49 protein-coding genes (2 of these 49 only partly in view) are annotated in these 57671 nt (G+C 65.3%); 18 read left to right on the top strand and 31 right to left on the bottom strand.

The window, feature by feature from the left end; genetic code table 11:
• Window positions 1-758, bottom strand: partial view of an MFS transporter gene (locus WS57_RS04600; RefSeq protein WP_409070454.1) — the 5' portion only. Its footprint begins 586 nt before the window's first position; the window shows 758 of its 1344 coding nt (coding positions 1-758); its start codon is at window positions 756-758; the stop codon falls past the left edge of the window.
• 350 nt (window positions 759-1108) lie between these two features.
• On the opposite strand from WS57_RS04600, the gene WS57_RS04595 reads away from it, so the two are divergent.
• The 3 genes from WS57_RS04595 to WS57_RS04590 all read left to right on the top strand — a co-directional run bounded on the left by WS57_RS04595 (window position 1109) and on the right by WS57_RS04590 (window position 3189).
• Window positions 1109-2026, top strand: coding sequence for a LysR family transcriptional regulator (locus WS57_RS04595; RefSeq protein ID WP_059600772.1), 918 nt, complete (start codon window positions 1109-1111; stop codon window positions 2024-2026).
• 225 nt (window positions 2027-2251) lie between these two features.
• On the top strand, window positions 2252-2389 hold the full coding sequence (locus tag WS57_RS37915) for a hypothetical protein (RefSeq protein WP_230945459.1): 138 nt from the start codon (window positions 2252-2254) through the stop codon (window positions 2387-2389).
• A gap of 41 nt (window positions 2390-2430) precedes the next feature.
• Window positions 2431-3189 (top strand): glucose 1-dehydrogenase, encoded by a 759-nt coding sequence (locus tag WS57_RS04590; protein WP_009689780.1) that lies wholly within the window; start codon window positions 2431-2433, stop codon window positions 3187-3189.
• 87 nt (window positions 3190-3276) lie between these two features.
• Here the strand turns inward: WS57_RS04590 and WS57_RS04585 are convergent, their stop codons facing one another.
• From WS57_RS04585 to WS57_RS04570, 4 genes are all read right to left on the bottom strand, one after another.
• Window positions 3277-4791, bottom strand: coding sequence for a purine-cytosine permease family protein (locus tag WS57_RS04585; protein WP_059518644.1), 1515 nt, complete (start codon window positions 4789-4791; stop codon window positions 3277-3279).
• 342 nt (window positions 4792-5133) lie between these two features.
• The gene (locus WS57_RS04580) at window positions 5134-6606 is read right to left on the bottom strand and encodes an efflux transporter outer membrane subunit (RefSeq protein WP_059600771.1); all 1473 of its coding nucleotides are present in this window, start codon (window positions 6604-6606) and stop codon (window positions 5134-5136) included.
• Entirely contained in the window at window positions 6603-9776 is a 3174-nt protein-coding gene (locus WS57_RS04575; protein WP_059600799.1) for an efflux RND transporter permease subunit, read from the bottom strand. The genes WS57_RS04580 and WS57_RS04575 overlap by 4 nt, the downstream gene beginning before the upstream one ends.
• Before the next feature lie 13 nt (window positions 9777-9789).
• Window positions 9790-10989 carry an efflux RND transporter periplasmic adaptor subunit gene (locus WS57_RS04570; RefSeq protein WP_059518649.1) on the bottom strand — a complete coding sequence of 400 codons (1200 nt, stop codon included), beginning with the start codon at window positions 10987-10989 and terminating at the stop codon, window positions 9790-9792.
• A 79-nt stretch (window positions 10990-11068) separates the two neighbouring features.
• Here WS57_RS04570 and soxR point away from each other — a divergent pair, with 79 nt between their 5' ends.
• Complete coding sequence (soxR, locus tag WS57_RS04565) at window positions 11069-11548, top strand: redox-sensitive transcriptional activator SoxR (RefSeq protein WP_009695655.1); 480 nt, start codon at window positions 11069-11071, stop codon at window positions 11546-11548.
• Window positions 11549-11575: 27 nt separating this feature from the next.
• Here the strand turns inward: soxR and WS57_RS04560 are convergent, their stop codons facing one another.
• Window positions 11576-12337 (bottom strand): SDR family NAD(P)-dependent oxidoreductase, encoded by a 762-nt coding sequence (locus WS57_RS04560; RefSeq protein WP_059518693.1) that lies wholly within the window; start codon window positions 12335-12337, stop codon window positions 11576-11578.
• A 108-nt stretch (window positions 12338-12445) separates the two neighbouring features.
• On the opposite strand from WS57_RS04560, the gene WS57_RS04555 reads away from it, so the two are divergent.
• The gene (locus WS57_RS04555) at window positions 12446-13357 is read left to right on the top strand and encodes a LysR family transcriptional regulator (protein ID WP_069243803.1); all 912 of its coding nucleotides are present in this window, start codon (window positions 12446-12448) and stop codon (window positions 13355-13357) included.
• 24 nt (window positions 13358-13381) lie between these two features.
• On the opposite strand, the gene WS57_RS04550 is transcribed toward WS57_RS04555, so the two are convergent.
• Complete coding sequence (locus WS57_RS04550; RefSeq protein WP_009690053.1) at window positions 13382-14035, bottom strand: TetR/AcrR family transcriptional regulator; 654 nt, start codon at window positions 14033-14035, stop codon at window positions 13382-13384.
• Window positions 14036-14184: 149 nt separating this feature from the next.
• Between WS57_RS04550 and WS57_RS04545 the strand changes: the two genes are divergently transcribed.
• Both WS57_RS04545 and WS57_RS04540 read left to right on the top strand, forming a co-directional pair.
• Window positions 14185-15477, top strand: a complete 1293-nt coding sequence (locus WS57_RS04545; protein WP_009690054.1) for an NAD(P)/FAD-dependent oxidoreductase — start codon at window positions 14185-14187, stop codon at window positions 15475-15477.
• Between the two features lie 45 nt (window positions 15478-15522).
• Window positions 15523-15921 carry a DUF3331 domain-containing protein gene (locus WS57_RS04540; protein ID WP_009690055.1) on the top strand — a complete coding sequence of 133 codons (399 nt, stop codon included), beginning with the start codon at window positions 15523-15525 and terminating at the stop codon, window positions 15919-15921.
• A gap of 291 nt (window positions 15922-16212) precedes the next feature.
• On the opposite strand, the gene icmH is transcribed toward WS57_RS04540, so the two are convergent.
• The 16 genes from icmH to tssH all read right to left on the bottom strand — a co-directional run bounded on the left by icmH (window position 16213) and on the right by tssH (window position 38894).
• Window positions 16213-17430: a type IVB secretion system protein IcmH/DotU gene (gene icmH / locus WS57_RS04535; protein ID WP_069243802.1), complete on the bottom strand. Its 1218-nt coding sequence runs from the start codon at window positions 17428-17430 to the stop codon at window positions 16213-16215.
• 19 nt (window positions 17431-17449) lie between these two features.
• On the bottom strand, window positions 17450-21538 hold the full coding sequence (gene tssM, locus WS57_RS04530; protein ID WP_069243801.1) for a type VI secretion system membrane subunit TssM: 4089 nt from the start codon (window positions 21536-21538) through the stop codon (window positions 17450-17452).
• Window positions 21539-21563: 25 nt separating this feature from the next.
• Window positions 21564-22862 carry a type VI secretion system protein TssL, long form gene (gene tssL / locus WS57_RS04525; RefSeq protein WP_230945458.1) on the bottom strand — a complete coding sequence of 433 codons (1299 nt, stop codon included), beginning with the start codon at window positions 22860-22862 and terminating at the stop codon, window positions 21564-21566.
• Entirely contained in the window at window positions 22859-23137 is a 279-nt protein-coding gene (locus WS57_RS37810) for a PAAR domain-containing protein (protein ID WP_081056880.1), read from the bottom strand. The genes tssL and WS57_RS37810 overlap by 4 nt, the downstream gene beginning before the upstream one ends.
• A gap of 68 nt (window positions 23138-23205) precedes the next feature.
• Entirely contained in the window at window positions 23206-24147 is a 942-nt protein-coding gene (locus WS57_RS04520; protein WP_069243799.1) for a DUF6708 domain-containing protein, read from the bottom strand.
• A gap of 75 nt (window positions 24148-24222) precedes the next feature.
• Window positions 24223-25164 (bottom strand): DUF6708 domain-containing protein, encoded by a 942-nt coding sequence (locus tag WS57_RS37545; RefSeq protein ID WP_059518663.1) that lies wholly within the window; start codon window positions 25162-25164, stop codon window positions 24223-24225.
• 1 nt (window position 25165) lies between these two features.
• Window positions 25166-27724 (bottom strand): T6SS effector BTH_I2691 family protein, encoded by a 2559-nt coding sequence (locus WS57_RS04510; RefSeq protein WP_059518665.1) that lies wholly within the window; start codon window positions 27722-27724, stop codon window positions 25166-25168.
• Window positions 27721-28563, bottom strand: a complete 843-nt coding sequence (locus WS57_RS04505; RefSeq protein WP_069243798.1) for a DUF4123 domain-containing protein — start codon at window positions 28561-28563, stop codon at window positions 27721-27723. The genes WS57_RS04510 and WS57_RS04505 overlap by 4 nt, the downstream gene beginning before the upstream one ends.
• A 9-nt stretch (window positions 28564-28572) precedes the next feature.
• The gene (locus tag WS57_RS04500; RefSeq protein ID WP_069243797.1) at window positions 28573-31110 is read right to left on the bottom strand and encodes a type VI secretion system Vgr family protein; all 2538 of its coding nucleotides are present in this window, start codon (window positions 31108-31110) and stop codon (window positions 28573-28575) included.
• Between the two features lie 70 nt (window positions 31111-31180).
• Window positions 31181-31507: a hypothetical protein gene (locus tag WS57_RS36835; protein ID WP_155640540.1), complete on the bottom strand. Its 327-nt coding sequence runs from the start codon at window positions 31505-31507 to the stop codon at window positions 31181-31183.
• A 69-nt stretch (window positions 31508-31576) separates the two neighbouring features.
• A complete protein-coding gene (gene tssK, locus WS57_RS04495) occupies window positions 31577-32923 on the bottom strand; it encodes a type VI secretion system baseplate subunit TssK (protein ID WP_009694948.1) in 1347 nt (448 codons plus the stop codon).
• A gap of 31 nt (window positions 32924-32954) precedes the next feature.
• The gene (gene tssJ, locus WS57_RS04490) at window positions 32955-33458 is read right to left on the bottom strand and encodes a type VI secretion system lipoprotein TssJ (protein WP_009694947.1); all 504 of its coding nucleotides are present in this window, start codon (window positions 33456-33458) and stop codon (window positions 32955-32957) included.
• A gap of 79 nt (window positions 33459-33537) precedes the next feature.
• Window positions 33538-34023 (bottom strand): Hcp family type VI secretion system effector, encoded by a 486-nt coding sequence (locus WS57_RS04485; protein ID WP_009694946.1) that lies wholly within the window; start codon window positions 34021-34023, stop codon window positions 33538-33540.
• 92 nt (window positions 34024-34115) lie between these two features.
• Window positions 34116-35609 (bottom strand): type VI secretion system contractile sheath large subunit, encoded by a 1494-nt coding sequence (gene tssC / locus WS57_RS04480; protein ID WP_069243796.1) that lies wholly within the window; start codon window positions 35607-35609, stop codon window positions 34116-34118.
• Window positions 35610-35636: 27 nt separating this feature from the next.
• Window positions 35637-36176, bottom strand: coding sequence for a type VI secretion system contractile sheath small subunit (tssB, locus tag WS57_RS04475; RefSeq protein ID WP_009694943.1), 540 nt, complete (start codon window positions 36174-36176; stop codon window positions 35637-35639).
• A 36-nt stretch (window positions 36177-36212) separates the two neighbouring features.
• Window positions 36213-38894, bottom strand: a complete 2682-nt coding sequence (gene tssH / locus WS57_RS04470) for a type VI secretion system ATPase TssH (RefSeq protein WP_009694942.1) — start codon at window positions 38892-38894, stop codon at window positions 36213-36215.
• Window positions 38895-39439: 545 nt separating this feature from the next.
• On the opposite strand from tssH, the gene WS57_RS04465 reads away from it, so the two are divergent.
• Genes WS57_RS04465 through WS57_RS04445 form a run of 5 tightly spaced genes read left to right on the top strand, consistent with a single transcriptional unit; the run spans window position 39440 to window position 44765 of the window.
• Window positions 39440-40087 (top strand): TagK domain-containing protein, encoded by a 648-nt coding sequence (locus WS57_RS04465; protein WP_069243795.1) that lies wholly within the window; start codon window positions 39440-39442, stop codon window positions 40085-40087.
• Window positions 40084-40650 carry a type VI secretion system baseplate subunit TssE gene (tssE, locus tag WS57_RS04460; protein WP_059518681.1) on the top strand — a complete coding sequence of 189 codons (567 nt, stop codon included), beginning with the start codon at window positions 40084-40086 and terminating at the stop codon, window positions 40648-40650. The genes WS57_RS04465 and tssE overlap by 4 nt, the downstream gene beginning before the upstream one ends.
• A 37-nt stretch (window positions 40651-40687) precedes the next feature.
• Window positions 40688-42577 (top strand): type VI secretion system baseplate subunit TssF, encoded by a 1890-nt coding sequence (gene tssF, locus WS57_RS04455; protein ID WP_069243794.1) that lies wholly within the window; start codon window positions 40688-40690, stop codon window positions 42575-42577.
• Window positions 42577-43650 (top strand): type VI secretion system baseplate subunit TssG, encoded by a 1074-nt coding sequence (gene tssG / locus WS57_RS04450; RefSeq protein ID WP_059600754.1) that lies wholly within the window; start codon window positions 42577-42579, stop codon window positions 43648-43650. The genes tssF and tssG overlap by 1 nt, the downstream gene beginning before the upstream one ends.
• Window positions 43647-44765, top strand: a complete 1119-nt coding sequence (locus WS57_RS04445; RefSeq protein ID WP_059600753.1) for an ImpA family type VI secretion system protein — start codon at window positions 43647-43649, stop codon at window positions 44763-44765. Before tssG ends, WS57_RS04445 begins: the two co-directional genes overlap by 4 nt.
• A 50-nt stretch (window positions 44766-44815) precedes the next feature.
• Here WS57_RS04445 and WS57_RS04440 read toward each other — a convergent pair whose 3' ends face one another.
• From WS57_RS04440 to WS57_RS04430, 3 genes are all read right to left on the bottom strand, one after another.
• Window positions 44816-46162 carry an AAA-associated domain-containing protein gene (locus WS57_RS04440; protein WP_069243793.1) on the bottom strand — a complete coding sequence of 449 codons (1347 nt, stop codon included), beginning with the start codon at window positions 46160-46162 and terminating at the stop codon, window positions 44816-44818.
• A gap of 11 nt (window positions 46163-46173) precedes the next feature.
• Entirely contained in the window at window positions 46174-47925 is a 1752-nt protein-coding gene (locus WS57_RS04435; RefSeq protein WP_059601297.1) for an ABC transporter permease, read from the bottom strand.
• 81 nt (window positions 47926-48006) lie between these two features.
• Window positions 48007-48231 carry a hypothetical protein gene (locus WS57_RS04430; RefSeq protein WP_059479915.1) on the bottom strand — a complete coding sequence of 75 codons (225 nt, stop codon included), beginning with the start codon at window positions 48229-48231 and terminating at the stop codon, window positions 48007-48009.
• Between the two features lie 260 nt (window positions 48232-48491).
• Between WS57_RS04430 and WS57_RS04425 the strand changes: the two genes are divergently transcribed.
• From WS57_RS04425 to WS57_RS04405, 5 genes are all read left to right on the top strand, one after another.
• Window positions 48492-49436 carry a metallophosphoesterase family protein gene (locus WS57_RS04425; protein WP_069243792.1) on the top strand — a complete coding sequence of 315 codons (945 nt, stop codon included), beginning with the start codon at window positions 48492-48494 and terminating at the stop codon, window positions 49434-49436.
• 16 nt (window positions 49437-49452) lie between these two features.
• Window positions 49453-49794, top strand: a complete 342-nt coding sequence (locus WS57_RS04420) for a cupredoxin domain-containing protein (RefSeq protein ID WP_009688783.1) — start codon at window positions 49453-49455, stop codon at window positions 49792-49794.
• A gap of 92 nt (window positions 49795-49886) precedes the next feature.
• Window positions 49887-51023, top strand: coding sequence for a patatin-like phospholipase family protein (locus WS57_RS04415; RefSeq protein WP_059512568.1), 1137 nt, complete (start codon window positions 49887-49889; stop codon window positions 51021-51023).
• A 157-nt stretch (window positions 51024-51180) separates the two neighbouring features.
• Window positions 51181-51489 (top strand): ArsR/SmtB family transcription factor, encoded by a 309-nt coding sequence (locus WS57_RS04410; RefSeq protein WP_040131365.1) that lies wholly within the window; start codon window positions 51181-51183, stop codon window positions 51487-51489.
• An 83-nt stretch (window positions 51490-51572) separates the two neighbouring features.
• Complete coding sequence (locus WS57_RS04405) at window positions 51573-52634, top strand: alkene reductase (RefSeq protein WP_009688780.1); 1062 nt, start codon at window positions 51573-51575, stop codon at window positions 52632-52634.
• Between the two features lie 18 nt (window positions 52635-52652).
• Here the strand turns inward: WS57_RS04405 and WS57_RS04400 are convergent, their stop codons facing one another.
• A complete protein-coding gene (locus WS57_RS04400; protein ID WP_069244337.1) occupies window positions 52653-53186 on the bottom strand; it encodes a GNAT family N-acetyltransferase in 534 nt (177 codons plus the stop codon).
• 74 nt (window positions 53187-53260) lie between these two features.
• On the opposite strand from WS57_RS04400, the gene WS57_RS04395 reads away from it, so the two are divergent.
• Window positions 53261-53872 (top strand): LysE family translocator, encoded by a 612-nt coding sequence (locus tag WS57_RS04395; protein WP_009688778.1) that lies wholly within the window; start codon window positions 53261-53263, stop codon window positions 53870-53872.
• 82 nt (window positions 53873-53954) lie between these two features.
• Here WS57_RS04395 and WS57_RS04390 read toward each other — a convergent pair whose 3' ends face one another.
• From WS57_RS04390 to WS57_RS04375, 4 genes are all read right to left on the bottom strand, one after another.
• On the bottom strand, window positions 53955-55172 hold the full coding sequence (locus WS57_RS04390; protein WP_069243791.1) for a YeeE/YedE family protein: 1218 nt from the start codon (window positions 55170-55172) through the stop codon (window positions 53955-53957).
• A 115-nt stretch (window positions 55173-55287) separates the two neighbouring features.
• On the bottom strand, window positions 55288-56496 hold the full coding sequence (locus WS57_RS04385) for a porin (protein WP_059512564.1): 1209 nt from the start codon (window positions 56494-56496) through the stop codon (window positions 55288-55290).
• 134 nt (window positions 56497-56630) lie between these two features.
• On the bottom strand, window positions 56631-57569 hold the full coding sequence (locus WS57_RS04380) for a helix-turn-helix domain-containing protein (protein ID WP_040131359.1): 939 nt from the start codon (window positions 57567-57569) through the stop codon (window positions 56631-56633).
• A 68-nt stretch (window positions 57570-57637) separates the two neighbouring features.
• Window positions 57638-57671, bottom strand: the final stretch of a protein-coding gene (locus WS57_RS04375) for a DUF3156 family protein (RefSeq protein ID WP_059601288.1). Its footprint extends 545 nt past the window's final position; 34 of the gene's 579 nt are visible here — the last part of the coding sequence; the start codon falls outside the window, past its right edge; its stop codon occupies window positions 57638-57640.

Raw genomic sequence — 57671 nt, 5'->3', positions numbered from 1 at the left:
GTCTGCCCCATCGACACCAGCACGCCGCGCAGGTTGTCGCGCAGCACGCGCGCGACGGTGGCCGGCGGCTCGGCCGGCGACTTGCTGGCTTCGACGAACGCGTCGGTCTCCTCCATATGGCGGCGGATCCACAGCCCGACCGGCCCGATCAGCAGCCCGAGCGCGAACGGCACGCGCCAGCCCCAGCTGTCGAGCGCGCCGGCCGACAGCGACTGCGTGGCCCACGCGCCGATCGCCGCGCCCGAGAACACCGCGAGACACTGGCCGATCAGCTGCCACGATCCGTACAGGCCGCGCCGGTGCGCGGGCGCGCTTTCGACGAGGAACGACGTCGCGCTCGCGTATTCGCCGCCGGTCGCAAAGCCCTGCAGCAGCCGGGCGATCACGATCAGGATCGGCGCGGCGGGGCCGATCGCCGCATAGGGCGGCGCGAACGTGATCAGCGCGATCGACAGCGTCATCAGCAGGATGATCAGCTGCATCGCGGCCTTGCGGCCCTTGCGGTCCGCATAGAGCCCGAGCAGGATGCCGCCGACCGGACGCATGAAGAAGCCGACGCCGAACGTCGCCAGCGACATCAGCAGCGATGCGTACTGGCTGTCGGCCGGAAAGAACAGTCTCGCGATGATGCCGGAGAAGAACCCGTAAACGATGAAGTCGTACCACTCGAGGGTATTGCCGATGACAGCGGCAACCACTTGCCGATGCCGCGTGTTCCGACCTGAATCAGCGCGCATGCGTGTCTCCTGCAGTCTCATGGGGCCGTGCCGCCCGATGCGTCGCGCCATGCCTGCGGCACGACGCACGCGGCCCGCCCGTTGGTGTGCGCCGGCCCGCGCAGCGCAGCGGACGCCGTCACCCGGCCGCCCGCCTGCCGGCACGCGTCCGACGTGAACCGATGATAGGCATGCAGAAAATGCGCATCAATTAAGCCGGACGGCGAAGCATTAGCCGCAGACTAAATGTCCGGACCGGCTCTGAGCGAAGTCGTCACGTCCGCGTTCGCGCGAACGGCCGTCTCGCGCGCCGTTCGTCCGGCTTTTCGCGCATTGTGACGGTCGCGGTTCTCGGGCAGAATTTTCGGTCGTCCTGCTTTCCCCGCCCGACCATGCGCAACCGCATCAACGAAGAGATCACCTTCCGCAAGCTCGAGGTGCTCCTCGCGTTCATGGAAGCCGGCAGTCTCGCGAAAGCGGCCGAAGCGCTCGGCGTCAGCACGGTCAGCGTGCACCGCGCGCTGCATACGCTGGAAGAAGGCATGCATTGCGCGCTGTTCCGCCACGAAGGCCGCAACCTGATCCCGACCGAAGCCGCGCAGGTGCTGGCCGAAGTCGCCGGCGAAGTGATCAAGACGATGACCGACGGGATTCGCGCGACGCGCGAGGCGGCCGGCTACGGCGCGGGCCAGCTGAAGATCGGCTCGCTCTATTCGCTGACGATCCGCACCGTCCCCGAGGTCGTGATCGCGCTGAAGGAGCGTCGCCCGGAGCTGCAGGCCGAGCTCGTGCTCGGTTCGAACGCGGACCTGCTCGACAAGCTCAGGCAGGGCGCGATCGATGCGACGCTGATGGCGCTGCCGGAACCCGACGCGGAAATCGAGTCGATCGCGCTGTTCGAGGACGAGATGTTCTTCGCCGCGCCGATCGATTCGCCGTATGCGCGCTGCGATGCGATCGATCTCGGCGCCTGCCGCGACGAGCCGTTCGTGTCGCTCGGCGACGGCTTCGCGACGCATCAAGGCTTCACCGAAGCGTTTCGCGCCGCCGGGATTACGCCGAACGTCGCGATGCGGGTCGGCGACATCTTCTCGCTGATCAATCTCGTGTCGGGCGGCGTCGGCTATTCGCTGCTGCCCGGTCGCGTACGCGACCTGTTCGCGCACAAGATCGCGCTCGTGCCGCTCGCCGGCCACACGATCCGCCAGACGATCGGCCTGAGCTTCCTGCACCGTCGCGAACGCGACCCGAACCTGCTCGCGCTCGCGACCGTCTGCCGGCTGACGGTCAAGGCCTCGAATCCGGGCTGACGCTCGGCGGTCATCGCTTACGACGGCGCGCCGCCGTTTCCCGCTCCCCCGCCGTTCGCACAACGGCGCGTTGACCCTGCGCCGCGCCGCGTGGCCACACGACGCCCGCGTCCTAGTCCGTTCGGACGGCACGCAGCGCGCCCTTTGTTGCCATCATGGCCGTCACCGCTTCCCGCGCCGCATCGCACGGCGCAGCGCGTGCGTGCGCCCCGCCATGGAGACAGGATGAACGACCCGCTTCCCGGCCCCATCGACCAGCTGGGCTATGTCGTCGCCGACCTCGGGCGCAGCATCGCGGCTGCGCGCGCGTGGAACGGCGCCGATCCGGTTCGCATCATCGACGTGTCCGCGGCCTCCGCATAAGCGGCCGCGCAGGCGTCCCCTCTCACTCACAGGAGCAAAGCATGACGAAACGACTCGAAGGCAAGGTGGCGCTGATCACGGGCGGCGCCCGCGGCCAGGGCGAAGCGGAGGCGCGCCGGTTCGTCGCCGAAGGCGCACGCGTGGTGATCGCCGACGTGCTGGACGACGCAGGCCGGCGTGTCGCGACCGAACTCGGCGACGCGGCGCGCTACCAGCATCTGGACGTCACGCGCGAGGACGACTGGCAGACCGCCGTGCACGCGACGCTCGCGCATTTCGGCCGGCTGGACATCCTCGTCAACAACGCGGCGATCCTGAAGCTGATCCCGATCGAAGCGTGTTCGCTCGACGATTACCGCAAGGTCATCGAAGTCAACCAGATCGGCTGCTGGCTCGGCATGAAGTCGGCGCTGTCCGCACTGAAGGACGCGGGCGGCGGCGCGATCGTCAACGTGTCGTCGACGGCCGGGATGGAAGGCGTCGCGGGTGGCAGCGCATACGTGTCGAGCAAGTTCGCGGTGCGCGGGATGACCAAGGCCGCCGCGCTCGAATTCGGCCGTTACGGCATTCGCGTGAACTCCGTGCATCCGGGCGGCATCGACACGGTAATGGCGCGGCCGCCCGAATTTGCGGACTTCGATCCGTCGTCGGTCTACGGCAACCTGCCGATCGCGCGCATCGGCAAGCCCGACGAGGTGGCGAACCTCGTGCTGTTTCTCGCGTCCGACGAGTCCGCGTATTGCACCGGCGCGGAATTCATCGTCGACGGCGGCCTGCTCGCCGGCACCGCGTTCCACTGACACGCGCCGGCCACGACGACGACGCCGGCGGGTCGTCCCGCGCGGCGGCGGCGTCTGCGAGCGTCGTCGCGTCGCGAAACGCGGCGCTCAGTATCCCTTCGGCTGGATCGACGGCGCGCCGCCGCTGCGTGCGGACGCCCCGCCGCGCACGAAGCGGCGTCCGTGCGGGCCGTACACGCCGTCCGGTTCCGGATACAGCGTCAGCAGCACGAAATACAGCATCCCGCCGACCACCAGCGACACCGGCACGCTGAGATCGAGCCCGCCGGCGAGGTTGCCGAGCGGCCCGACGAACTGGCCCGGCAGGTTCACGAACGACAGCCCGACGAACGCGGCCGGCAGCCACGCGCCCATCGCGCGCAGGTTCCAGCCGTGCGTGAACCAGTAGTGGCCGCCGCGCAGCCCGCGATTGAACACCTGCAGGTCGTCGGCGAGATAGTAGCCGCGGCGCGTCACGTAGCCGATCACCATGATCGCCATCCACGGGCAGCTGAACGTGTCGATCAGCGTCGAGAACGTCGCGACGCTTTCGACGAGGTTGAACCAGAAGCGGCCGACGAAGATGAACGCGATCGCGATCGTGCCGATCAGCAGCGTCGCGCGCACACGATTCAGGAAGCGCGGGAACATGCTCGACACGTCGAGGCCGGTGCCGTACAGCGCGGTCGTGCCGGTCGACATCCCGCCGATGATCGCGATCAGGCACATCGGCAGCAGGAACCAGCGCGGCGAGATCGCGAGCAGCCCGCCGACGTAGTCGTTCGACGCGATGAACGCCGGCGCCTTCGACGCGATGATGGTCGCGGTCGCAAGACCGAAGAAGAACGGCACGAAGGTGGCGGCCTGCGCGGCGAACACCGCGCCGATCACGCGATGCTTCGGCGTGTGCTGCGGGATGTAGCGCGCCCAGTCGCCGAGCGTCGACGCGAACGACACCGGGTTGCTCAGCGCGACCAGCACCGCGCCGACGAACGCGGCCCAGAAGCCCGCGCTGCCCTGCTGCAGCGTGCCCGCATAGCCCGCGTCGAACATCCCCGCGAACGCGAACAGCCCGGCGACGAACAGCACGCTCGCGGCCCACACTGCGATCTTGTTGACCCACAGCATGAAGCGAAAGCCGTAGATGCAGACGATCAGCACCAGCACCGCGAACACCAGGTACGCCGCGCCGAGCGTGAAGCCGTTGACGGGCACGCCGACCATGTTGTGCGCGCCGCCGACGAGCGCGTCGCCCGAGCTCCACACGGCGAGCGAAAAGAACGCGATCGACGTGAGCAGCGCAAGGAACGAGCCGACGATCCGGCCGTGGATCCCGAAGTGCGCGCCGGACGATACGGGGTCGCTCGTGCCGTTGCGCGGACCGAACAGGCTCATCGGCGCGAGGATGCAGGTGCCGGCGAGCACGCCGAGCACGATCGCGCAGACGCCCGCCTTGAACGACAGCCCGACCAGCACGGGGAAGCTGCCGAGCACCGATGTGGAAAACGTGTTGCAGCCGCCGAACAGCAAGCGGAACAGATCGATCGGCCGCGCATAGCGCGACGCGTCGGGAATGCGCTCGAAACCGAACGACTCGACTTGCGTAATCCTGCCTTCAGCCATTTGTCTCCAACTCCTCTAGTGCGTCGGCACGGCGGGAGGCGGCGGCCGTACGACGCATCGTCATCAATTCGCGGCCACTCTAAACCAGTTCGAGGGGCGCAAATATCGCGCATTTGAGACGTTTACGACGATGGAGAGCGATGTTTTCCGGCGGGAATGCGACAGGTTCCGACGCGACACCCTCCGCGCGAACGATGCGACGTCGGCGCGCCGCGGCGGCAGGCGGCGCGCGGCAGGCGATCAGGCCCCGTTGTACGGCCCGCCGCGCTTCGATCTCGGCGATCCGGCGCCGACGGTGTGACGCATACGCGGCCGGCCTCCGGCCGCGCCGCGCCGCCCGCGCTACCGCGCCGATTCCGCGAGCGGCCCCGACGCGCCCGGCCCGTCACCCGACGGCCATCCGCCCGCGAGCGCCTTGTACAGCGCGACCGTCGCCGTCGCGCTGCGCATCCGCGCATCGGCTGCCGCGTCCTGTGCCTGCAGCAGCGTGCGTTGCGCGTCGAGCACCTCGTAGTAGTCGATCGCCCCGGCCGAGAAGCGCACCTGCGCAAGCTGCGCGGCGCGCGCGCTGTCGCTCGCGGCCTGCACGAGATGCGCGGTCTCGTCGCGGGTGCGCGCGACGCGCAGCAGTGCGTTCTCCGTTTCCTCGAGCGCGCCGAGCACGGTCTGCCGGTACTGCGCGAGCTGGCCGGCCGCCTCCGCGTCGCTCGCCGCGATCCGGGCGCGCACGCGGCCGACATCGAGGAACGACCAGTCGATGCCGAGCGCGATCAGGTTCGTATCGCTGCCCGCCCGGAAGAACCCGTAGCTGTTCGTCGCGCTGCCGAGCAGCCCCGACAGCGTGAAGCGCGGAAACAAGTCGGCCGTCGCGACGCCGACGCGCGCAGTCGCCGCATGCAGCCGCGCCTCGGCCGCCGCGACATCCGGACGCCGGCGCAGCAGCTCGCCGGGCGTGCCCGGATCGACGTCGGCGGCCAGCGCCGGCAGCGGCGCCGGCGCATCGAAGCGGCCGATCAGCGCATCGGGCGCCTGCCCGGTCAGCACCGCGAGCCGATGCTCGTCGACGCCGATCGCGGCCTCGTAGACGGCGATCCGCGAGGTCGTCGCTTCGTACTGCGCGCGGGCGCGCGCCGCATCGAGCTCGGAGCCGCGCCCCGCGCCGACGCGCGCATTGATCAGCGCGAGCGTCTGCTGCTGGTTCGCGGCGTTGTCGCGCGCGATCCGCAGCCGTTCCTGCGAGCCGCGCAGGTCGACATAGGTCCGCGCGACCTCGGCCGCGATCGCGACGCGCACCGCGCGCACGTCCGCGGCGCTCGCGGCCGTTTCCGCGCGCTGCGATTCGATCGAGCGCCGCACGCGGCCGAACAGGTCGAGCTCCCACGCCGCGTTGATCCCGACGCTGGAGACCGGCGTATCGCGCACGCTGCGCGGCGCGCCGAACGCCTGGTCCCTGCTCGACAGCTGATGGCCGATCTGGCCGCTCGCCGTGATGGTCGGATAGCGGTCGAACGCGGCCTGCGACAGCAGCGCGTTCGATGCGTCGTAGCGCGACACGGCGGCCTGCAGATCCTGGTTCGCCGCGAGCGCCGCGTCGATCAGCCGCGTCAACGCCGGATCGCCGAAGCCGCGCCAGAACGCGGCATCGGCCTCGGCCGACGCGTCCGGCGGCGCTGCGTCGTACTGCATCGACGGATGCGCGTCGCGCGCGAAACGCGCGGCCGTGACCGTGTCGGGCCGCTTGAAGTCGGGACCGACCGCGCAGGCGGCCAGCATCGCCGACATCGCGAGCGCGGAAAGACGGAAAGCGGCGCTCATCGGTTTTCTCCTTCCAGCGTGCCGTGCTGTTCGCTCCATACGGCCGGCGTGCCGCCCGCGAGCTTGCGGATCGCTACATAGAACACGGGCGTCAGGAACAGCCCGAACAGCGTGACGCCGAGCATCCCGGCGAACACGGTGACGCCGGTCGCCGCACGCACTTCGCTACCCGCGCCGCTGCCGATCAGCAGCGGCACCGAGCCTGCGATGAACGCGACCGACGTCATCACGATCGGACGCAACCGCAGCCGGCACGCATCGAGCGCGGCCTCGATCACGCCCTTGCCCTGGATCTCGAGCTCGCGCGCGAACTCGACGATCAGGATCGCGTTCTTGCACGCGAGCCCCATCAGCACGACGAGACCGACCTGCACGAACACGTTGTTGTCGCCGCCGGACAGCCACACGCCGAACAGCGCCGCGCACATGCAGACGGGCACGATCAGGATCACCGCGAGCGGCAGCGTCCAGCTCTCGTACAGCGACGCGAGCACGAGGAACACGAGCATCACCGCCAGCGGGAACACGACGATCGCCGCGTTGCTCTGCGTGACCTGCTGATAGCTGAGGTCGGTCCATTCGAGCGTGATGCCCGGCGGCAGCACGTCCTTCGCGATCTGCTGCAGCTTCGCGATCGCCTGCGACGACGACATCAGCTTCGGATCGGCGTCGCCGATCAGGTCCGCAGCCGGATAGCCGTTGTAGCGGACCACCGGATCGGGGCCGTATGCAGGCCCCACCGTCACCATCGAGCCGATCGGCACCATCTCGCCCTTCGCGTTGCGCGTGCGCAGGTTCGCGATGTCGGCGGCCGTCTGGCGATGGCCGGCGTCGGCCTGCGCCATCACGCGATACACGCGGCCGAACAGGTTGAAGTCGTTCACGTACATCGAGCCGAGATAGACCTGCAGCGTATTGAACAGATCGGTCAGCGCGACACCCTGCGCCTTGGCCTTCAGCCGGTCGACCTTCACCTCGAGCTGCGGGATGTTGGCCTGGTACGAGCTGACCGGATAGCTCATCCCCGGCGTCTTGGCGACCGCGGCCTGGAAAGCGACGAGCGCGTTCTGCAAGGCGCCGTAGCCGAGCCCGCCGCGATCCTCGAGATACAGCGAGTAACCGGAGCCGTTGCCGAGGCCCTGGATCGGCGGCGGCATCAGCGCATAGGTGATGCCGCCGCCGATCGCCGCGAAGCGCCGGTTCAGGTCCGCGTTGATCTGCGCGGCGCTGCGATGACGCTGGTCGAACGGCTTCAGGATCACGTACGAATTCGTGATGTTCGGCGTGTTCACGCCCTGCAGCGCATTGAGCCCGGCAAACGCCGGCACCATCTCGACGCCGTCGGTGCCGAGCGCGATCTTCGTCATCTGCTCGGTCACCGCGCTGGTGCGCGCGAGCGACGCGCCTTCCGGGAGCTTCGCGCCCGCGAACAGGTACAGCTTGTCCTGCACCGGAATGAAGCCGCCCGGCACCGCGTCGAACAGCAGTGCGGTCGCCGCGAGCAACGCCGCATAGACGGCGAACACCGCGCCGCGCCGCTTCAGCGTGCGTGCGACGACGCCGTGATAGCGATCGGAGCCGCGTTCGAAGAAGCGGTTGAACGGATGAAACAGCCAGCCGAACGCGCGATCCAGCGCGCGCGTCAGCGCATCCTTCGGCGCGCCGTGCGGACGCAGCAGCTTCGCGGCAAGTGCGGGCGACAGCGTCAGCGAATTGATCGCCGAGATCACCGTCGAGATCGCGATCGTCACCGCGAACTGCTTGTAGAACTGCCCCGTCACGCCCGACATGAAAGCCATCGGCACGAACACCGCGCACAGCACCAGCGCGATCGCGACGATCGGCCCCGACACCTCGCGCATCGCCTGGTGCGCGGCATCGCGCGGGCTCAGCCCCTGCGCGATATTGCGCTCGACGTTCTCGACCACGACGATCGCATCGTCGACGACGATGCCGATCGCGAGCACGAGCCCGAACAGCGTCAGCGTGTTGATCGAATAGCCGAGCAGATAGAGCCACGCGAAGGTGCCGACCACCGACACCGGCACCGCGACGAGCGGAATGATCGACGCGCGCCACGTCTGCAGGAACAGGATCACCACCAGCACCACCAGCACGACCGCCTCGATCAGCGTGTGCTGCACCGCGCGGATCGATTCGCGCACGAACACGGTCGGGTCCCACACCGGCCGGTATGCGACGCCGGGCGGGAAGCGCTTCGACAGTTCGTCGAGCTTCGCGTACACGGCCTTCGCGACATCGAGCGCGTTCGCGCCCGGCGACAGGAAGATGCCGACCACCGCCGAATGCCGGTCGTTGAAATACGAGCGCAGCGTGTAGTCGCCGGCGCCGAGCTCGATGCGCGCGACGTCGGACAGCTTCACGACCTGCCCGTCGTCGCCGTTGCGCAGCACGATGTCGCCGAACTCCTGCACGGTGCGCAGCCGGCCGCGCACGTTGATCGACACGAGGAAGTCGTTCGCCTTCGGCGACGGCTCCGCGCCAAGCTGGCCGGCCGACACCTGCACGTTCTGCTCGCGCACGGCCGCGATCACGTCGCTTGCGGTCAGCCCGCGCGACGCGAGGCGGTTCGGATCGAGCCAGAGCCGCATCGCATAGTCGCCGGAGCCGTACACGCCGACGTCGCCGATACCCGTGAGCCGCGACAGCTCGTCCTTCACGTGCAGCGTCAGATAGTTGCGCAGATACAGCGAATCGCGGCTGTTGTCCGGCGAATAGAGGCTCACGTACATCAGCGGTGTCGGCGACTGCTTCTGCGTGGTCACGCCGTATTGCCGCACCTCGTCGGGCAGACGCGACAGCGCCTGGCTCACGCGGTTCTGCACGCGCACGGCGGCCGTGTCGGGATCGACGCCCGGCAGGAACGTGACGACGACCTGCAGGCTGCCGTCGGAGCCTGCGACCGACTTCATGTACATGATCCCTTCGACGCCGTTGATCGCTTCCTCGAGCGGCTCGGCCACCGATTCGGCGATCTCCTTCGGGTTCGCGCCCGGATAGGTCGCCCGCACGACGACGCTCGGCGGCACGACTTCCGGATACTCGCCGGCCGGCAGCATCGGGATCGCGATCAGGCCGATCGCGAAGATCACGATCGACAGCACGACCGCGAAGATCGGTCGATCGATGAAGAATCGGGAGAAATCCATCGCATGCCTCCCGTTATTGCGCGGCCGGCGCGCCGGCGTCCGCCACGGCCTGTGCGGCCCCCGCGCCCGCGTCGGCACGCGCCGGTTGCGGCTTCGGCTTCACCGGCGCGCCCGGATAGTAGATCCGCTGCATGCCGTCGACGACCACGCGGTCGCCGGCGTTCAACCCCTTCTCGACGATCCGCTGCCCGTCCAGCTCGCGGCCGATCGTCACGTCGCGACGCAGCGCCTTGTCGCCGGGGCCGATCACGTACACGTACTTGCGGTCCTGATCGGTCAGCACGGCCTTGTCGTCGACCAGCAGTGCATCCTGGTCGCGGCCGCTGACGAGCTGCACGCGCGCATAGAGCCCCGGCGTGAACGTGTGGTCCGCATTCGGCAGCCGCACGCGCGCGCGGATCGTGCCGGTCTGCGGGTCGAGCCGGTTGTCGAGGAAGTCGACCGTGCCCGCGTGCGGGAAGCCGGTTTCGTTCGCGAGGCCGACGCGCACCGGGTCCGCGCCGATCGCACGATGCGCCGGATCCGCGCGCCGCGCGTTGTAGCGCAGATAGCTCTGCTCGTCGCAGTCGAAATACACGTAGACGGGATCCTGCGACACGACGGTCGTCAGCAGCGTATCGTCCGCGCGCGCGAGGTTGCCGACCGTCGCGATTGCGCGGCCGACGCGCCCGGCGATCGGCGCGCGCACCTCGGTGAAGCCGAGATTGAGCTTCGCATCGGCGACGGCCGCGTCGGCGGCCTGCAGGTCCGCGCGCGCCTGTTCGGCGGTCGCGCGCGCGTTGTCGAGTTCTTCCTGCGACGTCGCATGCGCGTCGATCAGCGTCTGCACGCGCTTGAGCTGGACCTGCGCGAGGCTCGCGGCCGCGCGCGCCCGTTGCTGCTGCGCGGTCGCGCGGTCGAGTGCGATCCGGTAAGGACGCGGATCGATCTCGAACAGCACCGCGCCCTGCGCGACGAGATCGCCCTCCTTGTAGGCGACGCGCTGCAGATAGCCGCTCACGCGCGGCCGCAGCTCGACTGCGTCGACCGCTTCGACGCGGCCGTTGAATTCGTCCGCAAGACGGATCGTGCGCGGCGCGACAGTCGCGACGCCGACCTCCGGGAGCGGTTGGGCGGGCGCGCCGCCTTTGCCGTCGTGACAGCCCGACAGCGCCAGCAGCAGCGCGCAGGCCGCGCCCAAAGGCGAGGTCCTGCGTAGGGATAAGGAGAGCATGATGCCTCGCGACGAGTTAAACTGCCGCGCAGGATAAAAGTTGAAGTTAACTTCAAGTCAAGCTTTCCCGGAGGGCATCATGGGTATCCAGGAAGTCCCGCAATGGCCGCTGATGTCGATTCGTGAAGTCGCCGCGCGCAGCGGCGTGCCGGCATCGACGCTGCGCTTCTACGAGGCGCGCGGACTCATCAAGTCGCATCGGAACGGGTCGAGCCATCGCCACTATTCGCGCGCGGTGCTGCGTCTGATCGCGTTCATCGTGTTCGCGCAGCGGATCGGCTATTCGCTCGACGAGATCGCCGAGCAGCTCGTCAGCCTGCCGGAAGACTCGGCGCCGACCAACAAGGACTGGCAGCGGCTGTCGCGCGGCTGGAAGCAGCGCGTCGCAAGCCGGATCGAGGAACTGCAGCGGCTCTACATCAACCTCGACGAATGCATCGGCTGCGGCTGCCTGTCGCTGAAACGCTGCAAGCTGACCAACCCCGAGGACCGCGCGGGCCGCAACGGGCCCGGCGCGCGGCGCTGGCTTGGCGATCCGCCGCCCACCGATCTGGAATGACGTGTGCTCTCGATGGCGGCTGGCGTGTTACCCGACCCGCCAGCCGCCGTTCACCGCGATCGTCGCGCCCGTGACGAACGCGGCGCGCGGGCTCGCGAGCCAGGCGACCGCATCCGCGATATCGGCAGGATGCCCGGCCCGGCCGACCGGCGTCTGCTCGCGGATGGTCGCCGCGATGTCCGACGCGACGCCGCCATCGCCGAAAAAGCGCGTATCCGCGATATAGCCTGGCGCGACCGTATTGACCGTGACGCCGCGCGGCCCCAGTTCGCGCGCGAGCGCGACGGTGAACCCCTCGACGCCGGCCTTCGCCGCCGCATATGCGAGGCCGCCCGGCAGCAGGCTGCCCGCGCGCGCGGCAATCGAGCCGACGTTGACGATGCGCGCATCGTGCGTGGCCAGATGCGGCAGCACGGCCAGCGTCGTGACGAACGCGCTCTTCAGGTTCGCGTCGATCACCGCATCCCATGCGGCCTCGGCGTCGTCGGCCGACGTATCGGCGCCGACACGGCGCGTCAGCCCCGCGTTGTTGACCAGCACGTCGATGCGCGCCCAGCGCGCGACGATCGCGGCGACGGCCGCCTCCGCTTCGCGCCGCACGCTCAGGTCCGCCGCATGCCCGCGCGCCGCGTCGCCGAGCTGCGCGACCGACGCTGCCAGCCGCTGCGCATCGCGCGCCACGATCGCGACGCGATAACCGTCGTCGATCAAGCGCCGCGCGATCGCGAAACCGATCCCGCTCGACCCGCCTGTCACCAGCGCCGTGCGCTGCGATTCGTTGCCTGTCATGACCTGCCCTCCCGAATGTCGACAATGAATGACACCGGAAGTCTGGTCGACGCCGTGCGATAGATAAAATACGAATTCGATGATCAACTGATACATGGAAGGTATCGCATGATCGATCTGCGCCGGTTCCGGCAATTCATCGCCGTCGCCGAGACGCTGAGCTTCCGGCGCGCCGCCGAGCGCCTGCACATGGCGCAGCCGCCGCTCAGCGCGGCGATCCGCAAGCTCGAGGACGAGCTGGGCGTCATGCTCTTCGCCCGGGACAACCGCGGCACGACGCTCACGCCGGCCGGCGACGCGTTCCTGCTCGAAGCGCGGCGTGCGCTGGAGCAGGCCGAGCGCGCGATGATCGCGGCCCGCCGCGCGGGCGCGGGTCTCGGCGGCACGCTGCGGCTGCGGTTCGTCGACAGCACGGTCAACGCCCTGCTGCCGCTGGTCCTGCGCGCGTTCCAGGAGCGACATCCGCACGTCGATTTCCAGCTCGAGGAAGGCACGACCGCCGAGCAGGTGCTGGCGCTGCGACAGGACCGCACCGATGTCGGCCTCGTCGTGCTGCCGGTGGCGGATGCCCGCGACGTGCGCATCGAGCCGCTGCTGCGCGACCGCATGGTTGCCGCGCTGCCCGACCGGCACCGGCTGGCGCGCCGCCGGCGCATCGCGCTCGCGGAACTGGCGGACGAACCGTGGGTGCTGTTTGCCGCGCATCACGGCCCCGGCATGCACGCGCGGATCGTCACCGCGTGCGCGCAGGCCGGCTTCACGCCGCGCGTCGTGCAGCAGCCGCGTCAGATGCAGACGACGGCCGGGCTCGTCGCGGGCGGCATCGGCGTCGCGCTGATGCCGCGCCTGTTCGTGCCGATGCAGCCGCGGGGCATTACGTTCTGCGAATTGAAGGGTGCCGGGTGCCCGCTCGCGTACGAACTGGCGCTCGCCTATCGCACGCCGTCACCGCTCGTCGATGCACTGCGCGACACCGCGCGGCTCGCGGTGCGCGAACTGGGGCTCAACGCGGCGACGTGAGCGCGCGCGTGGCGCGCGTGACGCTCAATCGCCGAGCTGGTTGAGCGCGACGTCGAGCACGGTCCGTTTGAAATCGGCCTGTCGCGTCGGCAGCGACGTGTACTCCAGCATCATGTGGCTGTACGACACGGTCATGCCGATCGCGCTTGCAATCATGAAGAACAGCACGTTCGGATCGGTCCGGCGGATCGCGCCGGCCTGCATCGCCTCGTCGAGCAACGGCACCATCGCGTCGTGATACGGGCGCACCAGCCGCTCCTGCAGCCGGTCGAGCCGCGCGCCCTCCTCGGTCGCCGCCGTGGAAAAGAACATGCCCATGTCGGGCTCGTCGAACTCGTGATCGACGCACAGCTCGATCGCACGCCGCACGCGCTCGCGATGCGGCAGCGACGACGTGCGCAACCCGCGCAACGCATCGAACATCGGTTCCGCCAGTTCGACGATCTGCTCGACGACGGCCAGCCAGAGCGTTTCCTTCGAGCCGAAATGATGGGCGATCAGCGCCGCGTCGACGCCCAGTTCGCGCGCGACTTCGCGCACGCTCGTCGCATCGTAGCCGCGCTTCGCGAAGGTGCGGCGCGCGCTGCGCAAGATCACGTCGGGTCCGACGGTCTCGCCCGCCGACGGCCGCCCGCGCGTACGCCGCTTCGCTGGCGCACGCTCAGTAACTTCAACCACGTGTTGCTGCTCCTGTCGAGTGGTTCGATCGCGAGTGTTCTGCCCCCGTTTCATGCGATCGAAGGAAACGGGCGCCCGCTCGACTCCGTTGACACCCGGAGCCGGAAAGCGCTACGATCATACCTTATTCATCACGTGATGATTTATACATGACAACCCCTACTCGCATCGTCATCGTCGGCGGCGGGATCGCAGGATTGCAGCTCGCGACCCGCCTGGGCGAACGGCTCGGCAAGTCCGGCCGCGCGCAGGTCACCGTCGTCGACCGCAGCCCGACCCACGTGTGGAAGCCGATGCTGCACACGATCGCGGCCGGCACGCGCGACGTGCAGCAACAGCAGGTGATCTTCGTCGCGCATGCGTGCGAGCACGGTTACACGTACCAGCCGGGCGAGCTTCAAGGGCTCGATCGCGCACGCCGGCGCGTGCGGCTCGGCGAGATCCGCTCGCAGGACGGCGCGCTGGTGCTCGAAGCGCGTGAACTCGAGTACGACGTGCTGATCCTCGCGCTCGGCAGCCAGGCCAACGATTTCGGCGTGCCGGGCGTGCGCGAGCACTGTTACTTCATCGACAGCCAGCCGCAGGCCGAGGCCTTCAACGAGGCGCTGCGGATGCGCGTGTTTCGCAGCGTCGCGCGCGACGAGGCGCTGCGCGTCGCGATCGTCGGCGCGGGCGCGACCGGCGTCGAGCTCGCGGCGGAATTGAGCCGGCTGCTGGAAGTCGCGCAGGCGTACGGCGATGCAACGGTGCGCGAGCGGCTGCAGCTCACGCTGCTCGAAAGCGGGCCGCGCATCCTCGCCGCGTTTCCGCCGAAGATTTCCGCGTCGGCGCAGCAACAGCTCGAACGGATCGGCTTTCGGGTGCTGACGTCGACGCGCGTGACGTCGGCCGCCCCGAACGGCTTCCACTACGGCGACGATTCGTTCGCCGAAGCGGACCTGATGGTGTGGGCGGCCGGCGTGAAAGCGCCCGAGTTCATGCAGGCGCTCGGCGGCCTCGACACGAATCGCGCGAACCAGATCGTCGTCGGCCCCACGCTGCAGACAACGGCGGACGAGCACATCTTCGCGATCGGCGATTGCGCGAGCCTGCTGCCCGACGGCCAGGAGCGGCCGCTGCCGCCGACCGCGCAGGTCGCGACGCAGCAGGCCGAACACCTGGCAAAGCACCTGCCGGCGTGGCTCGACGGCAAGCCGATGCCCGCGTTCGCGTTCCACGACTTCGGTGCGCTCGTATCGCTGAGCGACTACGACGCGTTCGGCACGCTCGGGCAGTTCGGGTTCTTTCGCGGCGGCTTCATTCGCGGCCGGTTTGCGCAGCTCAGTCATCTGATGCTGTACCGGCGGCATCAGCAGGCGCTGCACGGGTTCCGCAAGGCCACGATGCTGTGGATCGCCGAACGCATCAACGGCTGCGTGCAGCCGCGCATCCGCCTGTCCTGATGCCGCGCGCCGCGACATCGCGTAGTGTTTCGAGGGAAAACAGACATGGACGACAGTGCAGCATCCTGGATCAGAACCGTCGCCGAGATCGGCAGCTTCGACATGCCACCCGCGTCCTGGCAGGCGCCGCGGCGACGCACCATCACGCGCGACCGGCTGCCGCCTTGGGATCCGGCGAGCCGGCCGACGATCAGCGTGCTCGAGCGACCAACGCCGGACACCGCGATGATTTCGTGGCGAGATGCGTGTACCGGGCATTACGGGTATCAGAAGTGGCGGTTGTTTACGACGCGGCGGCGTGGGGTCTGCGCGCTGTCGGGGCAGCCGATCGAGATTGGCGATAGCGTCTATGCACCGCAACTGCTCGGGTCGACGCCGGGGAATGCGGCTGCGATGGTGCTGGCGACGTGCCTCGACGCGGCGCGCGCCGCGGAAGCGGCGTGAAGGCGTGAAGCCTTGAAGGTCTGATTGCCTGATTGCCCGTGCTCGGCGGCCGTGACGCGATCCGCGCGATGGACCAGTTCCTCCCAGCACGCGTCGGCTTGGCAACCAACGGCGCTGCTTTGGCTTCGGCTTCCCGCATCATCTCGCATTCGCGGTCACCGCGCCCGCGATCGAGTGGCCCATAACGTTCATATCCTGCCGACTCGTGTCGACGAGTGTATCGACGACGACAATCAATAGCATGCGATACGGGATCGACCGCGGATAACCGCCAGCGCGACATTTCCCGCGTTATTCCGCGACGATGACTTCGACGCGCCGATTCCTCGCCCTTCCCGACTCGGTACCGTTGTCCGCCAACGCGTCGGCATCCCCACGCCCTTCCACGCGGAGGCCATGTGCCGGTATGCCGGCCGCGACAAGAATCCGGGCGACATTTTCGGCACGTGCTTCGGAAAGTGCCTGGTTGGAAACCTGACGCGCGGACCCGGCGGGCGCGCTGTCCGCGTATCCGACTACCCGGACGACCGTACCTTCAGCGATCGACGCAATTTCCCGTCCGGCCGACGCCACGACGGAAGCCCCCCACGGGGCCACAGTCACCGCGCCCGGTACGAACATGCCGACAAAGCGAAGCGTCAAGGCATGGCGTCCGGGATCCCGGATCAGTTCGACATTCCCTGCTGCGACCTCGTCACGCAGCCGCTGTTCCAGATCCCGAGCCAGCGAGTCGAACGGCGACATGCGTTGCGCCTGTCTCGATACGAGCCAATAGTCCACCGAGGCATATCCCGCCGCGCCTAGCAGCAACGCCCCGGTTATGCCGACAACAACCCCGATGCGCGACGAACGACGCATCGCCAACGGACGCACCCACGGGTCGACCGTCCGTCGCGTTTGTCGGATCGGCTCCCTTGCGAAATTCACGCCCACCCCGCCCGTCACGACCACGTCGTGCACGCGCTCGCGAACGCGCTTCAAGCGCTTCTGTCCGTCGCGCTCGAATCGGTAACGCCCGCGAAACCCGAGATCGAGGACGTTCTGGTACAACTCGATCAGATCGAGGTTCTCGCGCGGGCTGCACAATGCCTCGTCGATCAGCCGGAAAACACGGTCGCCGCCCTGACGATCGTGACCCATCGCGGCAGCCAGCCCGTCGACCTCCCATTCGACACCGGTGGTCTCTCCTTTTCCCCAGCGCGTCTGCATCGCAGACTCATCGAGCGCCGAACACAGGCAATAGGTTGCGCTCCGGACATGGTCCGGCCGGAGGTCGAGTTCAGCGCCGAGGCGCGTAAACAGCCGGAGTTCCTGCTCCAGCCACCGTCGCCGCCGGCCTACCGAATCGGCATCGAGAATGTCGGGCGTATCTGCCAACGCACCCAGCAAGACGCGCGCGGCTTCGAGCAGCGGGTTGATCGACTGCTCCGCCCGCTTGAGCCTCGTCGCGACGGACAGCGACGCCAGGCTCCCGCCGTGGCTTTGCAGATCGGCTGTTAACAGACTCATCTTGATCGCCCCTTCCGATTCAACGGGAAACGCTTCCCGCGTTTATCGGCAACATGCCCTGTGGCAAACCGGGCGGCGGACCGCTGTCCGGCAAACTGAACATCGCCATCGAGGTCGGGCACCGGAACGTCTTCAACACGTCGCTCGTCAACGGATTCGCGACACTGCCAGCGCTTGCGATGTCGAGCACCGCTTCGCGACCGTCGAAACCGAACGCGACGCGCGTGCGGCCCGGCGTGGCCGTTCCGATCACCTTGCCTTTCTGAAGCAGCCTCATCAACGCCCAAGGCCCATTGGTTGAAATCGTCGACGTGTCCGGCCGGATGCGCGGGCTGGCCGTGATCTCGGCGTGCGCGCCGCCGCGCGGCCCCGGCCACGCAATCGTGAAGGGCGCAACCGGACCGTGCTGGTAAAGCGTCGTCTGCCCGTCGATGTCGAGCGACAGGCTCATGATCGTCGGCGCGAGCTCCGGGACCCGAATATCGGCCTTCCACGTCATCTGCTTGTGGCCCGGATCGTTGAAGAAGATGTCGCGAATCGCCTTCGCATGCTCGAACGGTTCGAGATCCGGCCCCTGCACGGGCTCCGTCGCGCCCGGCAGCGTTCGATAGCGCCAGGGCTTCGCGGACGTATCGACAAACAGCGCCAGCGTCTTCACGAAGAAATCGTCGATCACGCCGCCCTGTGCGAACACGCGCGTGAAGTCGTCGATACCGACGTCGCGCTTGCTGTCGGGAGCGAACGGATAGTTTCCTTCGATCGTCAACCGACAGGTGTCGCCGACTACCGCCTGCATCTGGCGCGACAACAGTTGACCGATCCCATGGTTGACCTCACGCGACCCGTCGGCCGCGAGCTTGAGCAATATCGCGCGGAACGGCGCAGGCATCGTGTCGGCGGCCATCTTCAGCTTCGCGGCCGTGTCGCTCGCCGGCGGCATGCTGTTGTTCGACAGCGCGTTATCGGCGACGGTCAGCGCCGTGTAATAGTCGTTCAGCAGGTTGGCGACGCCGTCGAGTCCCGTCTTGTCCGCCTGGGTGCCGGCCGAGTGCGCGTCAGGCAGTGCATCGACGTTTCCCGTCACGACCTCGCGCAACGCCGCGAAACGATTGTCGACGAGTTCCCGCTCGACACGCTCCGAGGCCCGAATGCCGAGCGCCTTGTCGGCTTTCTGATTCAGTTGGTCGGCCGCCTTCTGCAGCAGTGAACCGTTCGACGCAACGGGTTGCTGCGTGAGCGTCGTCTCGCGCACTGCGGCGCGGGCAAGGCGCGCGAGCGGCGAATCCGGCGCTGCAAAGCTGCGCAGCACCTTCAGATTGAATGCGAGACTCGTGCCGCTCACGGTGCGGATGTCGTCGAGAAACGCCGTCCACTGTTGCGCGTACTCCATCAGATATTCGCGGCGGACGGCGTCGGTCAACGCATCATCCGCGCCATTGATCATCTCAGCCGTTTTTTTTTGAGCCTCGCCCAGGTATGAGCGCCCCATCACCCATGCGTCGTCGTCGCGCGCGAGTTGCACGAACTCGCGCAGTCGCTTGTCGAACATATTCCGGTAGCCGTCGAACGTGAAGAGACCCGACACGCCGCGCGACAACGGCGCGTCGCTCGCTCGCGTAAATACCGTTCCGGCCTGCGGGCCGACAGCGCGCAGCAACGTGAACTCGTCCGGTGCTTCCGTGAGCATCGCGGCCTTCGCGCGCTGATAAAGACGGTCGGTCGCGTTGCTGCCGTCAAGGAACGCGCGCGTCTGCCGTACCAGCGCGTCGTTGCGGATCAGCGAAGACTGCACGACACGCTCCCCGGAGAACAGCTGTTGCACGTGCTCGATCATCGACGCCCTGCCGCCGAAAGCGGCGGCGCTGTCGGTCTTCGCCCAGTCGTCGAGCACCCATGCCTTCACGTCGCCGGCATTGAACTTCGCCTTGTCGTACAGCATCAGGTACACACGAAGCGCATCGTAGGCGGCTTTTGAATCCCTGCTGGCAATGGCCCCGGACATGACGTCCTCCAGGCGATGCACGATGTGCGGCAGCAGGAGGCTGTCTTCGAGCGCATCGTAGGTGCGGCGGCTTTCGGCGGCAATGTCCGTCGGTACGTAGAGACCGTAGCGCCATGCGCTGTCCGGATCGGACAGGTCGAGCCCCGGAAACGTGGGCAGATTGCGCGCCTCGGTCAGCGTGTCGGGCACGGCTTGCAGTTCGGGCGTCTTGTACAACGCCGTGACGCGGGCGGCAAGCGCCTGCGCCTTGCGGCCCATCGCGTCGAGATAATCGCTGTTGTTGCCGTAGCTCACGCGCAAGCCGATCGCCAGCCAGACGAACAGCAGCAGCGCCAGTGTGTGGCCGATCAGGCGCAACAGCCTGTAGCGATATTCCCAACGCAGGTTGGGAGCCACGAGATGCGCCTCCGGGAACACGACGCGGGTCAGCAGATCGTGCAGGAAGAATCCCTGGTTCCCCTCGGCACGCGACGGTGCGACCGCGGCGGGCTTCTCGGTCGACAGAAGACGTTGAACGACCGTATGGCGTTCCGCCACGATCTCGCTGCCATGTTGCCGGGCACTCGTGAAATACACGCCGCGCAACGTCGAATGGAGCTGCGTATTGTCGTAGCGGGAATCGAGGAATACGCGGTCGATCAGGTCGAGCAGCGGTTCGAGCAGCGCGGAAAACGCCTCAGGCAACGCGGCAAGCTTTCGCCGCTTGTTCAGGTCGTATTCGTCCTGCAGATGCGTATCGATCGAGCCCGTCAACCGTTGCGCGAGTTGCGCGAGTTCGTGGTGACAACGCGCACGCAGCCCTTCCTTCGCAACCGTTTCCTTGCCGTATGGAAGCGTGAAACCCCAGACCTGCGCCCGCCCCTCGGACGTGAGCGTCCCGAAATACTCGGCAAAGCCCGCGAGGCGGTCCATCTTCGTGATCGTCAGGTAAACGGGGAAGCGAACGCCCAGTTCCTCTCTCAGTTCGGCCAGCCTTGCGCGCAATGCGGCAGCCTCGGCGACGCGCGCCTGTTCATCCGCGCTTGCCAGCGTCGCAAGATCGACCGTCAGCAATGCGCCGTTGATCGGCGCACGAGGCCGGTGTCGACGCAATAGGCCGAGAAAGCCGAACCATTCCGCGCGATCGATCTGCTGCGGAAGCTCGCGCCTGTCGGCAGCACGCGGTACGACATCGACGCTCGACTTCGAGCCAGCCGTCACCTCCGATTTCGCAGGCGCGCCCTGTTGCGTGCCATCGGCGGAACGTTCCGGGCTCGCCTGCGCGTTGGCGGCATCCTTGTCGGCCACGTCAGCTGCCGGCTTGTCCTGTTCTGCGACGCGTGTATCGGCGGCCTCGGCCGTCGACATGCCATGACGCGTGTAGTAGCCGGTCGTGTCGATCAGCACTGCGTCATTCGTCAGCCACCAGTCCACGGCGGCGGCATCGGCAGTCGGTTTCGCGGCCGCGCGCTGCATCTGCTCGGCAACGTGAAATGCCAGCCCGCCGTTCATCAGGATGCTCGTCTTGCCGGATCCTTGCGAACCGAGCGTGATGTACCAGGGCAGCTCGTACAAATAGCGCTTGCCCTGGAACAGCTTGCCGAGGCCGCGTGCGCCGGTACGCATCGATTTCAGGCGCGCGAGCGCGCTCGTCACGCCGCCTTCGACTTTCTCAAGACGTGAAGCCGCGAGCGGGTCCGCCTTCTTGCGATCCAGACGCAGCATCTTCTTCATGAACGCGGCGTCTTCGCGCATTTTTTGCCAAATGCGGAACATGCCGACGACGACGAAAACGGCTGCCACCACGGCGATCGCGCCAAGACGTGCCGACGCCGATTCCAGCGGCGCCGTGCGACCCAACGCAAGCAACGGGCCCGCGTACCAGATCAGCAAGCAAAGCAATGCGGCCAACACGATGCTGATCGACCACCCGACAAGCCAGAGCAGCACACCGGCGAGCAGCAACGCGATCAGCAGCGCACGCATGCCGGCATCCGCGAATGGCTTGAGCCCGCCAAATGTGAAGAACGGACCGACGAACCAGATCACCAGTGCAACGACGATCAGTGCGAGGAACGCGAGGAACTGGCGCGAGGCCAGAAACGGCAGGAACGGAAACTTCTTCATGGATTATTCCGGAAACGGATCTGGCTTATCGTGCGACGTCGATCTCGACACGGCGGTTTTGCGCGCGGCCCTGCGCGGTGCGGTTGTCGCCGACCGGATCGGCATCGCCCTTGCCGACGGCTTCCAGGCGGTTCGCCGGTACGCCGGCGGCTTGCAGCATCTGCATGACCTGGGTGGCCCGCTCCTCCGACAGCGCCTGATTCGACGCGAACTGGCGGCTGCGAATCGGCACGTTGTCCGTGTAGCCGATAATCGTTACCTTGCCGGGGACCTTGGCGATCTCTGCCGCGATCTTCGCGATCAGCGGATTCATCGAGGCCTGGACAGAGGCGCCACCGGGCCGGAACATCGCGTCGCCGCGGAACGTGACGACGCTTCGGCGAGCGTCCTCGTCGACGCTGACCGTGCCGGCGGCGATTTCATCCTTGAGCAACTGCTTGAGGTGCAGTTGCGGCGGCGGCGCAGGCGGCGGCGTCATGCGGGCAATGTCGGCAATCTGCTTCTGAACGTCCGCGCTGTGATTGGATAGTTCGTACTTGAACCATCCGAACAGGCCGAGCAGGACCACCGACAAAAGCATTGCGGTAATCCACACCGGGAACTCGTAGAACGACGGGCGCTTGCCCTTTGTGCCGGGTTGCCAGTGGGGCGACAAAGTCAACGGCACGAGGTCGCGTTGCGATGTGATTTCGGTGTAAAGCCGTTGGCGAACCGCGTCGTGCTTGCGCTTGCCGTCGGCAACGTCCTGGTAGCGTCCTTCAAAGCCTAGACTGAGGACCCGGTAAATCACCTCCAACAGATCGCGATGCTCGTGAGGCGCCTGCAGCAGCCGGCCGATCAGCAGATAAACTTTTTCGCCGCCGTCGCGATCCTCATGGAATGTTGTCGCAAGGCTGCGGTTACCCCATTCACACCCGGAAGATCCACTGCGGCCCCACTCTGTCCTCATCGCGGCCTCGTCAAGCGCCGTGCAGAGGCAGTATCGTGCGCCGATCATATGATCGCGGCGGATGTTGGCCTGCTCGCACAGTTTCTGAAAGATGCGCAGCTCGTGCTCCAGCATCTTGCGCAGAAGCTCACTTGCAGGACCTGCCAGGGTATCGGGCATATCCGCCTGCGCTCTCAATAGCGGACGCGCTGCCTCAAGCAAAGGATTCCGCGCCAGCCTGATCGCATTCAGTCTCTGCGTCTCTGCTTCGCCCGGTGGAATCACGTAAGTCTTCCTGTTTCGGTCGGAATCGACGATATCTGCGAACGTCGGAACGTCGACGGCAACCGTTACATCGTGTCTTTCGCCAGCCAGGTATTTCGCGCGGCTCATCATCCAACCCTCGCAACAGTACTGCCGACGAGTAAGCATCCGCACTCGGTGCGGTGTCCATGCAAAGCAACACGACGCCCTCCTACTGTCAGCGTTGGGTGGGCTTCGATAATCCGGTTCAGGCCGTGCGGACGGCCATCCGGATTGCATCGAGGGCATTCGACGAGATCGTGAAGCCGTGCAACAGGCTTGCCGCCGATCGTATGTGTGGTCGAGCCGGTAATGATCCGGCCGCCGTGATCGGTACGGTCTCCTAAGACTGCGATGGGAAGAGACATCAAATGGTCCTTGCTTATTGAGAGCTTTATTTCAGTGCGGTGCGTCGGTTATTCGATTGGCGCGGCACTCACATCGGCTCCATCGGGATCTTGTCGGGGTTGCGCGACGCATCACGCAGATACGGGTCAAAGGAATCTACCGCGCATTCGGCTTCGATTTCCGCCGGCCATACCGGAATCTTGCTCGTGTGCATCGCAAACCATCGGCCGAGCGACGCCACGAAAAAGATCGGGGAAAGCAATATTTGCCAGATGGGTTGACCATTCAGCGAGAAGAACATGTACCTGAGTCCAACCTTGTACTTCTCGCGACGCTTCGCAATGTCGTGGCACCAGTAGACGTCCCGGTAAACCGACGCTGGCCCCTCTTCCATATAGCGACGGACAAATTCCCAGGTGTGCTTCAATTGCTCCACGAGCGCCGTGTCGCCCGGCAAGGCGAACGTCTCTCGCACCGTCTCACCGTCCTTGTCCAGTATGTGACCGCGGATATCCCAATTCTGTTGCCCGACCGTACGCTCGCAACGCCCGAGGGTGAAAAATATGTCGTCCCACTTCGCTTGCACGATCGATCCGTTTGGTTTGAATACGTACACCATACGATTCCTATAATTGAATCTGATTGGGAAGTGCGTTAGCCGAAACGACTCCTTAAACAATATCCACGAAAGCAGCACCCACAGCGGGATTGCAAAAGGAAGGAAGAACAACATAAATCCAAAATCCAATCTAGTAGGAATAAAATGCATCTCCGTATTCATATACAATGGCATCGCCATCACGCTCAACGTAACCGCAAAAAGATACAAACACGCAACCGTCATAAATCCCCGATAAATAAACCAACGATCAACACACTCAAGATACGTTGAGTTCATTTCGATCAAGGAAATATTGTAGAAGGGAGGAATTTCTAGACGTATTTTTTGATGAAATTGATTCGACCGCTCCTCATCGGTCAGCCTCCGATTCACACGATACTTCTTCGCATACAGTCCCGTGTAGTCCATGTCAGAATCCAGTTACGACAGTGACGAAACCCGTTCTTCGGCTTCGAATGTCGAGAGCAGTTTCGATCTGCATCATCACATCGGCTCCATCGGGATCTTGTCGGGGTTGCGCGACGCATCACGCAGATACGGGTCGAAGGGCTCCACCGCACATTCAGCTTCGATTTCCGCCGGCCATACCGGAATCTTGCTCGTGCGCATCGCGAACCATCGGCCGAGCGACGCCACGAAAAAGACCGGCGAAAGCAATATTTGTCCGATAGGTTGTCCATTCAGCGAGAAGAACATGTATCTGAGCCCCGCCTTGTACTTCTCACGGCGCTCCGCAATATCGTGGCACCAGTAGACGTCCCGGTACACCGACGCTGGCCCTTCCTCCATATACCGACGGACAAATTCCCAGCAGTGCTTCAATTGATCCACGCGCATCGTGTCGCCCGGTAAGGCGAATGTCTCTCGTACTGTCTCACCGTCCTCGTCCAGTACGTGACCGCGGATATCCCAATTCTGTTGACCGACCGTCCGCTCGCAACGCCCGAGGGTGAAAAACATGTTGTTCCAATCTGCAATCAAAACGGTTCCATCCCGCCGAAACACATACACCTTCTTATTTCTATAATTGAACCTGATCGGAAAATGCGTCCAAGAAAACGACTCCTTGAGAAAAAACCACATCAACAAGGAACAGCCAGGGGCATAAATTAAAGCAACAGTAAGCATCCAGACTAGATCAGACACAGTTGGGACCAGATGCGGCGACGAAGTCAAGAGCCACGGTCCGATTAGCATAAGAACAGCGGAAACAAAGAAAATCAAAATCAACGCGGTCGCAGAACCACGATAGATAAACCACCGATCAACACACTCGAGGTATACAGAATTCAGTTTTATTACCGAAATATTGTAGAATGGGTCTATATCTTGCCTCACCTTTTGATCAAGGCGATTCAACCTTTCCTCATTAGTCAACTTCCGATTTACACGATATTTTTTTGCGAGCAATCCCGTATAATCCATTTCAACTTCCCGATAAAATGGAAAACTCGCTCATTTCCGACTCTGCGTTTGAATAGCGGCTTTCTTCACCGAGAAAACCCCAGTAACAACGCTTCAACCATTTATCGATCTTGTCATCCTGTAGAAATGTCGCGGTCACGCCGGCGGAAATGAATGCTAGCGTGGCCATGATCGCCCAGAAAACCGCGCCAAATGCAATCAGAACAGCAGTGAGAGAACCGACAGCCGCAGAAGCTAGGAGAGCCACGAACAGAGGGAAGTTCTTTTCTTTATATGCATCGATTGCATTCTTTCCATCCCAATATGAATTGATTCCTGCAGCCACGATGCCCAGCACCTTCGATGCAGACCGAAACATGCTTCCAACCACCTCCAACACCGCAGCCCGCCCTTTCAGCAAAGTCGTCTCGGCCAAACTGCTGGCGGCCCTCGCAATGGAGTCGGCCACGGTAGAACCCAACGCGATAACGGCACTTCCCAGCCTGAACTGGGTCTCCAGCCTGTCATCCTTCATCGAGCCCGCCAGGTCCTTCGATACTTTTTGATAGGCGGCCCACTGGAAGAGCCCCGCCAGCATGTTGCCGATAAACGGCAACGCTTTGCCTGCGGTTGCCATCTTTTGCGATACATTGACTCGCTCCTGCCACGCCGACAGATTCAGCCTCTCGATCTCCTCCGCGGAGCGAACCGAGTTTGCGAGCCATTTCGCCTGTTCCGCCTTGTTTAAGCCATTGGGCATCCCTTTGATTGACTCCTCGTCGATCATCACCAGGAATTTCGTTGAGACAACCGCGTTCATCGGTTCTCCACGAATCTGCAAGCGCCGTAAAGCAAGCGAGACTTCGCGCCGCATGGCGTTCTCGCTGATCTTCTTGACGCCGGAGGCCTTCAGAAGCTGACGGATAAGCGACGCGCGGTATGCCTTATACGATCCGGTCAACTCGACTGGCACCACTGCTCGCCCGCTCACGACGCCACACGCAACAAGGGCGTGGCGAACCGGTCCATCCGCTGCACTTTGCAGTACTTGCGTAATCGATCCGCCAAGCGAGGCCAGCAATTTTCCCAACACCTCCGGAGCCTGCTTCGCCACTCCGTCGATGGCATTGTTGAACGCCAGCATCAGGTTGTCCCAGCCAATCGTTTTCCACGCGACTTCTGGTTTGAGGCTTTCCAGGAACTTCTTCCTGCTTCCCTTCAGATTCAGGACGATGCCGCGCAGCAAGATGTTCCTGTCATCGGAAATCACGCCGTTAAGCCAACGGATGTACAACTGCGCGCAAGGCTTGAATTGTTCCGTAGCCTGGATACAGGCGGTGAGGGTTCGGGCATAGACGAGCCCCACTCCGGCAGATGCGTCGTCATGCGTGCAGTTCAGATAGTTCAGCATCTGATTGCTTGTCATCCACTGGACGTGAGACATCGCCAACGGATGCAAAATCTCATCGTGAAACTGACCATATTCGGTATTGAATTGGTTGTGCCAATCGCCGCGAGCAATTTCGTCGTAATCGATCAGATACTTGTCCCACGACTTCTTCGAGGCATCACGTAAGTCCGCCACCGTGGTATCAGGAAGCTTAGGAGGATTGGCTACATAGGTCATGCGCCCGACTCCGTCCGGAACCCAATGACCGTCTTGCTCCAGCTCGTCGCCTTCGACAATTGCATTGATCTCCGCGCGATCAGCCACGGCGCTTTGAAGGCTCAAAATTGCGGTGGAAACGCTCAGTTTTCGAGACCGCTCCCCAACGGCCATGAATTCGTTGTGCAGTTCCGCTGCGATAGCGCCAATTTCCGTCGCCATTCCCGCAGGATCGTCGATGACCAGCATGGCGCCCGGCCCAGGACCCAATGACGTAGCTGCATGCAACAGGCTATCCGCGGTTGACGCGCGAGAGTTGAATGCGTACGGCGAGAATGCAAAGGTGTCGACCTTGGATTTCGGCGCATACTCCGCTACGACGGATGCAACACTATCCAACGCCTGCGCATGAGGCGCCTTGCCACTCTCCATCCATTTCTTGACATCGAATACGCGCATGTGGCGACTGCGATACGCTTCCTCCTGGTTGAGTTCGAGTACCCGCGGCGTCCATTCGGCGACCGAGTAGCCAACCCAAATCCGCCGAGCGCTTTTGGGAGCTTTCACAGTAATGCAGGCTGCGATTTCTCGGTGCCCTGTCTTGTTGCAAGGCTCGCGCCCCTCGACATATGCGCTGTTCAACGGTACCCCAACCGGCAGTTTCATTAGATAGCCTCGTTGGGTAATCCAGTACTTTTCCCAAGTACCTCGCTCGTCGTACACGTAGAGAAAGCCTTCGCGCAGGGTCCGACCGGTATAGGCGGCCGCCGGCCCCGTCAAGGAAAGGCTCTTTCCACCCTGTCCATCAACAGGTTGCAGATTTTTCGGCAGATTCGGCGCGCCAGAATTTCGACGCATGACCGCTGCCCGGATCGGGAGAATGGCAAGACCTGATTTTTGGCAAAACTCGCAATCGTCTAAAGCTATCGCCTTTGCCTTTTCCAGCAATGCGAGTGAAGCATCTTGTCTGGTCACGAAACCTCCCGTTTTCGATTCATCTGTTCGATATCGTCAATTACGTTGTCCCAATCGCTTTCCTCGAGAAGCGCACTCGCCTCAGCGTAGAGACCGGGATTGGTGGCCGCCTCGTGGAGATAGGGAGCCAACTTCGGATGACCGGTGAAGCCTTCCCCCAAGAGGCATCCATGTCGGGCAAAGGCGACGCAATCGGACGCACACGCAAGGCCAAACTTGCTCTGAGCTACGCAAAGCCATTGATTGATCTCCTGACTGCAGCGCCACAGCTGCTTCAGGTCAGGCACAGCAGGCAGTGTCGCGAGCGTGTCATTAACCAGTCCGACGTTGGCCAGTGCAATCGATTGAGCCTCGTCGAGCCTGCTCCATACTGCCTCCGGTCGATCTCGGAACTGGAGCTCGTGCCATAAGTCATGATGTGGGACCCACCAGCCGCTCGCACCGTCACACAGGGAAGCAAGATGCGGAAGCGGCAAGATCCACAACAAATGAATGAAAACGCCAGGATCGGCAAAACGCAGCACGGCGGCGGAATCGTCTGCCAGCGTGACCGTGACGTGGCGAGCCAATCGTCGCGCCAGCGCGTCAGCGCTCAAGTCGCTGCGAATCAATATCGCTGATGCAGTTTCGACCGCGAGACACCGCGCAATTTCCTCATGCTGCGTATCGTCAAGCTGATCAAGTCGAAGCACTGCGGGAAGCAGATGACGTTCGTTTCCGAGCCATTCGGGGGCGGCGTCTTGCCAAGGCAAACCGCTCAGCCAATCGCGCACCAGGAGGCGATCGGCCAACACGTGCGTACAGACCAGCATTGCTTCGGGAAGCGAATAACTTTGCATGACGCCTCCTCACCGAAGCGGCACGATCGCGGCGTGCCGAGCAGCCGCCTTGATCGTGCTCAGTTCACATACCTTGAGTTCGGCAGCCGGAATGTCATCGGGTGCGCTTCTTGGCCCCGGCATCTCGTGCGTTGCGGCATACGATTGCCACTGCCCCGGCGTACCGTTGGTAATCCCCGAGTTACTGAGCGTAATGAAGCTCTTCCCGCCACGAAGCGACAACTCTTCTTCCGCCCAGATTTCAATTTTCGTCGCGGTTTGCCTGATCCGGACTTTTGCCATCAGGTTAATGGCATCCTTGAGAGCTTCAATGTCAATTGAACCAGCACCGGAAATGAGTTTGATCCCGGCGTGGTATACGAAAATTCTCAGTTTCTCCTTGACGGTCGCAAACAGTGATCGCCCTGTGGCAATGCCAAGATGTTCGCCAGTCGTCAATGCCAGATGTTCACCGCTCGCGATGTGTGTACTGCCCGCCGTCGTCGTTTCGATGCCCGCCGGACTGGCAAGCGTCATATGCGGCTCAGCAAACTCGGGAAATGGGTCGCCCTCCGTCGTTGCGTCCCCTCGTATCGCATCGTTCTGTACCGTCAGCGCGGCCGTAACTTCGCTTTGGTCACCGTTCGGTTCCTGCCCGCCATTCTGCTGAGCCAGTCCAGCCAGCCGTTCGTGGGTGTCCCGCGCTTCCGCGAGTCGCCGAACTGTTTCGTCCATTTCTTTCGCACGGCTTTGCGCATTCGATGGCGCCTCGGTCGTGATCAGCATTCCCAATGCCGATCTCACTACTCCCCACAGACTCGTCGCAAGTTCAAACCCCCTTCCCCGCTCCTCCTGCCGCCCCGCATTCCCCGCAATACGCGTGATGTACCCCAGATTCAACTGCGAACACCCTTCATCGCTTGACAGATGCGCCTGGATCTTGCCGTTCGTATCGTCGAAAGCCAGCGTATTCGCCCGCCGGCCGCCGATTTCCTTGCTGCGATAACCGGCAAGCGCCTGGTTCTCCGGCAACGCGAACGGCGGCATATTGAATGCGTTGACCGCGCTCCCCACGACGATCGGCAAGTCCGGATCGCCATTGACGAAGGCAATCTCGACCTCCTGCCCCCGACGCGGAAGAAAAACGCCGCCGAACTGATCGCCGTGCCACGCGCCCGCAACACGCACCCAACAGCTGGAACGCTCGTCGTTCTTGCCGAGCCGGTCCCACAGAAATTGCAGCTTCACCCGCCCGTAGGCGTCGGTCCAGATTTCCTGGTTGTCGGGACAGGTCACGACGGCATACTCGACGCCGTTCATCCGCGGCTTCGCTATCGTGCGCAGTAGCCGAAACGGCTCATTGGTCGGTTGCACCGTGAAATCTGCTTCGCACCGATACTGCTGACCAGCCCCGGACGCTTCGCCGATCTCTTCGATCGTCAGCCGGCAGGCAATCACGGCATATTCGCGATTCGCCGCGTCCTGCGGGTAGTGCGACAGCACGAACGTCTGCCCGGTGACCATGCCACGCAAATTGCCCTTGCCGTGGGCTCTCAATCCCTGACACCGCCAGGCCTGCATCTGCACCAGCGTCAGGTATTCCGCTTCGGTGCGCGGCTCGTTGTGCGCGCCGGAGAGTCCGGCAGCCCCCGCTTGCGGCTGTGCATAGTCACCCCACGAATAGCGCTCCTGATGGGCGAGGCCCGTATCGCGAGGATCCTCGCGCGTCACGGTCAGATTCGCTCGCGGCAACGTGTAGTCGTAGTCGACAGCCGTCACCGCGCCCGTGGTCAGCGCATGTGACACCGAGAATTCATGGATATGCTCCTCGTCGATGCGCCGACCGGTCGGCGGTTCGTAGCGAAGCTCGGCATAGGCGTTGCCGAGCGGCTTGAGCGCCCCCATCGAATCGCAAAGCACGAGCCGATGCTTGCCTTCGCCATGCTCGAAGAAGTAGCAGATACCCCACTCTTCCCACAAACGCTGCAGGAACGTCCAGTCGCTTTCGAAATGCTGGCGCTGAATGTCGCGCTTGGGCCATACCTTGTTCGGCCGAGGCGTCGTCAGCCGTTTATCGACCGGAAACGGATAGGCCGACAGCACGGCATCCGTGATCTCGACAACCGTCATGTCCTGGAAAATGCGGCAGTCGCAATTCCTGGTCGCATGCCAGAGCCACGGCCGCAGCGTCAGCGCATAGACGATCGAACGGCCGTCTTCACGGACGATCGCCGCCTGACTGACAATGCCGGTGATTTCGCGCATGCCTGCGCCGACATTCGCCATACCGGCACCACCGGCAAGGCCCGGAATGAAATGCCCGCGGCCTTCGAACTGGATCGATACGGTCACCTCCGTGCCGATCAGCGCATCGAGATCGACGTTCGCAGCGATGCTCGGCGAGAACGCAAGCGCGTCCGGCGTCTTCAGCTCCAGGACGTATTCGAACAACTCGCCTATCGTCTCGCCGCCCGTGAGCTTCACCGGCGTCAGGAGCGATTGACCGCCGTACGTCGGCAACGCCGCGCCGGAAACCGATAGCGTCCGTGATGCATCAAACAAAGCCATTCCGATGCCCCTTGAATCAATCGAGTCACTGATCGTATGCAATACGTTGATCCCTAACGCCTACCCGGCCCTACTTCCAACCATTAACTATGGAATGGGAATTTCCAAAAAATAAAGAAAACAACAGATAAAAAATTACGCACATCACAGAGACAAGACCGGCAAACATTCCCCCTGCAAAACGCTTTTCTCCACGCACTGCAAAGAATCCGGCGACCACGACCACGGCAATCGGAGGCGCGAGAAAAAAGTATCCGCGCCAAAACAAGTTACTCATCGGATCGATAGATGTAACGGTCCAATACACCGCGATAAAGAGCAACCAGGCGAGACCGAAACCGCGAAGCACAGGGCTTCCACGAGACGGTTCGGGCGTACGTTCAGTCAGATTTTCCATATCAAATTCGAGTCAAGCGAATGCCGAGATTGAATTAATTCGTTATCCGGTGCGTTCTTAACCATCGCCCTATGTGCGTACCCCCCAAAGCTCAAGCTTCAATGACGGAAACTCGCCCGCCACATGCAACGCAATCCCGCCGTGGCGCATCACCTCCTCCCACAGCGCCCCGCCCTGCGTCAGCTCGTAATAGATATATCCCGCGTTGAACGGAATCTGCCGCGGCGGCACCGGCAGCGCCTGCATGCCGATACCCGGCAAATGACTGCGCACGAGGCTCGGCAGCTTTTCCGACGGCCCCGCCTTCGCTTGCGCGAGAAACTGCTGACGCAGCACGTCGGGCGGCATCGCCGCATGCACGGCGAGCACCAGCGAAGCGAAACCCCGCATATCGGCCGGATCGACCACCGCATTGCGCATGCCGTGTCCCCTATCCTCCAGCGCGATGCTCTGCGCGCTACGCACGAGCACGGCATTGAGCAGCCGGTGCGTGTCGTCGACCACCGGCTTCAGGCACAGATGCGGCGTCGTATGCCGATATGGCGGATGCGTATCGACCGGACGGCGCGTGTCCGTGCGCAGATGGGTCGACAGCTCGCCTGCCATCGCGATCAGCAACGTGTAGACCTCCGCCGGCGAAGTGGTCGGCACGCGCAGCATGTGCTGCAGCAACGGCTCGTACCGGTTGAGGATCTGCAACAGCAGGTAATCCGTGACCGTCGCCGCACTCGCGGTCGTGTCGTCCGTGCCGGCCAGCCGCTGCGACAGCGCATTCGCGCGCAGATGCGCGAGATCGTGGATCTTCGTGACCCAGCTCGTCAGCAAATCGCTCGCGCCATAGCCCGACACGGGCGGCACGATCGCGTCATCCAGCTCGATACTGCCGTCCGCGCGAATGGTCTTGACGCTCGTCAGAGCAAGACCGATCCATGCGTTGCCGAGCTCCTTCTCCGGCACCAGACGCAGCCGCAGGTTCGACAGCTGGACGGACTCGGGCGCCAGCCCGATCGAATTCGAGTCGCGCAGCTCGGCATCGAACACCTGATAGCGCGCCATCGAATCGGGCGTATCCTCGAACGTCGTTTCCTCGCAGTTCGGCAAACGCACTGGCACGGCCAGATAAATCGCCTGATCGAGGTGTTCCGGACGGATCGTCAACGGCGGCGGCAACGGCGTATTGCCCGGCGCATCGAACGGCGTGCCGTCGGCGAACACGCCGGCGGCCGATTTGACGATCACTTTCCCGAGCGCGAGCGACTCCAGATCGAGCGCGTAATGCACGAAGCCGAAGAAAAAAGGCGACAGCGGCGCCGCACGCATGTGCGCGTACTTCTCGAAGTAGCGCTCCTGTTGCTGGAAAAGCTGCGGTCTGAAAAACAACCCTTCCTGCCAGGCGACCTTGGCGTACCAGCTCATACGTCTCGTCCGTTTCGTTGCACGACGTGTTTCATTTCTTCGTTTCCTCGATCGTGACGGCCTTGGCCGAGAGATCGACAGTCAGTTTCAGCTTCGGTGTAACAAGCCGATACCACGCCTTGTCGGGCGCGGCAGGCATCGTGTAGACCGACCGCCATACCGCATTCGGCAGATCGCGATAGGCCGCGATCACGCCGATGGCAGTCGTTTCCGGATCGGGCCGCCGGACAACTTTCCGATGCTCGCCGGGGCGCAACTGGAACTGGTCGCGCTTGACGACGTCGGTGGCCAGTACCGTCTTCTCCTGTGTTTCCAGCGAGAAGAAATCCGCCGCCTCGAATGCATTGCCGTTCTTCAGCTCGTAGAGACGCACCAGGATCGGCGCCGCGTGTCCGCGATCGTCCGGATTCACGTCGGATGCCGCGTTGATGGCCAGTTCGAGCCGAATCGGCACCTTCGGCCTCGGTTCGCCGCTCGCGCAGGCGGAGAGCAGCACGACCGCGGCGGCCGAAGCGGCAGTCAGAATCGAACGCATACGAAATTCACCTCGATGAACCACGCAATGCGCCGCACGCGGAGAACGCAAATGCGCTGCCGCGCGCGACGCATCGCGCTTACGCTTCCTTGTTGCCCTTGATGTCGAAGCTCGCCGTGACGGCGCCGCCGCTGCCGCCCTGCGCGTTCTGCACGACATACTCCTGCTTGACCTTCGAGAACGACAGCGACACCGTCTCGCGGCTCTTTTCCTCGCCGGCCTTGCTGCCCGACGGCTTCACGCGCGTGACGATCACGTCGCTCATCGTGAGCTTCAGGTATTCGAGCGGGTTGCCGCCGGCCTTGCGCATCACCAGCACGGCCTGGTCGATGTGCTTGCCCGTCAGCGCGTACTTCATCAGGTTCGGGCTCGCGCGGTCGATGTTGTGTTCGAACGTGAGATCCTTGACGGTCGCCTTCCCGGCGCCGCCGCCGCTCCCCGAGTGCATCGACGATTCCTGCAGGATTTCCCAGTCCCAGTTCAGGACTTCGATCTCGTCCTTGTGCTTGTCGTCGAGCGATTCGCCGTTGATGCCGTCGATCTTCAGAAAAATGTCTTGTGCCATGCGTAGTACTCCTTTTAGTGAACGTTGGAATCGGGCCGATTGTCGTCTCCCGAAGCGGTCCGACGTGCGGCCCTGCGGGACCTGCCGGATGCTTAAGCGGCTTCCTTGATCGACGGCAGCTTCGTCACGAGCCGCAGCGAAACGGTCAGCCCTTCGAGCTGGAAGTGCGGGCGCAGGAAGAACTTCGCCTGGTAGTAGCCGGGATTGCCTTCGACGTCCTCGACCAGCACCTCGGCCGCCGCGAGCGGCCGGCGCGCCTTCGTGTCCTGCGACGAGTTCGCGGGGTCGGCGTCGACGTAGTTCATGATCCATTCGTTGAGCCAGCGCTGCATGTCCTCGCGCTCCTTGAACGCGCCGATCTTGTCGCGCACGATGCACTTCAGGTAATGCGCGAAGCGCGAGCAGGCGAACAGGTACGGCAGGCGCGCCGACAGATTCGCGTTGGCGGTTGCGTCGGGGTCGTGATACTCGGCCGGCTTCTGCAACGACTGGGCGCCGATGAAGGTCGCGTGATCGGTGTTCTTGCGATGCACGAGCGGGATGAAGCCGTTCTTCGACAGCTCGGCCTCGCGACGATCCGAAATCGCGATCTCGGTCGGGCACTTCATGTCGATTCCGCCGTCGTCGGTGGGGAACGTATGGCACGGCAGGTTGTCGACCGTGCCGCCGGATTCGACGCCGCGGATCAGCGAGCACCAGCCGTACTGCTTGAACGAGCGGTTGATGTTGACGCCCATTGCATACGCCGCGTTCGCCCAGCCGTAGCGGCTGTGGTCGGAGCCGTTCGTGTCTTCCTCGAAGTCGAACTGGTCGACCGGATTGGTCTTCGCGCCGTACGGCAGCCGCGCCAGGAAGCGCGGCATCGCGAGGCCGACGTAGCGCGCATCCTCGGTATTGCGCAACGAATTCCACGCGGTGTATTCGAGGTTCTGCGTGAAGATCTTGGTCAGGTCGCGCGGGTTCGCCAGTTCCTGCCACGACTCCATCTGCAGCACCGAAGGCGCCGCACCGGTCACGAACGGCGTGTGAGCGGCCGCCGCCACCTTCGCGATCGAACCGAGCAGGTCGACGTCCGGCGGCGTGTGGTCGAAGTAGTAGTCGGCCACGATGCACCCGTACGGCTCGCCACCGAGCTGGCCGTATTCCTGTTCGTAGATCTGCTTGAAAAGCGGGCTCTGGTCCCACGCCAGCCCCTTGTAGCGCCGCATCGTGCGATGCAGTTCGGCCTTCGAGACATCCATCACGCGGATCTTCAGGTGCTCGTCCGTCTCGGTGTTCGACACGAGATGGTTCAGGCCGCGCCACGCGGATTCGAGCGCCTGGTAGTCGTCGTGATGCAGGATCAGGTTGATTTGCTCGGAAAGCTTGCGATCGATCTGCGCGATGATGGCCGCGATGCTCTTGTAGGCGTCGTCGCTGATCGTGATCGACTGCGAGAGCGCCTGCTCCGCGAGCGTCTGCACCGCATGCTCCACCGCCGCGCGGGCCTGGTCCGTCTTCGGCCGGAATTCCCGCTCCAGCAGTTGCGTGAAATCGGACTGGGTAGCGGCCTGCGTCTCGATGGCCTGTACTTGCTGTTTTGCCATGATGGTCATCCTCGATCGGTTTGTCGGTCAGCTCGCGTCGCCGGGATCGGCCGCGTCCGCTTCATGGCGCTCCGGTCGCGGCGCTGCGGCCAGCGACTTCAGCAGCGCCGGGTCCTGCAGCAACTGAGTCACGAGCGCCTCCGCGCCCGACTTGCCGTCCATGTAGGTCTGCAGGTTCGCCAGCTGCGTACGCGCCTGCAGCAAACGGCGCAGCGGCTCGACCTTGTCGGCGATCGCGGCCGGCGAGAAGTCCTCCATGCTTTCGAAGGTCATGTCGACCATCATCTGCCCTTCGCCCGTCAGCGTATTCGGCACGGCGAACGCGACGCGCGGCCGGATCGCCTTCATGCGCTCGTCGAAGTTGTCGATATCGATTTCCAGAAAGCGGCGCTCCGACACCGCCGGCAGCGGTTCGGCCGGATGCTTGCCGGAGAGGTCGGCAAGCACGCCCATCACGAACGGAAGCTCGACTTTCTTCTCCGAGCCATACACTTCGACGTCGTACTCGATCTGCACACGCGGCGCACGATTGCGCGCGATGAACTTCTGCGAACTGCTAGCGGACATGAACAGTCTCCTGACAGTGGGTGACGATTGTCGAGCTCAACGACGCGGCTCGACAGGATGAGAAGGGCTCGCCTCGAACGTCAGTGCCTGCGCGGGCGACGCGGAGGAATCGGATACGCCGATCGCGATGCGCGCGAGCGGCACGCGCGATGCGAATGCATCGAGCCAGAGCGCGGAAAGGCGCGGCAGCACATGCTGTTCGATGAAGCCGATCAGCACGCGCGCACCTGTCTCCTGAACGAGGCAACGGCCGACGATGTAGTGCACGACTGCGTCGTCGCAGACGAGCGCGATGTCGTGGGCGTGTGCCATGCGTTTCGCGACGCGGTCCAGATGCAGGCGAACGATGCTGGCGAGCGCGTCGGCGGCGAGCGGCCGGTACGGCACGACCGTCACACGCCCCAGGAACGCCGCCGGGAATACCTTCAGCAGTTCCGGTGCAAGCGCGTCGCGCAGGCCGTCGAGATCCGGCGTCCGCGCCGGATCCGCACACAGACTCGCGCTGAGCTCGGCGCCGACGTTGCTCGTCAGCAGGATGGTGGTATGGCGGAAGTCGATATGGCGGCCGTCGCCGTCTTCCATGTAGCCCTTGTCGAACACCTGGAAGAACATTTCGTGCACGTCGCGATGCGCCTTCTCGATCTCGTCGAGCAACACGACCGCGTAGGGCCGCCGGCGCACCGCCTCGGTCAGCACACCGCCCTCGCCGTAGCCGACATAACCGGGCGGCGCGCCTTTCAGGCCCGACACCGTATGCGCTTCCTGATACTCGCTCATGTTGATCGTGATCAGGTTCTGCTCGCCGCCATATAGCGCCTCGGCCAGCGCCAGTGCCGTCTCGGTCTTGCCGACGCCGGACGGGCCGGCAAGCAGGAACACGCCCAGCGGCTTCTTCGGATCGGTCAGCCCCGACCGCGCGGTCTGCACCCGCTCGCCGATCAGGCCCAGCGCATCGCTTTGCCCGATCACGCGTGCCGCGAGCGTTTCTGGAAGGCGGCGCACGGCCGCAATCTCGTCGGTGACCATGCGGCCGACCGGGATGCCGGTCCAGTCCGACACGATCTCGGCGACGATGGCGGCGTCGACCTCGGGAAAGACGAGCGGCGCATCGCCCTGCAGCGCGGCCAGCGTCCGTTCGAGTTCGCGCAAGCTGTCGAGCGATACCGGCGAATCCGCCGCGTCCGTGATCGCGGCTTCGCGCGCGGAAAGCAACGCCTGCGCGGCCTGCGCCTGTGCGCACCAGCGATCCGCGAGCGCCGTTTCTTCCGTCGCCAGCGCGTCGATGCGCATGCGCACGCGATGCAACGCCTTGTCCGCATCGAGACCGATACGGGCTTCCTGCACCAGCAGGGTTTCTTCGGTGCGCGCGGCAGCCAGGCGCTGCCGCACGTCGTCCAGTTCGCGCGGCGTCGCGTGCTGCGACAGCGCCACGCGCGCGCACGCGGTATCGAGCAGGCTGATCGCCTTGTCGGGCAATTGGCGGGACGGAATGTAACGATGCGACAGCGTTACGGCAGCGCGGATCGCTTCGTCCCGCACGACGACGCCGTGATGCGACGAGAACGTCGACGCGAGGCCGCGCACCATGTCGGCCGCCGCCGCTTCTGACGGCTCCGCGACCTGCAACACCTGAAAGCGCCGCGTCAGCGCCGGATCCTTCTCGATATGCCGCTTGTACTCGGTCCAGGTCGTCGCGCCGATGGTGCGAATCGTGCCGCGCGCGAGCGCCGGTTTCAGCAGGTTGGCGGCGTCGCCGGTGCCGGCTTGCCCGCCCGCGCCGATCAGCGTATGGATTTCGTCGACGAACAGGATGATGGGCGCGGCCGAGCGCGCTGCGGCCTCGAGTACGCCCTTCAGGCGAGCCTCGAATTCCCCCTTCATGCTGGCCCCTGCGAGCAGCGCGCCGACATCGAGGCTCAGCAGCCTCACGTCGGCCAGATTCGGCGGCACGTTGCCCGCCGCGATCGCTCGCGCCAATCCTTCCACCACCGCAGTCTTGCCGACGCCGGCCTCGCCGGTGATCAGCGGGTTGTTCTGCCGCCGACGCAGCAGCACGTCGATCATGGTGCGGATTTCGAGTTCGCGGCCGACAACGGGATCGATTTCGCCGGCGCGCGCCCGCGCAGTGAGATCCAGGCAATACCGCTCGAGCGCGTTGCCCTGCGGCGCGCCCGACACGGCACCGGACGCCTCGCCCGGCAGCGCCGGCGCAAGCTCGCTGCGATCGTACGGCTCGTCCGCTGCCTCCGGCGACCCGTCGATCCAGGCGGGAAGCACGTCGCCGAGATTGGCCGCCGGGATCTTGGCGAACTCGGCGGAAATGGCGACGAGCACGCGCCGCAGTTCGGGTGTCGAGACCAGCGCTGCGACCAGCCAGGCGCCGCGCACGCGACGATCGCCATGGCCGAGGGTCGCCAGCACCCAGCCGCGCTCGATGGCCGTTTCGATGTGCCAGGAGAAATCGCTGATCGAGCTCGCGCCGGCCGGCAGCGCAGCCAGCGCCCGCGCAAGGTCGCGCTCGAGCGCATCGCGATCGATATCCGCATGGCGCACGATCCGCTGCAGGTCGCCATCCGGCTGCTGGAGCAGTTGATGCAGCCAGTGGACGAGCTCGACGAACGGGTTCCCGCGCAGCTTGCAGAAACGCGTCGCCGATTCGATTCCCCGGTAGAGCTCGACCCCGAGCTTGCCGAACAAGGTCTGGCGTGAAATGTTCATGATGGTCTTGTTTTGTTCGTTAGCGTGTTGCGAACGAATACGCCGAGGCAATCAGGATTCCTTTCTGGTTGCCATGCCAGACGCGATCTCGATCATTCGAAACACACCCCTCTCTCAGATTCTAAAAAAACGGCCGACTCGAATCAGGACCGAATTATCAACACGAAACAATAAAAACGTCAACGCATTAATTGAATCTAAAGCGCTTAATAAAAATTCAGACTCGTCCTATATTCAATCGCATTGAACCCGTGCCTAACCCACTTATCGGTCATGTACGATCCACACGCCTTCCGAGGCCCGAATCCCCCCCCCTTCAAGTCATTGTTATTTCGAGATAAAAAGCGAAACACCATCATCCTCAACACAAGAAAAAGACAGCAGTCTTTTGATTCCAATAAGATTTTTATTTTATATTTTGCAGTCTTTAACAATCTATTTTCACCCCACCCTCCACCATTTTCTCGACCAGGCACTTTTTTGAGACGAAAGATTGATCGATACTCTCGCTTCACTTTCAGTTCTTTCGCACACCGAACCCGTCCATGCGCTTCCGTCGCCCATCCTGGCATCGTCAGCCGAACATGCCGCCCGTCGCATCCGCGCCGGACAAAGCACGTCCGCAGCCCGTTACCGACGCGTTGCGGCTCGACGGCGCCTTCGGTTCCGCACACGCCGACGACGACATGCTCGGTCAGCTCGGTATCGGCACGCGGGAAGGCGCGGCCACCCGTCCACGTGACGCGGAGGACACGGCCGGTATCGAGTCCGGTCACACCGATGCGCTGATCGACGCGCTCCATGCACAGTACTGGCGCGCCCTCGCCGACCCCGGCGCGCCGATTGCTTCGACGTGGGCTCCGTCGGTGAACGACACGCTCACGTCCCCGATCGCACCGGATCACCCGCACGCCCCGCCTCCCTGCGAAAGCCATCGGCATTCGGACTCGATCGAGACATTCCTGTCCGGCAATCGCACGATCGAGGATGCCTTCGGTCGTCTGGACGGACGCGCGGAAACGACGATCGACGGCGAATCCGTTCCGGAGATCCTGCGACTGTTCGCGCCACCCGAGTTCCATGCCGAGTCTGCGGGCAGCGCTCCCGCCCCGCCGCCGCTAACCCGGCGAGAGCACCATGCGCTGTCCGTGGACAGCCCGCTGGCCGCGCCCTTGCGCAAGGACTCGCCATGACCGAACGCAGAAAACGCCAGCCCGGCGCCGATGCACCGACTGCTCGTACGCCGCGGCGAGCCAGCTCGCATCTGATGCCGACGCTGCTCGACCGCCTGCGCGACGACGCACCGCATCGACAGACCGAAGCCCCGGACGAATACACGGTCACGCGCAGGCAGATGCGCGACATCGTGCAGCGCGATCTCGCCTATCTGCTCAACACGACGAGTATCGAAGACCGGATCGATCGTGCGCGCCATCCGCAAGCCGCCGCGTCGACGGTGAATTTCGGCGTGCCGCCGCTGGCCGGCACCTTTATCGCATCGCGCCGGTGGAGCGACGTCGAAACCACGATCCGCCGCGCCATCGGCGATTTCGAGCCGCGCCTGATTCCGGATTCGCTGGTGGTATCGCCCCGCACCGATCCCGATGCCGATACCGCGGGCGAACATCACAACGTGCTCGCTTTCGAAGTGCGCGGCCTGATTCACATGGACCCGTATCCGCTCGAATTCATGGTGCAAAGCTCGCTGGACCTCGAAACGAGCGAAATCCGCATCACGGGCATGCGCGCCGGCTGAGCGCGGCACACACCACGATCACAACGAGGCCTCTGCGATGGACCCGCGACTGCTCGACTACTACAACCAGGAACTCATCTACATGCGCGAGCTCGCCGCCGAGTTCGCGCATGCGCATCCGAAGATCGCACGGCGGCTCGGCATGCAGGCCGGCGAAGTGGCGGACCCTTATGTCGAGCGCCTGATCGAATCGTTCAGCTTCATGGCCGCGCGCATGCAGATCAAGCTCGATGCGGAGTTTCCGCGCTTCACGGAAAGGCTGCTCGAGGTCATCTACCCGAACTACGTCGCGCCGACCCCGTCGATCTCGATCGCTCGCCTGTACCCCGGACAGTCCGAAGGCAGCCTCGTCGACGGCTACCGCCTCGCGCGCGGCACCACGTTCACCGCGCAGATTCCCGACGGCGAGCGCACGGCCTGCCGGTTCACGAGCGGACAGGACGTCACGCTGTGGCCGCTCGCGATCACCGACGCGCGGCTGACCGGCATTCCACCGGACATCCCGGCGCTGGAGCGCTATAGCGCGCCCGATACGCCCGTGCGCGGGGCGCTGCGGATCAGGCTCGCGACCACCGGCAACATGCGGATCGCCGACCTGAAAGGACTCGACCGGCTTCCGGTCTATCTGGCCGGCGACGAACAGGTCGCGTCGCATCTGTTCGAATTGCTGCATGCAGGCGGCGTCGCCTCGGTGATCGGCGCCCCCGGCAAATTCGGCAGGCCCGGCCGCGCGCCGGCGGCCGTCACCGAACGCGCGGTCGAACACGAAGGACTGCGCACCGATCAGAGCCTGCTGCCGCTGAACTGGGCCAAGTTTCACGGGCACAACCTGCTGCACGAGTACTTCGCCTGCCCCGCGCGGTTCTGGTTCTTCGCGTTGAACGGCCTTGCCGAAGGGTTCTCGCGCATCGACGGCCGGGAAGTCGAGATCGTCGTGCTGCTCGACCGTGCGCCGGGGCCGCTCGCCAATCTCGTCGATGCGTCGCGCTTCGCGCTCTTCTGTACGCCCGTCGTCAATCTGTTCCGCAAGCACACCGATCGGGTCGAGATCTCGCCGCGCGACACCGAATTCCATCTGGTTCCGGCTCGACTCACGCCGCTCGACTACGAGGTGTTCTCGGTCAGCGCCGTCTACGGTCAGGTCGCCGCCACGTCCTCCGAACTCGAATTCCGGCCGCTCTATCAGACGCTGAACAACGACGAAGGCAATCACGGCCGCTATTTTTCGATGCGGCGCGAGCGGCGCCTGCTGTCCGATTCGGCGCGCCGCTACGGAACGCGCACGCCGTACGTGGGGACGGAGGTATTTCTCTCGCTGGTCGATCAGGCCGAGGCGCCGTATGGCGAAAACATCCGCTTCCTGTCGGTCGACGCGCTGTTGACGAACCGCGATCTCGCCACGCTCGTGCCGCGCGACGGCGTGCGCGACCTCGAGACCGCGCAGTCGGCACCGGTCGACAGCATCGGCCTGATCCGGCCGCCGAGCGCACCGTTGCCGCCGTATGCCGAACGAGAAATGGCATGGCGGCTGATCCGCCAGCTGAACTTCGACTATCTGCCGCTCGAGGCGCTCGATCACCGCGAGGGCGGGCAAGGCCTGCGCGACCTGTTGCGCCTGTATCTCGTGGATGGCGACACCGGGCAGCGCCGGCAGGTCGAAAGCCTCGTCGGCGTGAAAACGCGCCCCGTCACGCGCAAGCTGCCGGGAACCGGCCCGATGACCTTCGGTCGCGGCATCGAATGCGCGCTGACGGTCGACGAGACGGGCTTCTCGGGCGTAAGCCCCTATCTTTTCGGCACGATCCTCGAACACTGGCTTGCGCGGCACGTGTCGATCAACAGCTTCACGCAGACGGAACTGCATTCGATGCAACGCGGCCGGATCGCGCGCTGGCCGGCGCGCACCGGCACGCGCGGAGCGCTGTGATGCAGCGCGCCACGCTCTGTGCACCGCTGCGCGACAACGCGCTGTCGCCCGAACTGCTCGACGCCCTGCAGGCCGAGCCCTGGCGTTTCGGGTTCCTGTCGTTGCTGCGGCGGATCGGCGCGAACCCCGCGATCGATCCGATCGGCACCGCGCGCCGGCCGCAGGCCGAACCCTTCCGACTGGGCCAGCAGCCGAGCCTGACCTTCGCTCCGCGGGAAATCGCGAGCGCACACGAAACAGCCGGGCGACTCGAGGTGCGGCTGTTCGGCCTCGGCATGCTGGGGCCCAACGGCCCGCTCCCCGTCCACGTGACCGAAATCGCGAGGGATCGGGAAAACAGCCGTCGCGACACGACCACGGCGGACTTCTTCGACATCTTCCATCACCGGTTCTTCACGCTGTTCTATCGTGCGTGGGCCTCCGCACAGGCAGCTGCGGGCCTCGACCGGAAGCACGACGAACGGTTCTCGTTCTATATCGCCAGCCTGGTCGGACACGACATCGGCGAGATCGACCGGGGCGCCCTTCCGTCGCATGCGCGCCTGGCCGCCTCGGCCCATCTCGTTCGCGAATCGCGCAATCCGGACGGCCTGCGCGCGACGCTCGAACATTATTTCGGCGTCCCGGTCGCCGTGGACGAAAACGTCTTTCACTGGATCGAAATCGATCCGGCCGACTGCGGGCGCATGGGCTATCCGGGCGCCGCCGCGACGATGGGCCGCGGCGCCGTGCTCGGGCGCGTCGCGCCGGACCGCCAGCACCGGTTCCGCATCGTGATCGGCCCCGTCGATCTCGACGCGTACCTGCGCTTCACACCGCAAGGCGAAGACCTGCCGCGACTCGTCGAGTGGGTGCGGGCCTTCGTCGGCCGCGAGCTCGAATGGGAGCTCGAGCTTCGCATCAAGCCCGAGAGCGCGCCGCCGGCCGTAATGGGCGGCCGGCAGCGGTTGGGCTGGTCCGGTTGGCTGGGCCGGCCTGCACCCGACCAGCCGATCACCGGCATGCGCTTCGAGCCCGAACGCCATGCACGCCATCTCAACCGCAGCGATACGGCCTCCGAACATCGACCATGAGCAGGAAATCGTCCACCACGCAGAACAAGCCCGGCCGGGCGGCAGTCGCCGATACGTCGCAGGAGGACTGGCTCGCGCCGTTGAGCGAGACGGCGCCGTGCGGCCCGGATCTCGAATACGACCATGATTTCGTGGTGCTGTTTGCCGGCACCGCGCCCAGGCAGGACGTGCAATACGGCGGCTTCGTCGGTTCGCCCGATCCGCTGAACTGGAGCGAGATCGAGCGAGACTGCCGGCGGCTGATGACGCGGACGAAGGACATGCGCGTCGCCGTGCTGCATGCGCGCTGCCGCACGCGCCTCGGCGGCGTGGCGGGTCTTGCCGACGGAACGGGGCTGCTGGCAGCCTGGCTGCACACGTTCCCGGAGCAGGTGCATCCGCGGGCCGATATCGACGACGATCGCCCTGCCGCGCTGGAGATGCGGATGAACGCGCTGCAGGCGTTGGCGGATCCGGAAGGCTTGCTGGCCGACGTGCGGGAAATCGTCCTGACGCGATCGAGCGCCACCCGGCTGCAGGTACGCGACGTCGAGCGTGCGTTCGCGCATCCGCGTCCGCCCGATGCGCTCGCCCCCGATTCGGTCGCGCTGCAGTTGCAGAACCTGCGCGAACAGCAGCCGTCGATGATGCAGGCCTTCGACGACGCGATCTCGAATCTCTCCGCCATCGAGACGTGGTGCGCAACGCACCTCGGGACGTCTCTGCCGGATTTTTCCCCGTTGGCCCGCCTGCTCCGGCTCTTTCAAGCAGGCGAACCGCGGGCCGGCACGCGGTCCGACACCGCGCCTTCGGCCGAACCACCGGAGTGCGGCACGCCTGCGCTGCCGGCATCCGTCGATGCACCGCCTGGCCTGCCGCGTGCAGATGAAGCGCAGGCGGATGCCCCGACCTCGACGCCGGTCGTCGCGCCCGCTCCCCTTGCGCCGATGGACCGGCAGGCCGCGTTGACGTTGATCTGTGCGGCACGCCACTGGTTCGAGACGCACGAACCGAGCAGCCCCATTCCGGTGCTGCTCAGGCGCGCCGAACAATTCGTCGGCAAACGCTATGTCGATGTCGTCAAGGCCATCCCGGCCGAACTGCTCGCGCAGTGGGAAGAGGCTGACGAATCATGACGGCATCCCGTCACGCCCCAGCGTAGCGGGATGCGGCGCACACCCGGCGCTCAACTCTCGACATCCTCCAGACTAAACACCTCCGTCTTGTCGTTATACGAAAACACTTCGCCATAACGCCCCCAGTCGATCACGGCATCGAGCGTCTCCTCGGCCGCGTCGTCCGACAGGAAATCCTCCAGCTCCTGCTCGAAGCGCACGCGCGGCGCGCGATGCCCCGGCCGCTCGTTCAGCACCTTCCTGATCCGCGCGGCCAGCGGCACGTGCTTCAGCAGGTGATCGGCGAACATCAGCTTGCGCTCCTGCGTGCCGAACTCCGCGAACACGCGCGCGGGCGGCGTCAGGAACACGTCCCCTTCTCGCACGTCCGCGAAGCCGAGGTACTGCAGCACTTCCGCGATCGGAAACAGTTCGTCGACCTCCAGATGCAGCGACCGCGCGATTTCCGGCATGTCCGCACGGCCGTGGTACGGCGCCATCGCAAGCGTCTCGATCAGGCCTGCCATCAGGTTGGTCGACACGCGCGGCAGCCAGCTGCCGAGTTCGAGTCCTTTCCGGGTCGCTTCGCCGGTCTGGCGGGCCGTCATCTTCGCGTAGATGTCGTCGACCAGCTTGCGGAAGTCCGGGTCCAGCCGGTTGCGCGGATGCTTGAACGGCACCTTGATCTCGGCGATCACACGCCCCGGGTTCGACGACAACACGAGGATCCGGTCGCACATGAACACCGCTTCCTCGATGTTGTGCGTGACGATCAGCACCGACTTGATCGGCATGCGGCCTTGCGTCCACAGGTCGAGCAGGTCGGTACGCAGCGTCTCGGCCGTCAGCACGTCGAGCGCGGAGAACGGTTCGTCCATCAGCAGGATGGTCGGATCGACGACCAGCGCGCGCGCAAAGCCCACGCGCTGCCGCATCCCGCCCGACAGCTCGCGCGGATACGCGTTCTCGAAACCGTCGAGACCGATCAGGTCGATCGCGGCCAGCGCGCGCTCGCGCCGCTCGCGTGCATCGACGCCGAGTGCTTCGAGGCCGGCCTCCACGTTCTGCAGCACGGTCAGCCACGGGAACAGCGCGAAGGTCTGGAACACCATCGCGACGCCTTCGGCCGGCCCGCGCAACGGCTTGCCGAGATAGGTCACGTCGCCGTCGGTCGGCTCGATCAGCCCGGCGATGATCCGCAGCAGCGTCGACTTGCCGGAACCGGAACGGCCGAGCAGCCCGACGATCTCGCCTTCGCGCAGCGACAGGTTCGCATCGTCGAGCACCAGCAGCTCGCCCTGCGTCTTGTTGAAACCTCGGCAGACGTGGTCGACGCGCAGGATTTCTTCCCCTAGGCGCGGCGGCTGGGCGGTCGGCGGCGCCTGGACGGGGGCATTCACAACATTCGGATTTTGCATCGCGCTTACTCTCAGTCGAGACGGAGCCGGGATTCCGCATAGGCGTACATCGGGCGCCACAGCAGACGGTTGAACAAGGTAACGAACAGGGACATCACGGCAATGCCCAGGATGATCTTCGGAAAGTCACCGGCGGCCGTCATCTGCGCGATATAGGCGCCCAGGCCGTGCGCGACGACTTTCGTATCGCCCCACTGCACGAACTCCGACACGATGCTGGCGTTCCATGCGCCGCCCGATGCGGTGATCGCGCCCGTCACGTAGTACGGGAAGATGCCCGGCAGGATCGCCTGCCGCCACCACTGCCAGCCGCGAATGCGGAAATTCTTCGTGGCTTCCTTGTAATCGTTCGGGTAGGACATCGCACCGGCGATCACGTTGAACAGGATGTACCACTGCGTGCCGAGCACGATCAGCGGCGACAGCCAGATGTCCGCGTTCAGACGAAAGTGGACGATCACGATCACGAACACCGGGAACAGCAGGTTCGCCGGGAATGCGGCGAGAAACTGCGCGAGCGGCTGAATCTTCTCCGCGAGCGCGGGACGCAGCCCGATCAGCACGCCGAGCGGCACCCAGATCACCGATGCGATCGCGATCAGCACGAGCACGCGCAGCAGCGTAATGAGGCCGAGCACGAGCACATGGCCGACCTCGGCCATCGTCACGCCGGTGCTCACGTACGACACGACGCGCCACACGACGTAGACGGTCAGCACGATCACGAGCGCGCCCCACACGATGTCGCCGACGCGCGAAGAACGACGCGCCGACGCGTCGCGGTCGCGCGCACCGCGCAGCGACGGGACGCGCAGCGGCACGCGCGCCGCCTGCGACAGCAGCCAGCCGGCCGGCACCAGCAACTGGTGAATCAGCCGCGTACGGCGCAGCATGTCGAGCAGCCAGGATTGCGGCGCATCGCCCGACGCGGTGTTCTCCATCCGGAACTTGTCGGCCCACGCGACGAGCGGGCGAAACAGGAACTGGTCGTACGCGAGGATCACGACCGTCATCGCGACGATCACCCAGCCCACCGCACCGAGGTTCTTGTCGGCGATCGCCTGCGCGAGATACGCGCCGATGCCCGGCAGCGTGATCGTCTGGTTGCCGACCGTGATCGCTTCCGACGCGACCACGAAGAACCAGCCGCCCGACATCGACATCATCATGTTCCAGATCAGGCCCGGCATCGAGAACGGCACCTCGAGCTTCCAGAAGCGCTGCCAGCCGGTCAGATGGAAGCCGCGCGACACTTCGTTCAGGTCGCTCGGCACCGTGCGCAGCGACTGGTAGAAGCTGAACGTCATGTTCCATGCCTGGCTCGTGAAGATCGCGAAGATCGCCGCGAGTTCCGCGCCGAGCACGCGGCCCGGGAACAGCGCGAGGAAGAACGTGACCGTAAAGGAGATGTAGCCGAGCACCGGCACCGACTGCAGGATGTCGAGGATCGGGATCAGCACCATCCCGGCGCGGCGGCTCTTTGCGGCGAGCGTGCCGTAGATCAGCGTGAACGCGAGCGACGCGACCATCGCCGCGAGCATCCGCAGCGTCGTGCGCAGCGCGTATTCGGGCAGGTTCGACGGGTCGAGCGAGATCTTCTGCGTCTGCAGCGTGGCGATCGGCGCCATCGTCTGGTGAAAGCCGACGATGGCCATCGCGAGCAGGCAGATGATCAGCGGAAACGCGACGGCATCCCAGCGGTTGGGCAGCACGCGCCACGCCGAAGCGTTCGCGGTGCGGTTCGGATCGAAACTGATATCCATCGGTAGCGTCTTCTGTTGGATTGGAAAGCGATGGAGCAGCCCGGGCGCCGCCCGGCCTGCTGTTGCCGGCAGCCGCGCGGATCAGCAGGCCCGGTGCAGCGCCCGGTCGCGCGCGATCGACAGCGCGACGACGAGCAGCAGGAATGGCAGTGCCGAACGTGCCTTGAGCGGGCCGAGGCCGGCGCGGAAACGAGTCGCGATATCGACGATGCCGCGCGCAGCGACCGGACAAAACAGCGCGAGGCCAATAGTGTGCATGCGCCGGCTGAGCGCGCCGCTAGCTTCCGTCGCCGCGAAATTCGGCATGAACGGTACTCCGAAGATGTGATTCGGTGTCGCAGGCTATCGGGCGGGCATGACGCAAATATGACATATCGATTACAGGACATTAACGCGTCATCGTCCGGCGTCCGCGCGTCGCACCGCGAGCCGGAAGCGCCCTCTTCGCGACTCGCACGCACTCGCGGGAATAAATCCGTCGTCGCGCCGGTATCGCATGCGAAACACGCCGGTTTACTCCCGGACGATCCGGCCGTCCGGTTCCGTCATACGATTGCGAGGCTCACATGTCTTCATCGAATCCCACCCGCCCGTCGCGCCGCAGGGCCTTGCAGTGCATGGCCTTCGGCGGCCTGGGCACGCTGTTCACGCTGTCCGGCGGCGTGCTGACGCCGTTCGACCTCGCGCTCGCGCAGGAAAGCGGCGCGCGCCCCGCCGCTGCGGGCCGCCCGCTGTTCGTGCAGATCAGCGACACGCACATCGGCTTCAACAAGGACGCGAATCCCGACGTCGCGGCCACGCTGCAGCAGACCATCGAGCTCGTCAACGGAATGCCGGCCCTCCCCGCGCTGGCCATCCATACGGGCGACATCACGCACCTGTCGAAACCGGAGGAATTCGATCGCGCCTCGCAACTGCTGTCGGCGTTGCGCGTGCCGGAACTGCATACGGTGCCCGGCGAACACGACGTCACCGACGGCTCGGGCGCCGAATATTTCAGCCGCTTCGGCAAGGCGTCGGACAACCGTGGCTACTACAGCTTCGATCACGCGGGCGTGCACTTCGTCGGCCTCGTCAACGTGATGCACTTCAAGCCGAACGGGCTCGGCAGCTTCGGCGACGATCAGCTCACGTGGCTCGCGCAGGATCTGAAGGGCCGTACGTCGAGCACGCCGATCGTCGTGTTCTCGCACATGCCGATGTGGACCATCTACGAGCCGTGGGGATGGGGCACCGGCGACGCACCGCAGACGATGGCGCTGCTGCGGCGCTTCGGCTCGGTCACCGTGCTGAACGGACACATCCACCAGATCGTGTCGAAGGTCGAGGGCAACGTGACGTTCCATACCGCGCGCTCGACCGCGTTCCCGCAGCCGACCGCCGGCAACGGTCCGGGACCGGTGCCGCTGACGGTGCCGCGCGACCGGCTGCCGTCGATGCTCGGCGTGACGACCGTCGAGTTCGCGGGCCATCCGGCGGCATCCGCGCTGCACGACACGACACTGGCCTGACCCCGGGGAGACCGACATGACACGCACCCGACTGCTGAAACCGCTCGCGACGCTCGCCCTGTGCGCGCTCGCTGCCGGCGCACCGCCCGCCGCATTCGCGCAAGGCCCGGGCGGCCCGCTCGTGACGATCCGCAATTTCATGTTTTCGCCGATGTCGACCACCATCAAGGCCGGCACGACGATCACGTGGAAGAACCTCGACGCGGAGCCGCACACCGTCGTCAACGACGCCGGCATCTTTCATTCGAAGGCGCTCGACCAGGACGAGACCTTCGCGTTCCGCTTCGACAAGCCGGGCATCTACAAGGTGTTCTGCGGCATTCATCCGTACATGAAGGAGACGATCACGGTCGAGTGACACGCACGAAGCGGCAGCCGCCGCGCGCCGATCGCCTACACTGGTTCCATCCGGCCGGAACCTGCCGGCCGCCACCGACGACGAGGGACGCGATGACGGCAAACCCCGCAAGACCGACGCTGCCGGGACAGGTCGTCCTGGTACTCCAGGGCGGCGGCGCACTGGGCGCGTATCAGCTGGGCGTGTACGAGGCCCTGCATGCGTCGGGCATCCAGCCCGACTGGGTCATCGGCACGTCCATCGGCGCGATCAACGCGGCGCTGATCGCCGGCAACCCGCCCGGGCGGCGCGCCGAGCGCATGGGCGAGTTCTGGCAGCGCGTGACCGAACGGCCGGGCGTCAACGTGCCGGGCATACCGATCAGCTGGGACAAGATCTTCTCGGAACTGGCGGTCATCGGCGCCGGGCTGCCCGGCTTCTTCCTGCCGAATCCCGCCGCCTGGCTCGGACCGCTCGCACGCCTCGGCGTCGATCACGCGTCGTATTACCTGAGCACGCCGCTGCGCGATACGCTCGCGTCGCTGATCGACATCGACCTGCTGAACGCGGGGCAGCCGCGCCTGACGGTCGGCGCGGTGAACGCATGCACGGGCGCGATGCGCTACTTCGATTCGCGCGACCGGCCGCTCGGCCTCGCCCATGTGATGAGCTCGGGCGCGCTGCCGCCCGCATTCCCGGCCGTGCGGATCGACGGCGCGCCGTACTGGGACGGCGGCATCTATTCGAACACGCCGGTCGAGGTCGTGCTCGACGATGCGCCGCGCCGCAGCTCGATCATCTTCTCCGTGCAGATGTGGAATCCGGTCGGGCCGGAACCGCAGAGCATCTGGCAGGTGTCGGAACGGCAGAAGGACATCCAGTACGCGAGTCGCACGGACAGCAATATCGCGCGCCAGCAGCAGATCCACCGGCTGCGCCACGTGATCCAGGAGCTGGTGAAGCGGCTGCCGGAAGCCGAGCGCACGTCGGACGACGTGCGGGCGCTCGCCGCGTGGGGCTGCCAGACGACGATGCGCGTGATCAAGCTCGCGGCGCCGCGGCTCGACGGCGACGATCAGTGGAAGGATATCGACTTCACGCCGGTCGGCATCGCGGCGCGCCGGCAAGCGGGCTTCGAGGCCGCGATGCAGGCGATCGCCGCACGGCCGTGGGACATGCCGATGGATCCGGTCGAGGGGTTGACGGTCTATAGCCCGGAGGAAAACGCGATCGGGGAGCGGACCGCGTAAGGAAGCCGCCCCGAAACCCGCGCATCCCCTGCTCGCTGGCTATCAACCCCATTGACATCAGTGCTTTCAAACATATCGGAACATTCCGATATATGATTCGCCCATCGACGATACCTGTTTGCCCGACTGAACCGCCCTGAGTCGCCACCCCTTTTCCATGCCGACCGAACCCGACATCGACGCGATCCTGAAAGCGCTCTCGAACCCCGTGCGCCGGGAAATCCTCGTCTGGCTGAAAACGCCCGACGTGCATTTCCCGGACCAGACGCTGCCGTACCACCACGGCGTATGCGCCGGGCAAATCGATGCGCGCTGCGGGCTGTCGCAGTCGACCGTCTCCGCGCATCTGGCAACGCTGCAGCGCGCGGGACTCGTGACATCGACACGGGTTGGCCAGTGGGCGTTCTTCCGGCGCAACGAGGCCGTCATCGACGCATTTCTCGACGCGCTGCGCCGGGAACTCTGACAACCCGGCCGAACCGGCCATGCGGGCACGCGCCGCGCACCACGCGGCAACGGTCCCGCCCTTTCGTGAAGAGGTTATCTGCCATGCCCACGCTGTTCGATCCCGTGACCCTCGGCGAACTGACGCTGCCGAACCGTATCGTGATGGCGCCGCTCACCCGCACCCGTGCGGGCGACGCGCGCGTGCCCAACGACCTGATGGCCCGCTACTACGCCGAACGCGCATCGGCCGGCCTGATCATCACCGAGGCGACCTCGGTCACGCCGCAGGGCGTCGGCTACGCGGGCACGCCCGGCATCTGGTCCGACGAGCAGGTCGAGGGCTGGAAGCGGGTCACGCAGGCCGTGCATGCCGCGGGCGGCCGCATCGTGCTGCAGCTGTGGCACGTCGGCCGGATCTCCGATCCGGTGTTCCTGAACGGCGACCTGCCGGTCGCGCCGAGCGCGATCGCCGCGGGCGGCCACGTGAGCCTCGTGCGTCCGCAACGCCCGTACGTGACGCCGCGCGCGCTCGAACTCGACGAGATTCCGGGCATCGTCGCCGCGTATCGCAAGGGCGCCGAGAACGCGAAGGCGGCGGGCTTCGACGGTGTCGAGATCCACGGCGCGAACGGCTACCTGCTCGACCAGTTCCTGCAGGACAGCACGAATCACCGGACCGACGCCTACGGCGGCCCGATCGAGAACCGCGCGCGCCTGCTGCTCGAAGTGGTCGACGCAGCGATCGACGTGTGGGGCGCCGGACGCGTCGGCGTGCACCTTGCCCCGCGCGGCGACGCCCATACGATGGGCGATTCCGACCCGGCCGCGACGTTCGGCTATGTCGCGCGCGAACTCGGCCGCCGCAAGATCGCGTTCATCTTCACGCGCGAATCGTATACGGGCGACCACTTGAGCCCGCGCCTGAAGGAAGCGTTCGGCGGCCCGCTGATCGCGAACGAGCAGTTCACGCTCGAGACCGCGCAGGCCGCGCTCGCGAGCGGCGATGCCGACGCGATCGCCTGGGGCAAGCTGTTCATCGCGAACCCGGACCTGCCGCGCCGCCTCGAACTCGGTGCGCAGCTCAACAAGCCGGTGCCGGAAACCTTCTACGCCGAAGGCGAAACGGGCTACACCGACTATCCTTCGCTCAGCGACGCGGCCTGAGCGTCGCCCTTCGCGTGTTCACGCGCGCACGTCCGCGCGCATGAACACGCGCTGTGTCTCGTCGAGGCCGCGCGCGACGTGATGCGCGCGGATCGCACGCAGCGTGTCGTCGAGCGCCGCGTCGTCGAGCGCGCGAAAGCCGAGCCGCGTGTAATACGGCGCATTCCACGGCACATCGCGAAACGTCGACAGCACGATCTGCGCGATCGCCTGTTGCGCCGCGCACGCCATCACCTGCCCGATCAGCCGGGCGCCGATTCGCCGCCCGGCGTGGGACGGCGCGACGTCCAGTTCCTCCAGATAGAGCCGCCGCGCATCGAGCAGCCGATAGAACGCGAAGCCGACGCACGTGTCCTGCATGTCCGTGTCGATCGCCACGTACGCGTGTCGCGCATCGATTCGCGCGAGCACGTCCGCTGCGTCGGTCGAGCCGCCATCCGCGATCCCGTGCATCCCGAGCGCGCGAAAGCGCTGCGCGGCGGCAATCTCGACGGCGGCCATCGCGGGCGCGTCTTCGCGGGTGGCGGGACGAATGCGGATCGAATCGGTCATCATGGCGGTACACGGTCTGGAACGCCCGTCACTATAATCGAACGTTCCGAATGCGTTCATCCCCGAGGTTCGCCATGTCGCTGTCCGCGCTTGCCGTCTTTGCCTTTGCACTGCTCGTCACCGCCGGTACGCCCGGCCCCAGCGTCGCCGCGCTCGTCGCGCGCGTGCTGACGAACGGCGTGCGCGACGTGCTGCCGTTTCTCGCCGCGATGTGGATCGGCGAGGCACTGTGGCTGACGCTCGCGGTCGCCGGGCTGTCCGCGTTCGCCCGCACGTTCGAAACGGGGCTGCTCGTGCTGAAGTTCGCCGGCGTCGCCTACCTGCTGTTTCTTGCGTGGAAGATGTGGAGCGCACCGACCGACGGCGGCGCGGACGACCTGCCGCGCGGACAGTCGCCGCTACGGATGTTCGTCGCCGGCACGCTGGTCACGCTCGGCAACCCGAAGATCATGCTGTTCTATCTCGCGCTGCTGCCGACGATCGTCGATCTGACGCACGTCGGCGTCGTCGCGTGGGCGGAACTGGTCGGCACGATGCTCGCGGTCCTGATCTTCGCCGACTGCTTCTGGTCGCTGCTGGCGATGCGCGCGCGGTCGTTCCTGACGTCCGCGCGTGCGAAACGGATCGCGAACCGCACGAGCGCGACCGCGATGGCCGGCGCGGCGGTCGCGATCGCGACGCGCTGACGCCCTTTCACATCCGCGGCGCGCACACGAGCGCGCGTCGCCATGCGCCCCGAGCGCACGCCCGCCGGGACGCGCGACGCGTTCAGCAGCCCGACGCGCGCGGCACGCGCTCCACCTCGAGCCCGAACCACGGCCGCAGGCGTGTGCCGATCACGTTGCCGGCAAACGCGGCGACGAGCCACAGCCAGCCGTGCAGGCTGCCCGACACGATCCCGCTGAAATACGCGCCGATATTGCAGCCGTACGCGAGCCGCGCGCCGTAGCCGAGCAGCAGACCACCGACGACGGCCGCCGCGAGCGAGCGCAGCGGCACGCGCCACACCGGCGCATAGCGTCCCGCGAGCGACGCGGCGAACATCGCGCCGATCACGATGCCGATGTCCATCATCGACGTCACGTCGCGCGTGATCGGCGCAGCGAGCGCGGCCGCGTTCGCTTTCGCGGTCCAGTACGGCCAGCTTGCGACGTCGATGCCCAGCGCCGCGGCAAGCTTCGCGCCCCACAGCGCGAACGCGGACGTGACGCCCCACGGCCGGCCGGACAGTGCGAGCGTCGCGAAGTTGAGCACCGCGAGCGCGACGGCGCCGCCGATCAGCGGCCACGGCCCGTAGAGCCAGCGCGCGGATGCATTGGCGCGCAGTTCGGGCGCGACGAGCCGCCCGTGGCGCCGCTTTTCGACGACGACGGTGAGCGCCGCAATCGCCGCGAACAGCAGCCAGCTGCCCGCGAGCGCCGGCAGCGCGCCGAACGACTTGACGACCGAGACCGGTGGCAGCGACGGCAGCGCCGTCCAGAACGGCATGTGCGCAGTTGCGATCACCGAGCCGGCGACGAACGCGGCGAGCGTGACGATCATCCGCGTCGAACCGCCGCCGACGGTATACAGCGTGCCCGATGCGCACCCGCCGCCGAGCTGCATCCCGATCCCGAACAGGAACGCGCCGACGACGACCGACGTCCCCGCGGGCGACACGAGCCCGGTCACGGGCTTGCCGAACAACGTGCCGGCCGCGAGCACCGGAAAGAACAGCGCGGTGCCGATCGCGAGCATCACCATCTGCGCGCGCAGGCCGGCGCCCCGACCGTCAGCGATGAACACGCGCCATGCGGACGTGAAGCCGAACGCCGCGTGATACAGCGTGACGCCGAGCAGCGCGCCGACGACGAACAGTGCGGCGATCCGCGCGTCAGCGACGCGCGCAAGGCAGGTTGCACCGACAACGATCGCGATCGCCGCGACCGCGAGCGATTTCGCATTGACGTCCGCGGGACGCGGCATGGACGATGCCAAATCCGACATGACTTCTCCCCTGTGAAGCGCTTGAATACGCAAAACCGCCATTTTCGCGCGTTTGCGCGCACTTCGCAGGGGGCCGGAACGACGCGCGACGCACGCGCAACCGCGCGTCGGCGATTCAGAAATTCATCCGGATCCCGCCCATCACCGCAAGCTGCCGGTTCGAATTGCTGTTCGCGAGCACCGGAATCTGCGCATAGTTCACCGCATTGCCGTTCGCGTCGGTGCCGAGCCCCGTTCCGCTCGCGATCTGGCCGATCGCGACCGCATACAGCGCGGTGCGCTTCGACAGGCTGTAGTTCGCGCCGAGGTTCACCTGATGGAAGCGCGTCGTGCCGCGCCCGTCGGTATGCGCGGCGTTAAAGACATACGCGACGCCGCCCTGCAGCGCCGGCGTGAACATATACGTGGCGTTCAGCTCGCCGATGTCGAACGTGAACGCCTGCGGGCGCGGCTGCGCGTCCGTCGAGAAATAGCGGCTGTCGTCGAGCCGCGTATGCGTATAGGTCAGCGCGAGCGTCGCCGCGCCGACCGTCAGCGAGCCGCCTGCGCCGAACGCGCGCATCGAGCGCGCCGCCTGCAGCAGACAGTACATCGCGCCCGGATTGCTGCACGCGAAATCGCCGATATAGCCGCTCGCGCCGCCGAGCGCCGCGTCGAGCGGCTGCCGCAGGTTCAGGTAGCCGACCGAGAGTGCCACGGGCGCGCGGTTGTACGTCGCGGCGAGCGCATAGCCGCGCTTCGCGGAGAAGTCGCCGGCCTGCCCGCCGAAGCTGAATGTGCCGCCGAACGTGAGGCCGTGGAAATCGGTGCTGGTGAATTTCACCGCGTTGTTGAAGTTGAACGCGGCGTTCAGGTTGTCGACGTCGCCGAGATGCGAGCCGTACGGCGTCGCCCAGTTGTTGCTCGACACATACGCGCCGAGCATGTCGGTGTACGAATCGTACTGCCGGCCGAGGCCGAGCGTACCGATCCCGTCCTGGCGCAGCCCGACCCACGCCTGCCGGCTGAACGCCGTGCCGCCCTGCAGCGCCTGCCCGTTCGCCGACAGGAACTGCTGCTCGAGCGTGAACACCGCGTCGAGCCCGCCGCCGAGCGGCTCGGCGCCCTGGAAGCCGAAACGCGACGGCACGAGGTTGCCGCCGCCCATCTGCCACGCATGGCCGCCGCCCGTGCTGCCGTCGGCGCGCGTGAACTGCTGGTTCGTCGAATAGATGATGCCGGTGTCCACGGTGCCGTACAGCGTCACGCTGCCCGAGGTCTGCGCATGCGCGTGCATGCAGCCCAGCGTCGCCGCCGCGGCCGCCACTCGTCGTCCGATTTTCATGTCCCGTCCTCTGTGGTCATCGATTCGCAGTGCAGATCGATGGTGTTGTCGATGTGGGTGACAGGACTCTATCCAGCGAAAATTCCGGCCTCTATCTCAAATCGGCAAACGGTGAAGCGCGCGGCGCGCGTGCGTCATTCGGGACGCAAGGTCTGCGAAGGCAGCTCGCCGAACAGGTCGCGATACTCGCGCGCGAAATAGCCGAGGTGCGTGAAGCCCCAGCTCGCGGCGGCTTCGCCGACGCCGAGCTGCTGCGCGGATGTCGTGCGCAGCAGGCGCCGCACCGCGTTCAGCCGGATCGTGCGCAGATAGCCGACCGGCGTGACGTCGGCGACGCGCTGGAAGCTCGTCTGCAGCGTGCGGCGGCTGCACCGCAGCGCGCGGCACAGTTCGAGCACGGTGACGGGTTCCTCGGGTCGGTCTCGCAGGTGCTTCTCGCAGCGGCTCACGATGTCGCTGTACGTCGCATGCGTGATGTCGCGGCGTTCGACGCCGATGCCCTGGTCGAGCGCGTCGAGGAACATGCCGAGCATCGCGTCGCGAAACATCTTGCGCGTGGCCGCGTATTCGAGGCAGCCCGGGTTGCGCTGCGCGTCGTCGATCAGCGACGACAGCCGCGCGCCGAGCGCGACGCCCTGCGTGTCCGACAGCCGCGTCACGTGCCGCAGCTTGCGTGCGCCGGCCGCGCCGAATTCGGCTTCGCACAGCTCGTCGACCATGTCCGACGCGGCGCTGATCCCGACCAGCCCCATCCCTTCCGGCGTATGGAACTCGAAATCCTCGCCGGCGCGCAGCGCGAGCAGTGCATAGCCGTCGACCGGCTGGCCCTGGAAGGTGCCCGCCAGCGGCACGGACAGCGGCACCGCGAGCGACGTGCGCCCGCGCGGCGCGAGGCCCGTCTGCGCGACGCGCCGGTTGGTCGTCTCGCGGAAGAAGTGGAAATCGTCGTACAGCACCTGCGTGACGGTGCCCTTGAAGCGGCCCGGCGTCATCTGGCGGTAGACCTGATGCCAGCCCGCGATCGCGAGCCCGTGGTCGTGCACGTCTTCGTGTGAGCGTGACTGGAACAACATCGGCGTCTCCGGTAAAACCCTGATCCCGTTCGCGGCCGCCGGATTCGCGCGGCACGCAACGCCACAGCTTAACCGCGCAAAATCCTGCGTAGTGCAGTTTCG

It is taken from the genome of Burkholderia pseudomultivorans, assembly GCF_001718415.1.
Classification (GTDB): Bacteria; Pseudomonadota; Gammaproteobacteria; order Burkholderiales; family Burkholderiaceae; genus Burkholderia; species Burkholderia pseudomultivorans_A.
Note: the sequence above shows the minus strand (reverse complement) of the source record. Positions and strands in the feature narration are given on the sequence as shown.

What these genes read in the sequence shown, in the direction of transcription:
- WS57_RS04595 (WP_059600772.1), top strand. Translation starts at nt 1,109, where the DNA reads ATGCGCAACCGCATCAACGAAGAGATCACCTTCCGCAAGCTCGAGGTG.
- WS57_RS37915 (WP_230945459.1), top strand. Translation starts at nt 2,252, where the DNA reads ATGAACGACCCGCTTCCCGGCCCCATCGACCAGCTGGGCTATGTCGTC.
- WS57_RS04590 (WP_009689780.1), top strand. Translation starts at nt 2,431, where the DNA reads ATGACGAAACGACTCGAAGGCAAGGTGGCGCTGATCACGGGCGGCGCC.
- WS57_RS04585 (WP_059518644.1), bottom strand. Translation starts at nt 4,791, where the DNA reads ATGGCTGAAGGCAGGATTACGCAAGTCGAGTCGTTCGGTTTCGAGCGC.
- WS57_RS04580 (WP_059600771.1), bottom strand. Translation starts at nt 6,606, where the DNA reads ATGAGCGCCGCTTTCCGTCTTTCCGCGCTCGCGATGTCGGCGATGCTG.
- WS57_RS04575 (WP_059600799.1), bottom strand. Translation starts at nt 9,776, where the DNA reads ATGGATTTCTCCCGATTCTTCATCGATCGACCGATCTTCGCGGTCGTG.
- WS57_RS04570 (WP_059518649.1), bottom strand. Translation starts at nt 10,989, where the DNA reads ATGCTCTCCTTATCCCTACGCAGGACCTCGCCTTTGGGCGCGGCCTGC.
- soxR (WP_009695655.1), top strand. Translation starts at nt 11,069, where the DNA reads ATGGGTATCCAGGAAGTCCCGCAATGGCCGCTGATGTCGATTCGTGAA.
- WS57_RS04560 (WP_059518693.1), bottom strand. Translation starts at nt 12,337, where the DNA reads ATGACAGGCAACGAATCGCAGCGCACGGCGCTGGTGACAGGCGGGTCG.
- WS57_RS04555 (WP_069243803.1), top strand. Translation starts at nt 12,446, where the DNA reads ATGATCGATCTGCGCCGGTTCCGGCAATTCATCGCCGTCGCCGAGACG.
- WS57_RS04545 (WP_009690054.1), top strand. Translation starts at nt 14,185, where the DNA reads ATGACAACCCCTACTCGCATCGTCATCGTCGGCGGCGGGATCGCAGGA.
- WS57_RS04540 (WP_009690055.1), top strand. Translation starts at nt 15,523, where the DNA reads ATGGACGACAGTGCAGCATCCTGGATCAGAACCGTCGCCGAGATCGGC.
- icmH (WP_069243802.1), bottom strand. Translation starts at nt 17,430, where the DNA reads ATGAGTCTGTTAACAGCCGATCTGCAAAGCCACGGCGGGAGCCTGGCG.
- tssM (WP_069243801.1), bottom strand. Translation starts at nt 21,538, where the DNA reads ATGAAGAAGTTTCCGTTCCTGCCGTTTCTGGCCTCGCGCCAGTTCCTC.
- tssL (WP_230945458.1), bottom strand. Translation starts at nt 22,862, where the DNA reads ATGATGAGCCGCGCGAAATACCTGGCTGGCGAAAGACACGATGTAACG.
- WS57_RS37810 (WP_081056880.1), bottom strand. Translation starts at nt 23,137, where the DNA reads ATGTCTCTTCCCATCGCAGTCTTAGGAGACCGTACCGATCACGGCGGC.
- WS57_RS04520 (WP_069243799.1), bottom strand. Translation starts at nt 24,147, where the DNA reads ATGGACTACACGGGACTGTATGCGAAGAAGTATCGTGTGAATCGGAGG.
- WS57_RS37545 (WP_059518663.1), bottom strand. Translation starts at nt 25,164, where the DNA reads ATGGATTATACGGGATTGCTCGCAAAAAAATATCGTGTAAATCGGAAG.
- WS57_RS04505 (WP_069243798.1), bottom strand. Translation starts at nt 28,563, where the DNA reads ATGCAAAGTTATTCGCTTCCCGAAGCAATGCTGGTCTGTACGCACGTG.
- WS57_RS04500 (WP_069243797.1), bottom strand. Translation starts at nt 31,110, where the DNA reads ATGGCTTTGTTTGATGCATCACGGACGCTATCGGTTTCCGGCGCGGCG.
- WS57_RS36835 (WP_155640540.1), bottom strand. Translation starts at nt 31,507, where the DNA reads ATGGAAAATCTGACTGAACGTACGCCCGAACCGTCTCGTGGAAGCCCT.
- tssK (WP_009694948.1), bottom strand. Translation starts at nt 32,923, where the DNA reads ATGAGCTGGTACGCCAAGGTCGCCTGGCAGGAAGGGTTGTTTTTCAGA.
- tssJ (WP_009694947.1), bottom strand. Translation starts at nt 33,458, where the DNA reads ATGCGTTCGATTCTGACTGCCGCTTCGGCCGCCGCGGTCGTGCTGCTC.
- WS57_RS04485 (WP_009694946.1), bottom strand. Translation starts at nt 34,023, where the DNA reads ATGGCACAAGACATTTTTCTGAAGATCGACGGCATCAACGGCGAATCG.
- tssC (WP_069243796.1), bottom strand. Translation starts at nt 35,609, where the DNA reads ATGGCAAAACAGCAAGTACAGGCCATCGAGACGCAGGCCGCTACCCAG.
- tssB (WP_009694943.1), bottom strand. Translation starts at nt 36,176, where the DNA reads ATGTCCGCTAGCAGTTCGCAGAAGTTCATCGCGCGCAATCGTGCGCCG.
- tssH (WP_009694942.1), bottom strand. Translation starts at nt 38,894, where the DNA reads ATGAACATTTCACGCCAGACCTTGTTCGGCAAGCTCGGGGTCGAGCTC.
- WS57_RS04465 (WP_069243795.1), top strand. Translation starts at nt 39,440, where the DNA reads ATGCGCTTCCGTCGCCCATCCTGGCATCGTCAGCCGAACATGCCGCCC.
- tssE (WP_059518681.1), top strand. Translation starts at nt 40,084, where the DNA reads ATGACCGAACGCAGAAAACGCCAGCCCGGCGCCGATGCACCGACTGCT.
- tssF (WP_069243794.1), top strand. Translation starts at nt 40,688, where the DNA reads ATGGACCCGCGACTGCTCGACTACTACAACCAGGAACTCATCTACATG.
- tssG (WP_059600754.1), top strand. Translation starts at nt 42,577, where the DNA reads ATGCAGCGCGCCACGCTCTGTGCACCGCTGCGCGACAACGCGCTGTCG.
- WS57_RS04445 (WP_059600753.1), top strand. Translation starts at nt 43,647, where the DNA reads ATGAGCAGGAAATCGTCCACCACGCAGAACAAGCCCGGCCGGGCGGCA.
- WS57_RS04440 (WP_069243793.1), bottom strand. Translation starts at nt 46,162, where the DNA reads ATGCAAAATCCGAATGTTGTGAATGCCCCCGTCCAGGCGCCGCCGACC.
- WS57_RS04435 (WP_059601297.1), bottom strand. Translation starts at nt 47,925, where the DNA reads ATGGATATCAGTTTCGATCCGAACCGCACCGCGAACGCTTCGGCGTGG.
- WS57_RS04430 (WP_059479915.1), bottom strand. Translation starts at nt 48,231, where the DNA reads ATGCCGAATTTCGCGGCGACGGAAGCTAGCGGCGCGCTCAGCCGGCGC.
- WS57_RS04425 (WP_069243792.1), top strand. Translation starts at nt 48,492, where the DNA reads ATGTCTTCATCGAATCCCACCCGCCCGTCGCGCCGCAGGGCCTTGCAG.
- WS57_RS04420 (WP_009688783.1), top strand. Translation starts at nt 49,453, where the DNA reads ATGACACGCACCCGACTGCTGAAACCGCTCGCGACGCTCGCCCTGTGC.
- WS57_RS04415 (WP_059512568.1), top strand. Translation starts at nt 49,887, where the DNA reads ATGACGGCAAACCCCGCAAGACCGACGCTGCCGGGACAGGTCGTCCTG.
- WS57_RS04410 (WP_040131365.1), top strand. Translation starts at nt 51,181, where the DNA reads ATGCCGACCGAACCCGACATCGACGCGATCCTGAAAGCGCTCTCGAAC.
- WS57_RS04405 (WP_009688780.1), top strand. Translation starts at nt 51,573, where the DNA reads ATGCCCACGCTGTTCGATCCCGTGACCCTCGGCGAACTGACGCTGCCG.
- WS57_RS04400 (WP_069244337.1), bottom strand. Translation starts at nt 53,186, where the DNA reads ATGACCGATTCGATCCGCATTCGTCCCGCCACCCGCGAAGACGCGCCC.
- WS57_RS04395 (WP_009688778.1), top strand. Translation starts at nt 53,261, where the DNA reads ATGTCGCTGTCCGCGCTTGCCGTCTTTGCCTTTGCACTGCTCGTCACC.
- WS57_RS04390 (WP_069243791.1), bottom strand. Translation starts at nt 55,172, where the DNA reads ATGTCGGATTTGGCATCGTCCATGCCGCGTCCCGCGGACGTCAATGCG.
- WS57_RS04385 (WP_059512564.1), bottom strand. Translation starts at nt 56,496, where the DNA reads ATGAAAATCGGACGACGAGTGGCGGCCGCGGCGGCGACGCTGGGCTGC.
- WS57_RS04380 (WP_040131359.1), bottom strand. Translation starts at nt 57,569, where the DNA reads ATGTTGTTCCAGTCACGCTCACACGAAGACGTGCACGACCACGGGCTC.